General features: G+C 57.1%; 38 protein-coding genes and 3 pseudogenes. 19 read left to right on the forward strand and 22 right to left on the reverse strand.

All coding sequences use genetic code 11. The features are described from left to right. Positions 1–246 (reverse strand): annotated as a pseudogene (locus BSU04_RS04690) (IS110 family transposase); the annotation flags it as partial. 465 nt (positions 247–711) lie between these two features. On the opposite strand from BSU04_RS04690, the gene BSU04_RS04695 reads away from it, so the two are divergent. After that, entirely contained in the window at positions 712–960 is a 249-nt protein-coding gene (locus BSU04_RS04695; protein ID WP_144021121.1) for a hypothetical protein, read from the forward strand. Positions 961–976: 16 nt separating this feature from the next. Here the strand turns inward: BSU04_RS04695 and BSU04_RS04700 are convergent, their stop codons facing one another. Next, positions 977–1,579, reverse strand: coding sequence for a TetR/AcrR family transcriptional regulator (locus BSU04_RS04700; RefSeq protein WP_256982157.1), 603 nt, complete (start codon positions 1,577–1,579; stop codon positions 977–979). 148 nt (positions 1,580–1,727) lie between these two features. Here BSU04_RS04700 and BSU04_RS04705 point away from each other — a divergent pair, with 148 nt between their 5' ends. Further along, entirely contained in the window at positions 1,728–2,468 is a 741-nt protein-coding gene (locus tag BSU04_RS04705; RefSeq protein ID WP_089159511.1) for an SDR family NAD(P)-dependent oxidoreductase, read from the forward strand. Between the two features lie 90 nt (positions 2,469–2,558). On the opposite strand, the pseudogene BSU04_RS04710 reads toward BSU04_RS04705, so the two are convergent. The 10 genes and pseudogenes from BSU04_RS04710 to BSU04_RS04760 form a co-directional block, all read right to left on the reverse strand. Continuing rightward, positions 2,559–3,122, reverse strand: a pseudogene (locus BSU04_RS04710) (transposase); the annotation flags it as partial. Positions 3,123–3,277: 155 nt separating this feature from the next. Next, positions 3,278–3,514, reverse strand: a complete 237-nt coding sequence (gene tnpB, locus BSU04_RS45205; RefSeq protein ID WP_144021122.1) for an IS66 family insertion sequence element accessory protein TnpB — start codon at positions 3,512–3,514, stop codon at positions 3,278–3,280. After that, positions 3,511–3,906, reverse strand: a complete 396-nt coding sequence (locus BSU04_RS04720; RefSeq protein ID WP_089159512.1) for a transposase — start codon at positions 3,904–3,906, stop codon at positions 3,511–3,513. The genes tnpB (BSU04_RS45205) and BSU04_RS04720 overlap by 4 nt, the downstream gene beginning before the upstream one ends. Positions 3,907–4,041: 135 nt before the next feature. After that, complete coding sequence (locus BSU04_RS04725; protein WP_218827234.1) at positions 4,042–4,893, reverse strand: TetR/AcrR family transcriptional regulator; 852 nt, start codon at positions 4,891–4,893, stop codon at positions 4,042–4,044. Between the two features lie 398 nt (positions 4,894–5,291). Continuing rightward, positions 5,292–6,782, reverse strand: coding sequence for an aldehyde dehydrogenase (locus BSU04_RS04730; protein WP_089159513.1), 1,491 nt, complete (start codon positions 6,780–6,782; stop codon positions 5,292–5,294). Positions 6,783–6,790: 8 nt separating this feature from the next. Beyond that, positions 6,791–7,360, reverse strand: coding sequence for a thioesterase family protein (locus BSU04_RS04735; RefSeq protein ID WP_089159514.1), 570 nt, complete (start codon positions 7,358–7,360; stop codon positions 6,791–6,793). Positions 7,361–8,049: 689 nt separating this feature from the next. Then, on the reverse strand, positions 8,050–8,220 hold the full coding sequence (locus tag BSU04_RS46235; protein WP_179258207.1) for a hypothetical protein: 171 nt from the start codon (positions 8,218–8,220) through the stop codon (positions 8,050–8,052). A 200-nt stretch (positions 8,221–8,420) separates the two neighbouring features. Then, positions 8,421–10,547: an acetate--CoA ligase family protein gene (locus BSU04_RS04750; RefSeq protein WP_089159517.1), complete on the reverse strand. Its 2,127-nt coding sequence runs from the start codon at positions 10,545–10,547 to the stop codon at positions 8,421–8,423. Between the two features lie 93 nt (positions 10,548–10,640). Beyond that, a complete protein-coding gene (locus BSU04_RS04755; protein ID WP_089159518.1) occupies positions 10,641–11,798 on the reverse strand; it encodes an acyl-CoA dehydrogenase family protein in 1,158 nt (385 codons plus the stop codon). A gap of 2 nt (positions 11,799–11,800) precedes the next feature. Continuing rightward, entirely contained in the window at positions 11,801–12,589 is a 789-nt protein-coding gene (locus tag BSU04_RS04760; protein WP_089159519.1) for an enoyl-CoA hydratase/isomerase family protein, read from the reverse strand. Between the two features lie 434 nt (positions 12,590–13,023). Here BSU04_RS04760 and BSU04_RS04765 point away from each other — a divergent pair, with 434 nt between their 5' ends. Continuing rightward, positions 13,024–13,656 (forward strand): MarC family protein, encoded by a 633-nt coding sequence (locus BSU04_RS04765; protein ID WP_256982159.1) that lies wholly within the window; start codon positions 13,024–13,026, stop codon positions 13,654–13,656. Positions 13,657–13,733: 77 nt separating this feature from the next. Here the strand turns inward: BSU04_RS04765 and BSU04_RS04770 are convergent, their stop codons facing one another. Together BSU04_RS04770 and BSU04_RS04775 are read right to left on the reverse strand one after the other, a co-directional pair. Then, entirely contained in the window at positions 13,734–14,156 is a 423-nt protein-coding gene (locus tag BSU04_RS04770; protein ID WP_144021123.1) for a hypothetical protein, read from the reverse strand. Positions 14,157–14,234: 78 nt separating this feature from the next. After that, a complete protein-coding gene (locus tag BSU04_RS04775) occupies positions 14,235–14,891 on the reverse strand; it encodes a TetR family transcriptional regulator C-terminal domain-containing protein (protein ID WP_256982160.1) in 657 nt (218 codons plus the stop codon). A gap of 316 nt (positions 14,892–15,207) precedes the next feature. Here BSU04_RS04775 and BSU04_RS04780 point away from each other — a divergent pair, with 316 nt between their 5' ends. From BSU04_RS04780 to BSU04_RS04805, 6 genes are all read left to right on the forward strand, one after another. Then, positions 15,208–16,080, forward strand: a complete 873-nt coding sequence (locus BSU04_RS04780) for a hypothetical protein (RefSeq protein ID WP_089159523.1) — start codon at positions 15,208–15,210, stop codon at positions 16,078–16,080. Between the two features lie 307 nt (positions 16,081–16,387). Then, positions 16,388–17,509 (forward strand): polyamine ABC transporter substrate-binding protein, encoded by a 1,122-nt coding sequence (locus tag BSU04_RS04785; protein ID WP_089159524.1) that lies wholly within the window; start codon positions 16,388–16,390, stop codon positions 17,507–17,509. Positions 17,510–17,713: 204 nt separating this feature from the next. Continuing rightward, positions 17,714–18,874: an ABC transporter ATP-binding protein gene (locus BSU04_RS04790; RefSeq protein ID WP_089159525.1), complete on the forward strand. Its 1,161-nt coding sequence runs from the start codon at positions 17,714–17,716 to the stop codon at positions 18,872–18,874. Beyond that, on the forward strand, positions 18,871–19,845 hold the full coding sequence (locus BSU04_RS04795) for an ABC transporter permease subunit (RefSeq protein ID WP_089159526.1): 975 nt from the start codon (positions 18,871–18,873) through the stop codon (positions 19,843–19,845). The genes BSU04_RS04790 and BSU04_RS04795 overlap by 4 nt, the downstream gene beginning before the upstream one ends. Continuing rightward, positions 19,842–20,753, forward strand: a complete 912-nt coding sequence (locus BSU04_RS04800) for an ABC transporter permease subunit (RefSeq protein ID WP_089159527.1) — start codon at positions 19,842–19,844, stop codon at positions 20,751–20,753. The genes BSU04_RS04795 and BSU04_RS04800 overlap by 4 nt, the downstream gene beginning before the upstream one ends. A 37-nt stretch (positions 20,754–20,790) precedes the next feature. After that, on the forward strand, positions 20,791–22,368 hold the full coding sequence (locus tag BSU04_RS04805; protein WP_089159528.1) for a DUF3138 family protein: 1,578 nt from the start codon (positions 20,791–20,793) through the stop codon (positions 22,366–22,368). Positions 22,369–23,508: 1,140 nt separating this feature from the next. Here the strand turns inward: BSU04_RS04805 and BSU04_RS04810 are convergent. After that, the gene (locus BSU04_RS04810; RefSeq protein ID WP_256982164.1) at positions 23,509–24,756 is read right to left on the reverse strand and encodes an integrase catalytic domain-containing protein; all 1,248 of its coding nucleotides are present in this window, start codon (positions 24,754–24,756) and stop codon (positions 23,509–23,511) included. A 178-nt stretch (positions 24,757–24,934) separates the two neighbouring features. Between BSU04_RS04810 and BSU04_RS04815 the strand changes: the two are divergent. From BSU04_RS04815 to BSU04_RS04840, 6 genes and pseudogenes are all read left to right on the forward strand, one after another. Next, a pseudogene (locus BSU04_RS04815) lies at positions 24,935–26,291 on the forward strand (IS1182 family transposase). Between the two features lie 521 nt (positions 26,292–26,812). After that, entirely contained in the window at positions 26,813–27,541 is a 729-nt protein-coding gene (locus BSU04_RS04820) for an NAD(P)H-dependent oxidoreductase (RefSeq protein ID WP_089159529.1), read from the forward strand. 28 nt (positions 27,542–27,569) lie between these two features. Continuing rightward, on the forward strand, positions 27,570–28,319 hold the full coding sequence (locus BSU04_RS04825) for an electron transfer flavoprotein subunit beta/FixA family protein (protein WP_089159544.1): 750 nt from the start codon (positions 27,570–27,572) through the stop codon (positions 28,317–28,319). Between the two features lie 13 nt (positions 28,320–28,332). After that, entirely contained in the window at positions 28,333–29,268 is a 936-nt protein-coding gene (locus tag BSU04_RS04830; protein WP_089159530.1) for an electron transfer flavoprotein subunit alpha/FixB family protein, read from the forward strand. 66 nt (positions 29,269–29,334) lie between these two features. Then, positions 29,335–30,519: an acetyl-CoA C-acyltransferase family protein gene (locus BSU04_RS04835; RefSeq protein WP_089159531.1), complete on the forward strand. Its 1,185-nt coding sequence runs from the start codon at positions 29,335–29,337 to the stop codon at positions 30,517–30,519. 285 nt (positions 30,520–30,804) lie between these two features. Continuing rightward, positions 30,805–32,199: an aminotransferase gene (locus BSU04_RS04840; protein ID WP_089159532.1), complete on the forward strand. Its 1,395-nt coding sequence runs from the start codon at positions 30,805–30,807 to the stop codon at positions 32,197–32,199. A gap of 988 nt (positions 32,200–33,187) precedes the next feature. Here the strand turns inward: BSU04_RS04840 and BSU04_RS04850 are convergent. Together BSU04_RS04850 and BSU04_RS48720 are read right to left on the reverse strand one after the other, a co-directional pair. Beyond that, a complete protein-coding gene (locus BSU04_RS04850) occupies positions 33,188–34,054 on the reverse strand; it encodes a reverse transcriptase domain-containing protein (protein ID WP_373452796.1) in 867 nt (288 codons plus the stop codon). Next, complete coding sequence (locus BSU04_RS48720) at positions 34,020–34,307, reverse strand: reverse transcriptase domain-containing protein (RefSeq protein WP_373452797.1); 288 nt, start codon at positions 34,305–34,307, stop codon at positions 34,020–34,022. The genes BSU04_RS04850 and BSU04_RS48720 overlap by 35 nt, the downstream gene beginning before the upstream one ends. A gap of 176 nt (positions 34,308–34,483) precedes the next feature. On the opposite strand from BSU04_RS48720, the gene BSU04_RS04855 reads away from it, so the two are divergent. Then, positions 34,484–34,717: a hypothetical protein gene (locus BSU04_RS04855; protein ID WP_089159534.1), complete on the forward strand. Its 234-nt coding sequence runs from the start codon at positions 34,484–34,486 to the stop codon at positions 34,715–34,717. Between the two features lie 36 nt (positions 34,718–34,753). Here BSU04_RS04855 and BSU04_RS04860 read toward each other — a convergent pair whose 3' ends face one another. Continuing rightward, positions 34,754–34,972: a hypothetical protein gene (locus BSU04_RS04860; RefSeq protein WP_089159535.1), complete on the reverse strand. Its 219-nt coding sequence runs from the start codon at positions 34,970–34,972 to the stop codon at positions 34,754–34,756. Next, positions 34,969–35,736 (reverse strand): IS21-like element helper ATPase IstB, encoded by a 768-nt coding sequence (gene istB, locus BSU04_RS04865; protein WP_089159536.1) that lies wholly within the window; start codon positions 35,734–35,736, stop codon positions 34,969–34,971. Before istB ends, BSU04_RS04860 begins: the two co-directional genes overlap by 4 nt. On the opposite strand from istB, the gene BSU04_RS04870 reads away from it, so the two are divergent. After that, entirely contained in the window at positions 35,729–36,973 is a 1,245-nt protein-coding gene (locus BSU04_RS04870) for an IS4 family transposase (protein ID WP_144021125.1), read from the forward strand. The two genes, istB and BSU04_RS04870, sit on opposite strands and share 8 nt — an antisense overlap. 580 nt (positions 36,974–37,553) lie before the next feature. Here BSU04_RS04870 and BSU04_RS04880 read toward each other — a convergent pair. The 3 genes from BSU04_RS04880 to BSU04_RS04890 are packed head-to-tail and all read right to left on the reverse strand — an operon-like array spanning position 37,554 to position 40,523. Beyond that, positions 37,554–38,504, reverse strand: coding sequence for an ATP-binding protein (locus tag BSU04_RS04880; protein ID WP_256982169.1), 951 nt, complete (start codon positions 38,502–38,504; stop codon positions 37,554–37,556). A gap of 34 nt (positions 38,505–38,538) precedes the next feature. Next, positions 38,539–39,366: an integrase catalytic subunit gene (locus tag BSU04_RS04885; protein WP_144021126.1), complete on the reverse strand. Its 828-nt coding sequence runs from the start codon at positions 39,364–39,366 to the stop codon at positions 38,539–38,541. Positions 39,367–39,398: 32 nt separating this feature from the next. After that, on the reverse strand, positions 39,399–40,523 hold the full coding sequence (locus tag BSU04_RS04890) for a J domain-containing protein (protein WP_089159541.1): 1,125 nt from the start codon (positions 40,521–40,523) through the stop codon (positions 39,399–39,401). Between the two features lie 228 nt (positions 40,524–40,751). Between BSU04_RS04890 and tnpA the strand changes: the two genes are divergently transcribed. Next, positions 40,752–41,159 (forward strand): IS66-like element accessory protein TnpA, encoded by a 408-nt coding sequence (gene tnpA / locus BSU04_RS04895; protein ID WP_089159542.1) that lies wholly within the window; start codon positions 40,752–40,754, stop codon positions 41,157–41,159. Positions 41,160–41,182: 23 nt separating this feature from the next. Next, on the forward strand, positions 41,183–41,277 hold a 95-nt coding region (gene tnpB / locus BSU04_RS04900), incomplete at its 3' end, for an IS66 family insertion sequence element accessory protein TnpB (protein WP_373452798.1).

Raw genomic sequence — 41,277 nt, forward strand, 5'->3', positions numbered from 1 at the left:
CGGCGCCACGAGCTTGGGCGCGATCAGCTTCACAGTGTGGCCGTACTGTTGGAACATCCGCGCCCAGTGATGTGCACCCGAACAGGCCTCCATGCCAATGAGACAGGGTGGCAACTGGGCGATCAGCGCGAGCAGTTGATCACGTGGGACACGCGGTTTGATCAATACCGGCTTGCCGGATTCATCCACGCCGTGAACCGCAAAGACGTTCTTGGCAAGATCGATTCCGATGGTGACAATGGACATGGACTTCCCCTTTCGCTGGTGTTGATGAAGGTCGAGACTTCATCATGGCACTTTGATGCCGAATTGCGGCTTCCGCCGCAGCCTCGGGACGGGGAAGTCCCTTTCATTCGACAGAACCACTGCGGCGCCTGCTCGTGCTCATGCTGCCGGAACGTGCGTGGCGCCTTGACCCCGCATAGAAAGTTGACGCGGCCGTCTTATACATGAATGATCGGCATATTGGAGCCACTCTATAATCGGCGTATGAAGCGACCTCGGGAACGGCGTCATCGATCTCCTTTGGTCACTGCTGTCTAGTGGCGCTGTAGTGCGAAACGCGTTTCGAATTTCCGTGACTTGCTGTCTTCGGAGTCTTTACCCGGGGGGGCGATGAGTAACAGAAGATTCGAAGTGTTTGAATACCGACAAGTTTTAGCGCGAATGCGGCAAGGCGATTCAGATTGCGACATTGCAAACGCGAGACTGATGGGCCGCAGCAAGCTCAATGGCGTGCGTGAATTTGCGCTCACCCAAGGCTGGCTTGAACCAGATCTGCCGCTACCGTACGATGCCGAACTGGCGGGCATCTTCGGACGAAATACAGGCGTCGCTCGCAACTGCATCTCATCGCTGGAGCCGTTTCGTGATTTGATCTGCACCTCGTTCGATGCCGGCGTTCAAGGCACGACGATGTATGGCGACCGAGACCGGGCGGTTTCTGATCCACGCCCTTGAAAAGCGTCGTCAGATGTCAACCGTGCTTGTCAGCACTTTGATTGACGAAACCATCCCAACCTAGCATCGCGATTTTGGCGACCACTTCAAGAGCTTCGCGGTCGGTGTCGTCTCGAGCCAAAATCGACATCCCGCTTTGAATGTTTTGCACGAAACGCGCGAGGCCCGCGACATCGACGGAATCCAGAAGGTCACCCTCCGAAACCGCGCGCTCGAAACGTGCTTTCAGGCGGCCAAAAACGACACCGCGTGCTGCCCGCAGGAGGTTGCCGATTTCCTGATCGCCGTCGCCGTCGACAGCCGACAGTGTTGCCATACAGCCACGAGGAACGTCGGCGAGCGACCCGCTCAGCGCCGCTGCGGAATCCATTAAGTAGGCGTTTGCCGCGCACCTTGCTGTTGCAGCGGCTCCAAACTTGTCCCAAACAAGCCCTTGATACTTTTCGCCGTAGTGCCTCAGCGCCGCTGCGTAAAGCTCCTTTTTTGAACCGAATGCAGCATATAGGCTGGGAGCCTCTATGCCGATCGCTTCGGTGAGATCGATGATTGAAGTTCCGTCATAGCCTTTGAGCCAGAACAATCGGGTCGCGATACCGAGCGCCTCGTCACGATCAAACACGCGTGGTCGCCCCCGACCGCGCCGAAGCGGAAGTCCTTCGGTCACTGCCGTCTTATGCGATTTTTTCATAGTCCACTACATATATCGATTGACTTGATTTCCCAACCCACCTAACATTTCCTTAGTGAACACTAAATAAAGGTGAATTATGAACGAGTTGAATGGAAAGCGCGCGTTGGTGACCGGCGGTTCGCGCGGGATCGGCGCTGCCATCGCTATTGCGCTTGCGGAGAAGGGCGCGGACGTTGCCATTACATACGAGCGCTCAGGTGACCGCGCGGCTGCAGTGGTGCGGTCAATCGAGGAAAAAGGACGGAAGGCGTTCGCGATCCAGGCTAACAGCGCCGATCCGGACGCAATCAAGCTCTCTGTAGAAAAGGCACTGGGCGCCCTCGGCGGGCTCGATATCCTCGTCAACAATGCCGGCATCGGTCGCGCCGGGACTGTTGCCGACATCAGTCTTGAAGACATCCAAGCCCTTCTCGACGTCAACGTACGGGCACCGCTGCTCTTTGCGAAAGCTGTGATTCCGCATCTCCAAGAGGGAGGTCGCATTGTCTCTATAGGTTCAAGTCTCGCTGAGCGGGTGCCATTCCCTGGGATGACGGCCTACGCGATGACGAAGTCTGCACTTCTCGCCTTCACACGTGGCCTGTCTCGCGAATTGGGTCCGCGCAACATTACGGCAAACCTTATCCTCCCCGGGCCAGTCGACACAGAGATGAATCCGGCCAATAGCCCAATCGCGGATGTAACCCGTAGTATGTTGGCTCTCGGCCGCTACGGCAATCCCGAGGAAATCGCCGCCGCTGTTGTCTTTCTTGCCAGCCCAGCTGCCAGCCTCATCACTGGCGCGATCATTGCCGTTGATGCCGGCGCGAACGCCTGAAGCTGCACTCGTTGCCGATGATATCCCAGTGGGCCAGTTCTGGCCGGCGCGTTCTGCGGGGCTGGCAAAGGAAGGCTGTAACGGGGCTCGGCGCGCAAGCAAGCCATTGGTCGGAATCCCTTTGTCGATCACATGCGGCGGGACCGGCGCCTGAATCAACGTCTCGCACGCTTTACATGCCCACTTCCCACGGATATGGCGCTCAACGGTGAACACGCCCGGCGTGTAGTTAAGCTTCTCGCTGATATCCTCGCCGATGCGCACGCGCTGGCAGCCACAGTGGCAGCTCAACTCCGTCGGCTCGTGGTGGATGTCGGTACGGGGCAACTGGGGTAGCAATGGCGAGCGTTTGGCCTGTTTGCGGGGCTTCTTCTGCGGCGCGTCCGAGCGCAGTTCATCCAGCTCGGCCTGCAGCGCGACCAAATTTTCATCGATGGCCTCGTCCAGCAAGCTCAACTGCTCGGCGGTGAACTGTTCGCTACGTCTGCCGAATTGCAGGCGTTTGATGACCAAGAGACTGTGGGTGAGCTGGTCAATGCGCGTTTGGCGGTAGTGCGATTCACGCGTCTTCTCGTCGACCTGGGTCATCAACCGCCGCGCGAGTGCGCGCAGTTGATCGGGATTCAGGGCATCGAGATCAGTGGGTGAATTCATGCCCCCAAGTTTGCCAGTGCCAGCGCGCTGAGGGAATCGAAACTGTTTACGTCATTTGCTACACCACCGAGATTACGTGGTCATGTGCCAGCGTTTGCCACGGCGGCACGATCACAAGCGCACGCAGCTGCTCAGGATTCAATATCTCTGCAATCTCAGTATGGGCATTGGCCTAAACGAAATGACCCTTGTTCAAGCGTCGTGCAGCCAGCCAGATGCCAAATCCGTCGTACACCAGGACCTTCATGCGTATCGTGCCGATTGGCAAACAGATAAGCATGGTGAGGCCGTGCGGACCCAAATACCTTCACCACGCGCGCAAGGATGGTGTCGGCACCGGCACGCATATCAAGAGGTTCGGTCGCAAGCCAAATGTCGTCGATGCGGATCATTGCAGCACCTCCCGAACCCAGGCCGCGCTGTCACTTAAGCAAAAGTGCGGCCACAGCACCGACACGGTTGTGCCATTGCGCGCAATGTCGATGCGCACGTTCACTTGCGCAGCATCGGGCGCTTGTGGTGTCGGCGCGGTCATTGGCAGCGCGATGAAAGAAGGCTTGATCTCGACATCAACCGGTTTGCGCGCCGGCGTCGCGGCATCGCTCGGATTGTCGACCTCTTTGATCCAACGCCGCAGCACATTGGGATTCATACCATGCGAGATCGCGACGCCTGAACATGACACGCCAACCTGCCGGCACTGCTCGATAAGCTTCGACTTAAACGCGGGGCTAAAGGTCCGCCGCGTGTGGCCGGTCGGAACATCTTGAGCAATAGTGTGCATGTGTCCGCTTCCTGATCGTGGAAACGTATGCTCTTACCACAAACGACAGAAAACCAGATGACATCGCCGGATGCTTACGAACAAGTGCGGCAGTGGCGAACAGCGCGCGCGGCGATTTTGTTGATAGCGCCCCGATCAAACTTCACTGGGGCATGTCAATCCGGCGGCGAGAGTCTGGTGGAATCCGAAGAGGAAATTGTGTACGTGCGCTCGGATCAGGCGGGTCAGGTCGTCTGGCACCTCCATACGGTATATCCACTGCCGTACTCCCATATAGAAGAAGCTTGAATGAAAGCCCCAAAACAGCTCAAGGTCGATCTCAGTGGGCTCTGGCGGCATCTTCTTACTGGCCCGTATTTCGCGCAACACCGGCTTGAAGATTCTCTCATGCAACAGGGAAATATAATGCTTGTTGAGAGAAGGATCGTCGAGAGCTGCGAACACCATCAATCTAATCCAGTCGTTGCTTAATATCGTGCGCGTGTAGTCCTCCAAATAGATGATCAGTCGTTCATCAAGGGGCTTCGACGCATCTATCAGCAACTCTTCCCACTCCGGATTCCAGCGGTAAAAAAAGACTTCGCGATATACGCGCTCAACCAGTTTGTCTTTGCTGCCAAAGTAGTGAAAGAGCAGAGGCTGTGCGACACCGATGTGCTTCGCGAGTTCACGCGTTCCTACGCCGAATCCATGAGCCGAAAAATATTCGACCGCGCGCCGCACGATCTGAGCTTCCCGGTCCGCTGCTAGCATGTGTTTGGCTCTGACCCTTTCGGTTGTGCTTTCCAGGGTCGATCGCAGGGTCGCAACTGAGCCCTTGCGACGGGTCTTGCGCTCTACTAACATCTGCGCGAGCCCCGCAAACGAATTGTTTGGCTTCATCCGGCAGTTGGTTTCCTTGCTGACTGCATTAAGAATATTCGTGTCATCGCGCCGGAAAACTTTGGCTGCGATAAAGGAAAAAATGCAGATGCTTGACGAGAGCACTTCGGAACAAATCTCTCTTGACGCCGAAGGTGCTGAACCAAGTATCCACGAATATAGCGGTCAATCGAGTTTGGCGACGCCACGTATTTAATGACTGACAACGGCTGTGGTCTTACCTAGCGGTGCTTTGTAAGACCTGTTTCCGTTCCGTCGATTAGCAAGTATGCAATTCGACGAGCTGGTTACGGCGAAAGTCACTAAGAGGTTCTTCACCAATTGTAGCGAGTTTTGTGAAAGCATCGCTCGACAGCGGCCGGCTGCATCGATTGCTGCGGAGCGCCGCGCAACAGGCCGCCGTCTGTGCCGTATCCGAACCGGCTGGCGCATGTGTGTCGACTGCCTTTAGGAAGCTTTCGCGGTCGGCGCGGACGCAAGCCGTTGCGCTGCTGACGGCCTCCTCATTTCAGCTTGATGATGGTCGATTTTAGCTCGGTGTATTTATCCAGCGCGTGCAGCGAATTGTCGCGGCCGTTGCCTGATTCCTTGAAGCCGCCGAATGGAAAGTTCATGTCATCGGTTTCTTCATAGCAGTTGACCCAGACCGTGCCTGCGCGCAATTGACGCGCCGTTTCGTGCGCGGTCGTCAGATCCGCGCTCCAGACCGAAGCGGCGAGGCCATATTCCGTATCATTGGCGAGGGCGATAGCTTCGTCCACGGAGTCGAACGTGATGACTGACAACACCGGCCCGAAGATCTCCTCTTTAACGAGCGCGATATTGGCGCGGGGACAATCGAAAATTGTCGGTTCGATATATTGACCGCCGCTGCCATCTAGAACGCGATGCCCGCCCGTCAGCAGCGTGGCGTCTTTGCGGCCTTGCTTGATAAAATCCAGGACCCGGTCAACCTGTGATGCGTCGATCATGCTGCCCATGCGTGTATCGGGTGCTAGCGGATTGCAAGGCATGTAGTTCCGTGCCGCGTTGAGCACCCGGTCTACAAATTCGGTCTTAATGTCACGATGAACCAGCAACCGCGAACCCGCGGTGCACATTTGCCCAGTGTTGTAGAAGACAGCATGAGCGACAGTGCGTGCCGCGCGCTCGAGATCGGGACAATCGGGCAGTATTATTTGAGGTGACTTGCCGCCTAGTTCGAGCCACGCGTGCTTGAGATTCGATTCGGCGGCGTAGCGTGCAATCTTACGGCCCACCGCCGTCGATCCGGTGAATGCAATGCAGTCTACATCCATATGGCTGGCGAGTGCCTGTCCAGTATCTCCAAAACCGGTGACAACATTGAGCGCGCCAGGCGGCAGGCCGGCCTCGACGGCCAATCGCGCGAACATCAGCGCGCTCAACGGCGATTTCTCCGACGGCTTGAGGACAACACTGTTGCCGCAGGCGAGCGCCGGTGCACATTTCCACATTGCAATGAGCGCGGGAAAATTCCATGGCACGACCGCAGCGACCACGCCTACCGGCTCACGGGTCACTAGGCCGAGCAGATGCTTGCTAGCGGGTGCCACCTCGCCACTGACCTTGTCGATGGCTTCTGCAAACCAGCTAATGCAATTTGCGGCCGACGGAATATCGACACTGGTTGTATCGGCGATCGGTTTGCCGGTATCAAGTGTTTCGAGCAGGGAAAGTTCATCGGCATGCTGCCGGACGAGTTCCGCCCACCGTAGTAGTATTTTTTTCCGCTCGCGGGGTTCAATGCCTCGCCATGCGCCGCTGTCAAAGCAGCGTCGCGCAGCAAGGACCGCCTTATTCACCTCGGCCTCGCCGCAGCGCGCGACTTGTGAAAGAGCGCGTCCGTCGATCGGGCTAGTACACGCAAATGTCGCACCGTCGTGCGCATTGCAGGGTGCTCCGTTGATGAAGGCGCGGCCTTCGATCGCGAGGTCAGCGGCTCTCGTTTGCCACAATTCGAGTGTCATGTTCATGTCGTCCTTCAGGTAGGGGTTCGGCGGTTGATCCCAATGACGCGCCTTTTGTCGACGGGTCGGGAATCTTGCGAGTGCGCAGAGTGAATCACGTTCAAGCGCGCTAGAAGTCCGGGCGAAAAAGGGGCTGCCTGTCCTGCCTGCATGTCGACGTGCATAAGGAGCTGCTCCGCGTTAGCCAGCAACGCGCCGCTGCCCGCGTGATACATCTCATGAAAGATGTGCAACCGCTTGTGATCGACATCGAGCAAGCGCAGCGTCAAACGCAACGGCTCGCCCAGTGTCGCTTCTCGGAGATAACGAATATGCGTCTCGATCGTGTAGATCGAATGGCCGCCTGAGCGGTAGTCGTCGTCAATTCCGAGGTAGCGGAAGAACGCATCGCTACTATCGCCGAACACGAGCAAATAACACGACTCGCTCATGTGCTGGTTGTAGTCGACCCACCCCTGCTGCACGGTGCATCGATGCAATTCGAGTGGTACGGATACCACTGCCTCGAAATCAAAGGGCGTGGCTTTTTGGCCTTCATAAGCAGAGCGTAGCTGACGCGCGGACACCGCATCCTTGTTATTCATGTGCGTTGTACTCCCAGCGCAGGGTGATTTCGATGGCATTGTCCGACTGAGAACGCGTCAAGCCGCGACTTGCGCGGCCGCTGACGAACTCGTTTCCGGATAGTAGGTCGAGTTGCAAGTATTTTTCCCATAGAGAAATGCCGCTGTTTAAACAATAATGTGCTGTGGCCTTTTTGCATCGATCAATCGTTAAGCCTTGCCTATACTCTGCCTCATCGCATGGTTGGCGCTCTCCCGAGGTGGCCATATATAAGTGCCAAGACAGCAACTCCAGCAACCGCATCGGCACAAGCATGGGTCACTAACTCAAGAGACTGCGCGACCGTGGTCCGCTGACCGTGCATCTTGAAGGCTTGACGCAGTGTGTCCGTGCACCATCTCCGGGTCTGAATTAGCGTCGATCACTACGGGCGACTCTTACCCATGATGCGCCGATCTTCGAAAGAGGCATCTAGGAAGGGTATTTGTGAGGCTAGGTGCTGGCGCGCCACAGGACGTTCTGGCCGGAGATCCTCATCGAACTGCTTCATCGCTGCTTCGTATTCAGTCCAAACATCTGTCGAGACGGGCGGCTCTGTCCCAAGCTCTTGCAAAAGGCGTTCCGGCGACGTTTAGCTCGAACCCGTTTGGCTGCCCGCCGACGCATCTAGGGGATGTCTACCGGAGCGCCTCCTTCGCCAACCTGCAGATTATGCAGCAGCAACTCGTGTGTTGATCTGCCACTCCAGCCCCTCGGAGTCGCGTCCAACCTTCATACGGCGCAGTTTCGCGATCAGCCGCTGAATGTGTTCGACTTTAACGGTGCGGTTTGCAAGGGCCGCCTGTTCCGAGTTGAGCGTTTCCTGCAGGTCGACAGCCATAAACTTTCCGCCAGAAGCGGTGAGGGCATATCGGTCGTTACATTGAGTTTGGCTGGGATGTCCGCGAGGCCCGGATGCAACCGCGTGCTGTGACGACTGTAGAGCGAATTTGATCCGCCTGGCGTCCTCAATCCGGACAAACTGATAGAGATGATGTTCGCTTCGGACGAAACGACCAAAGTACCGGTCGAAGCACATGATCACCCATCCAGACGCACGAGTGCGTCTACCGCCACTGCGCCGTCTTTCAGCACCAGCAGTGGATTGACATCGAGTTCCGCGAGCTTGTCGGCGTGCGCCTCCGCAAACCGTGCGATAGCCATAATGTTGCGCACGGCTGCATTGAGGTCAGCGCTACTGCTTCCCCTGTATCCGGTCAAAAGCGGGCCGACCTTGAGATTTAGGAGTGCCGAACGCACGTTGTCCTCCCGCACCGGAAGCAGCAGGGTCGTGGTGTCACCGATCAGTTCGACAAGCACCCCGCCGCTTCCCAAAACAAGCGCAAGCCCGAAATCCTCTTCGCGTTTCACACCGACGATTAACTCCAAAAGTGGCGCGGCAGCCATCTTTTCGACCAGAATGCGTTCGACCTTCACATCCGGGGCATAGCAAGCGACACTTTGTATCATCCTCTCAACGGCCTCGGCAACGGCCTGCTGCGAGTACAGCCGGAGCGCAACAGCACCGGCTTCCGTCTTGTGCGGAAGCTGTTCGCTCACGACCTTGGCACATACCGGGAAACCGAGTCGCTGCCCGGCTGCCGGCGCGTCTGTAGGCGCAACGAGTTCCCCGACGGGCACTGTCAACCCGTACTCTGCCAGCATGCGTTTGCTGTCCCATTCGTCATAAAGGCGACTCGTGCCCGTGCTTCGACCCGCACGCAATACATGCAAGTCAGACAGGGCATCCGCGTCAACGATTCGTTTGCGCTGCTGTCCGTACCACATAGCTGCGCCGATTGCCGCGACGCCCTCCGCGAGTCCCTGGAGCGGCGCGATACCCGCCTCGGCCATACGCGCCGCATGCTCCGGCGGCATAAGGTCGGGGAATACGGAGATGATCGCGCCCGTTATCCCGTGACGGCGGACCGAATCGGCAAACGCGTCGGCAGCGATTTTGCACGAGGGACGCTCGCCGGTGCTTTCTTTCGGATAGTCCAGGATCATCGCCGCAGCGCCCGGCATGTCGCTCAGCAAGGCGTCGCAGCAGACTCGCATTGCCTCCGGGCTCCCCCACGGAGTCGTCGTGAAATCGAGCGGGTTGGCAATGTTCGCATAGGCCGGCAATAAGCGCTGCAGCGACGCGCGGCCTTGCGCATTAACAGGCGGCAATGCGATGCCATGCGCCTCGGCAAGATCGGCCACGAGGCCGGCGTCACCGCCGGACGTTGCGAGTGCGGCAAGTTTGCCGTTTTTCGGTATGCCGCCGATCGATAATAACTTTAATGTTTCAACCAACCCAACCGGATCTTTGACGCGAATGATGCCGAGCCGTTTGAATAATGCCTCGTACAGCACGTCGGACCCCGCCAAAGAGCTCGTGTGACTAAGCGCAAGCTGCGCGCCTAGCTTCGATACGCCGCTCTTCAGGGCGACGATCGGCACGCCGCGTACGAGTGCACGTGTCGCGGCCGCGCTGAAGGCGTGAACATCCGTCAAGCCTTCGATATGCACGCCGATCGCGCGCACTTTGGGATTGTCGAGGAAAGCGTCGATCAGTCGTGCAACGCTCACGGTTGCTTGATTGCCCACGCTTACCAGATACGCAAACGGAACAGTGCGCGTGATCATCGACAGGTTGTACGCCAGGTTGCCGCTTTGTGTAATGACAGCCACGCCTTCATCGACGCGCGCAGCGCCGTGTGCGACCGGCCACAATGCGCTACCGTTCAATCCGTTGAGGAAACCATAGCAATTCGGCCCGAGGATGGCCATGCTGCCCGCCGCATCAAGCAGCATGGCCTGCAGCGCAGCACCTTGTGAACCGACCTCCGAAAATCCAGATGCATACACGACGGCCCCGCGAGCTCCCCGTTCGGCAAGATCCCGCACGACGCCGATAGCCTGCGCAGCGGGTACGGCGATGAACACGGCATCGGGTGCGTAGGGCAGGTCCGCGATGCTGGAACGGCAGCGGATGCCGTCGATTTCCGCGTGTGTCGGGTTAACCAGCCAGACATCGCCGCTAAACCCGAAGTCGCGACACCGTTGCACTGCGCCAGCAATGGTGCGGCCTCCAACGAACGCAATGCTGGTTGGATTGAGGAGGCGCCGCAGGTTCGCTGCCCGCAGATCATCACCGCCTAAGGCGTCGTCGGTGTGTACCATGTTTGTCTCTTCAATTATCGAGTGCTTAGGGCGCGCCGGCTAACGCGCCCTATGCTGGTTAATCGATTGTGCCCGCGAGCGCGGCTGATTGCGCTAGCTGTACTGGCGAAGGATTTCTTTAGAAAGGATATGTCGTTGGATTTCCGAGGTTCCTTCCCAAATGCGTTCGATGCGCGCGTCACGCCAGAAACGCTCAATCGGCAGGTCGTCCATCAGCCCCATGCCGCCGTATATTTGCACCGCATGGTCGGTGACGCGGCCGAGGGTTTCCGTCGCAAGCAGCTTGGCAAGCGCCGCATCGCCGTCTGTCATTGAGCCCTTGTCGAGTTTATCGGCGGTGTACAGCGTTACCAGTTCTGCCGCGCGAATTTCGGTCGCCATGTCGGCAAGCTTGAATGACGTGCCCTGAAATTCACCGATGCGCTTGCCGAACTGTTGACGCGTAGCCGCCCATTCAGACGCCATTTCAAATGCGCGTTGTGCACGGCCGACGTTGTTTGCGGCAACCATGACGCGACCCGCAGTAAGCCATTCGCTCGCCAATTCAAAACCGCGATGTTCTTCGCCGAGTATCTGCGCCGCGCTCACGCGGCAATCGGTGAAGAATATCTCCGATTGATGATAGCCGCGCAGGCTCGTACAATGCGAACCGCGGTGTATGGACATGCCAGGCGTGCCCTTGTCGACCAAAAAGCAGGTTACCTGGCTGCGCTTGCGCCCACGAATTTCCTCCTCGCCGCTGACGGCGAAGAGAATGACATAGTCCGCAGTATCGGCGTGGCTGATGAAATGCTTGCTGCCGTTGATCACGTAGTCGCCGCTATCGCGGACCGCACGTGTCCGGATACCCATCGCATCGGAACCTGCGCCTGGTTCAGTGAGCGCAAAGCAATCGACAAGATCACCGCGCACGGTCGGTTTTAGATAACGCTCGATCTGATCGCCTTTGCATGCCATCAGTATTTTGCTCGGCCGAGCGACGAACACGTGCAGTGCCCAGCTTGTGCGGCCCAGTTCGCGCTCGACCAGTGCCTGCGTCAGATAATCGAGCCCCGCGCCACCGACGCTATCTGGCATGTTGAATGCGTAGAAACCCAGCTCGACGGCTTTTTTGCGAATTGAGGCGGCAAGTTCCGATGGGACTTCGTCTGCTCGGTCTACTGTAAACTCGTGAGGCTGCAATTCCTTTTCTACGAAACTGCGTAGCGAGGACACCAGCATTTCCTGCTCGTTGGTCAGCGAAAAGTTCATGATTATCTCCCGACCAATTGTGGCGCGCGTCCTTGTACGGACGCGCGCAGCGCTTCCTGACCATCTTCGCTAAGTCCGCAGGCTACACCCGCTGCAAGTTCATAGTGTAGTTGCTCCGCCAAACTGCGAGAGAACGAAGACGCGAGAAGTGCCTTCGTATGACCGAACGCAACACTTGGGCCGCTCGCCAACCGGTCCGCAAACTGGGCGACGTGCTGCTCGAACCGCTCGTCGTCGACCACTTCGGAAAGGAGGCCAGCCGCGTGGGCAGCCTGCGCAGCCCAGCGTTCGTTCAGAAAAATGAAGCGTTTGACGACATCTGGCCTTGCAATGCGAGGAAGAAACCACGTGCCACCCATGTCAGGGCTATAGCCCATGCCGGTATAACCGCATCGCAGCGACGCTGAAGCGCTGGCAATCCGGAAGTCGCACGCGAACCCGATGTCAGTGCCGGCACCAACCGCCGAGCCGTTAAGCGCTGCCACAGTGGGACGAGGGAAGGCCGCCAGTTCCCGCACGAACGCATGAGCCTTGTCGGTCCACCCGTAGATTTCCAGCTCGCCCTCCGCCTCGGCCTGCGCCCATTCCTCGATGTCCGCACCTGCGCAGAATGCCGTGCCGCTGCCTGTAATCACTAAACACCGGACCGATGGGTCATTTGCATACTCGATGAGTAACTCCCTTAGATAGTCTAAATGGGGCCGAGCAAGCGAGTTACGTTTGGCCGGCCGTTCGAAACGGATCGTTCGGACGCCTTCGCGTTGTTCCGTGCGGATGTCTTCGATTGTCATGTTGATCGCTCGCCTCACTGTTAGTTTTACCAGGTCGCCCTGCAAGGGTCGCCGCCACTTGCGGCCCGCATTTGGATATAGTATAAATCTAATTAAATGAACGTTCAACCCAAAACGCAAAATGGCAAAAAGCCAAGCAATCCTTCTGGCGCTCCCGTTGGGCGGCATCCTTCCCTGAATTTGTGAAGCGAGACAAAAACGCTGTTTAGGGAGATAAGAGATGACGATTCCTGCAAAAAGGAGTGTTGCAACAAGGTGCGCAAGCAGCTACCGAATGAGGTGTACACGTTGCTGGAGCGACGTGGGCCGATGGCGGCTCCTTCGTGTCGAACGCAGCCTACGACTTTGTTTGAGCGATCATGGCACGGTCCCGCCCAGACGGCTTCGGAGCGGTCTGGATTAATTTCTAGGAACTGTAGGTAGGCGTCATGACCATGAGTTTCAGCGACGTGTTGATCTTTCTGACGACATTGCTCGCGCTCTTCTGCCCGCCCGTCGCGATGCCGATGTATGCAGCCATGACCGGACATTTTCCGGTCACCACGCAGCGGCAGATCGCTCTACGCATGTTTATTTGGATCGCAGCGCTGATGGTCGGTGCGGTTTGGGCTGGACAAATCGTACTGCGCATGCTCGGACTAACGCTCGGCGCACTCACATTGACGGGTGGCCTACTGCTATCTCTGTGGTCCATTCCGATGATGCGCGGCACGAATAGTGACGAACGGGTCGCTGGAACTGTCGAGCTCGAATATGCGCGGTGGCGCAGCTTCATTGCCGTACCGCTAATCTTTCCGCTATCGATCGGAAGCGCGGTGATTTCATTCGTGATTGCTACTGCGGCTCACTTTCAAACAAAGGCTGATCTCTGCGTGATCAGTCTATTATGCGTGTTGCACGCCAGCATGATTAGTATAACGTATGTGTTTTCAGGTTTGTGTTGTAAACGACTGGGTGACGTTGCTATGCCGCTTGTCGAGCGGCTATCCGGTATCGTGCTAACTGCCATTGCATTTCAGATGCTGGCGCGGGGGATACGGGATTTGTTGCCCGGACTCGCTCAGTGATACCTAGACATGGAGTGGCAATGCCGTCGGAAGATTTAATTAGATCGAATTTCCGAGTCGCGGACGACATTTGCGCCTCAGTCTTCTGTGCCGTGAACTGCGTGGCGAGAGAGACTAGACGCAGCTTCGAAGACGGCACTAGCGCCCGAGAAGACCTTCTTACTGCCCTTTATGAAAGCCCTCGCGAACGCCGGTGCGGTGAGCAAGAACTGGCGCGCGAACTCCTCGGCGAACGAGGCTATATGTTGTGCAATAGCGGAGCGTGCCATGGAGGCGATACAAGCGTGGAACGTTGTGAAGAGATCCATCAACTCCTCGCGGTGCACCAACTTGCGAAACCGAGCTTCGCGCTGCGGGAGCCGACCTTGAACGAGGAAGTAATGCTTGCCCAGCTCGATTTGAACCAGCGTGAGGATTACTTTGATAGTCGCCAGAAAAGAAAAGTCGTTGCTAGCTCGAACCTCTTGCAGGGCAGGGTGCATCTCTTTGGGCGAGTCCACGAAAAGATGGAGGCTTTCGCAGGCACTTCCCGAGACAGCAGCGCAGCGCGCGTGACGCCTGGTCCTATTGTCTGGGCCTCAACCTCGTTTCCTGCCCGATTTCGTCCGCGGTATGAAGCTGTCGACAATGAGGAGACAACTTCGCAATGCATCTTTTGCCGAGAAAGAAGTCGGATCCCGCGCGAGTTCCAGCCAGAAGCCGTCGATGACGGCCGTGAGCGTCAGCGCCCCGAGCTCGCTGTCCACATGAACATCGCGAATTTCCCCAACTTGATCGAAGAGCTTTTTCAGCGCCAAGCGGTAGCTGCTGTACAGCTCCTTGTGTGCTTTGTGGATCACAGGATCGCTATGTGCGACACTCCAGAAACCAAGCCAGACTTTGACGTTCTTCGGTGCAAACACCGGTGGAGCAAAACATACCTTGATAATCGCATTGAGTTTTTCCTCCGGCCCTGTCGCATTCGCTGCGGCTTGCCGGGAAACTTCCAGCAAGTCTGCGGCCAGCCGCTCGTAGGTTCGCGACATCAGTTCGTCTTTCGACTGAAAGTGATGGTTGATCAGGCCGCGAGATACCTCGGCTTCGGCACAGATCCGGTCAATCGTAGTTTCGGAAAAGCTGTAACGAGCAATGCATCGCATGGTCGCGTCGATGATAGATCGTTGGCGCACGGCCGGCAGTTCTCGAACACCCCGTCCGTGTGCCGAGGCCAATTCCTTCTTGGGGGTTTTTCTCATTTTATAACCTTTCGGAGTCGTTACGCGGCCGATTATATGCGAGTGCAAAAGGATTGTTCAATCAATTGTCTGACGGCTTCCTTGCGGTACCCTAAGTGTACTTTGGAAGCCATCAGCGGAGCAGCATAGGGCGCAATTAAGATGCCTCCGTTGCCGCAGCTACATAGGCGAAATTTACACGAAGAAGTATTTTGAAAATTGTTGAACCCCTGTTCAGTAAGTCATATACTTCGAGCATACACAGGTTGGTTGACCATTCAATAAGGCGCGGCAACTCTTGCTACGAAAGTAAGTGTGGACGTCGCTAGGAGACACCATGTTGGCCTCATTAGATGACGTCGAGACGGCTGCCGCAGAACGGGTATATGTAGACGATCTAAGCAATAGCTTTGGCCAGTTCGGAGGGGCTATCGATGAATTTCCGCAATGGCCAAGTCGTTTCGCGCGTCGGCCCGACGGGCCCGGCATGGGTGCGCTGCTTCGTCTGAAGAGTCTGGGAGCTTGGCCGTCGGGCGGCACGATGTTCGTTGGTGGTACACAGATACCGCTGAGTGTCGGTCGGATAGGCCGTGCGCTCGTACGCGACCTGCGTCGAGTTAATCGCGTCTGTACCTGTCTCGGGATAGTCTTTAAAGGCTTTGAGCTCTTCGCGCGTCGCTTGCTGCTAGAGCGCGTGGTTCTTGCCGAGACATGTGGTATCTATTCTGCGTTCCAACCCAGTGGAGAGCAGCCGCGTATCGCCATTGCGCGTCGAAGGCGTTCGAAGGTGATGCTGCTGGATGAAGCAATCTCGGACATTGATGCCGAACGCAAATTGCGGAAGGTCGATCGCGCATTCTCCCGAGAAGGTCAAAGGAGTTTCGTGATAGCAGGTGTAACGGAGTTCGCACTGGGTGTTTCCAGCGGACAATGTTTCTATATCAAAGTCGGCCGTGGGAGGGCGGACGCCGGACAGGTTGCCCCGCGCGCCACGAAATTTTCTTCACCGACACCTTGCGGTGGCGCAAAAGCGGTTTGCAGGAACTTCGCTTCAAGGCTCCAAACTTTGCGCCTGACCGTCAACCTTTTTCAAGTATCGAAGCCATCTTCAGAGACAAGGAAAGAACTTGAAAAGGATACGTCCCGTTCTGGCATTTCTGACGAGCCGGATACGTTCGCAAGAGCGCGACTTTATGGCTCAAAACATTGAAGATGATCGCAATGCTGATGCTGGAATAGGAGCGTCAATACGATGGTCCCCGTAGCTCGGAATCATCTTTTCTTGAGGACTGAGGACAGTGCGGCACCTTGACCTTGACAAATATTCGAGGGTCGATTTGCGGTGAAACCAATTCGATTGACCGACTTTCGACCTCGACCGATTCAAATTGACGTCTTAATTCAATTCTAACTGTTGCAAGACTTCTCCTCACGGAGCATGCGCCGCACACCATTTTGACCTGGGCTCGCACTGATATTGAGCAGTCGTGGCGGGCGTCTTAAACTAAGGAAACGACATGAACGTTCTTCACCTTCGTCACGCGGCCGCGGGTGCAGCGCTACTCGCTGTCACCAGCTTAGTCGCACTATCGGCCACGCCAGCAGTTGCAGCTGACGCGGAGCTTAACGTCTACAACTGGTCGGACTACATCGCCAAGGACACGGTTCCGAACTTCGAAAAGCAGAGCGGTATCCACGTGAGATACGACAACTTCGACAGCGACGATACGCTTCAGGCCAAGCTGCTCGCGGGCAGCTCCGGCTACGACATCGTTGTGCCGGGCTCTTACAACATGGCCAAGCAAATACAGGCCGGTATCTATCAGAAGCTCGACAAATCGCAGATGCCGAACCTCAAAAATCTAAATCCAGCTCTAATGAAGATGATCTCTGATGTCGATCCAGGGAATCAGTATGGTGTGCCTTGGGCCTACGGCACGGACGGTATCGGTTATAACGCAGAGGCTGTGCAGAAGGCACTCGGCGTCAATGCGCCGGTCGATAGCTGGGCACTGTTGTTCGATGCGGAAAATCTTTCGAAGCTCAAGGGTTGTGGGGTGTCCTTCCTTGATGACCCGAATAACGCGTTCGCCGCAGTGTTGCAATACATGCATAAGGATCCGAATAGCACGAACCCTGGCGACTATCAGGCCGCTTTTGACGTGCTGAAGAAAGTGCGCCCCTATATCTCTCAGTTCAATTCCGCAGGCTACATCAACGATCTCGCCAACAACGACATATGCGTTGCTTTCGGGTGGTCCGGTGACGTAGGTATCGCGAACCACCGCGCCACCGAAGCGCAGCGTTCGTATCATGTGAAATTTTCCAACCCGAAGGAAGGTGGCCTGCTGTGGTTTTCCGTGATGGGGGTGCCGAAGGACGCACCTCACCCAGAAGCCGCAATGAAGTGGATCAATTATATCGAGGATCCGAAAGTCAGCGCATCGATCACGAATGAGGTGTTCTATCCGACTGCCAATAAGGCAGCAGATCAGTTCGTGACACCGGCTATTGTGCGCGACCCGACCATCTACCCACCGGAGGAAGTCCTGGTCAAGATGACGCTGATGAAGCCGCTTCCGGTGAACATTGTTCGGCTCGAAAACCGTCTGTGGTCGCAGCTTAAAACCGGTCACTAATCGATTACCGACGGTAGACGAGCACGAATGTTTGCGGTGCAGCAATCGCTTGATGCCTGCGCCGCCCGAAGCGGGTAATAGTGCAACCAGCCTGCGTCGAAAGCGCGCAGTCCCATGTTTCCCATCGCAGTGCACCTTGCGAGTCGCCTTGGGCGTCTCGTCGGGGACACTTACGCCTGCGATTAGCAAGGAATCGCACCGATTATGAAAATGACACCAACTCTCAGCGCCACCCAGGTGGCTGGACCAGTGGCTACGTCCGAGATCAAGACAAAATCGGACGAATTCGTCCGCATCGAAAACGTCGTTAAGAAATTCGGCGACAGCAATGCTGTCGACAACGTCAATCTGAGCATTGCTAAGAACGAGTTGTTCGCGCTGCTCGGCAGCTCGGGCTGCGGCAAGTCTACGCTCCTGCGCATGCTCGCAGGGCTTGAGACGGTAACGTCCGGGCGTATTTTCGTCGACGGTGAAGATCTCGCCACGATGCCGCCGTACAAGCGGCCGGTCAATATGATGTTCCAGTCGTACGCACTGTTCCCGCACATGAGCGTGGAGGCGAATATTGCCTTCGGCCTGAGGCAGGAAAGCACTCCGAAGAACGAAATCAAGGAACGCGTTGCGGACGTGCTGAATCTCGTGCAGATGAGCAAATACGCGCAGCGTAAGCCTCATCAACTCTCAGGCGGCCAGCAGCAGCGTGTGGCGTTGGCCCGGTCGCTCGTCAAGCGCCCCAAGCTGCTGCTGCTCGACGAACCCATGTCAGCGCTTGACAAGAAGATCCGCCAGAAGACCCAACTCGAACTGGTGAACATCATCGATAAGGTCGACGTGACCTGCGTGATGGTTACGCACGATCAGGAAGAAGCGATGACGATGGCCGGCCGCCTCGCGGTGATGAGCGAAGGCCGCATCGTGCAGATCGGCTCGCCGACCCAGGTGTACGAGTTCCCGAATAGCCGCTTCTGCGCCGAATTCGTCGGCTCGACAAACCTGTTCGAGGGCACGGTAGTTGCGGATGATTCGGACCACATCTTTGTTGAAAGCGAAGAGCTCGAAGCCCGCATTTACGTGAGCCATGGTATTACCGGCCCGCTGGGCATGCCAGTGGGTATCTCGGTTCGTCCGGAACGCCTGCAGCTGTCGCTTGACAAGCCCGCTACGCCACATAACTGGGCACGCGGTGTGGTGTCCGACGTCGCGTACATGGGCAGCTATTCGCTGTATCACGTGCGCCTGCCGAGCGGCAAGAAGGTGGTGTCGCATCTCTCTAGTTCGCACCTGATGAGCGAAGGTGTGCCTTCGTATAACGACGAGGTGTTCGTCCACTGGTCGCCCGCTAGCGGCGTGGTGCTGACGCAATGACGCATCCCACTTCCTCCTCTTCCTCGGCGCTCGGCGCGCCAACCGGCGGCCGCCTCCTAGCCCCGCTGAAAAAAAGTATCCTGGTGCTAATGCCGTCGGGCCGCAGGGCCGTGATCGGTGTGCCTTTCCTTTGGCTCACGCTTTTTTTCGCGTTACCGTTCGTACTGGTCCTAAAAATCAGCTTTGCCGATCTGCGCATGGGCGTTCCGCCGTACACGGACCTCGTAACGGTCAAGGACGGCATGGTGTATTTCGCGATGCAGCTCAGTCACTACGCGTTCCTGCTGCAAGACGACCTGTACATTGCCACCTATATCAGCTCATTGAAGATGGCCGCGGTATCGACCTTCTTCTGCCTGCTGATCGGTTACCCGGTTGCATACTACATTGCTCGATCGGAACCCGCTAAACGCAACCTGCTCATGATGGGCGTGATGCTGCCGTTCTGGACCTCGTTCCTGATCCGCGTTTATGCATGGATAGGCATCCTTAAGGACGATGGCCTGCTCAATCACACTCTGATGGCGATCGGCATAATTCATTCGCCGTTTCACCTCTACCACACGGATATCGGCGTCTATATTGGTATGGTCTATTCCTACCTGCCATTCATGGTGATGCCGTTGTATGCACACTTGGTGAAGATGGATCTGACGTTGCTCGAAGCTGCCTATGACCTCGGCTGTAAACCCTGGACCGCATTTACACGCATCACATTGCCGCTGTCTAAGAACGGCATTATCGCCGGCAGTTTGCTGGTGTTCATCCCGGCAGTGGGCGAATACGTGATTCCGGAATTACTCGGAGGCGCCGACACGCTGATGATCGGCCGCGTGATGTGGGACGAATTTTTCAACGACATGGACTGGCCGATGGCATCCGCTGTCACCGTCGCCATGGTGCTGCTGCTGCTCGTGCCGATGGCCGTATTCCAGTACTACCAGGTCAAGGAACTGGAGGGCGCGCAATGATCAAGCCTAACAGAACGCTTTCCACTTGCGTGCTGACGTTCGGGTTTCTGTTTCTTTATATCCCGATCATAAGCCTAGTGATTTATTCGTTCAACGAGTCGAAGCTCGTCACCGTATGGTCCCGCTTCTCGCTCAAATGGTACGGCGCGCTGCTGCAAGACACTGAATTGTTGAGCGCCGCGTGGCTCTCGATGAAGATCGGTCTGCTCACCGCGTGCGCCTCTGTGGTGATCGGCACGTGGGCCGGCTTCGTGTTGGCGCGCTTCGGACGGTTTCGCGGTTTCACGATGTTCGCCGGCATGATCAACGCGCCGCTCGTCATTCCTGAAGTGATTCAGGGCATCTCGCTGCTGCTGCTATTCGTCGCGCTCGAACAGATCCTGGGCTGGCCGAAGGGACGAGGACTCTTCACGATCTGGATCGGCCACGTAATGCTGTGCGTGTCCTACGTCGCGATCATCGTGCAGTCTCGGGTCAAGGAGCTAAACAAGTCGCTCGAAGAAGCCGCCCTCGATCTCGGCGCCACGCCGTTCAAGGTGTTTTTTTTGATCACGTTGCCACTGATCTCGCAGGCGCTCATATCCGGCTGGCTGCTGTCATTCACGATATCGTTCGACGACTTGGTTCTCTCTGCGTTTCTCTCCGGGCCGGGCTCGACCACGCTGCCGCTCGTCGTATTCTCGCGCGTGCGTCTAGGCCTGAATCCCGAGATGAACGCGCTCGCCACGATCTTCATCACCACGGTGACGATCGGCGTGGTTGCGGTGAATCGCTGGATGCAGGTGCGCGAGCGCAAGCGCAACCGCGATATGCAGATGGCTTTCGCGCTCGCCGAAGCCGCCGATCCGCTTCCCTCAATACCACAACAAGCCGCCGTACGAAATCCGCTCGATACGGCACGCGCATAAAAAGTCTTTTGCAAGCCGACCAACGAGGAGAAATTGCATGAAAAGGAAACTTATCTGTCTGTTGGTGGCGGGAAGTCTGCCTGGTATGGCGATGGCGGACTCCACCAGCGACCAGATCAAGGCGCTCAAGGCGCAGCTCAACGTGCTACAGAACGAAGTGAAGCAGTTGCGCTCGGAGGTGGCCTCCAAACCCCAGGCCAACGCGGCGACGGCAGCAGCCCCGCGTGTAGCTGAGGCGCCGATCGATATCTCGTCGCCAGACTACGGCAAGGCACGCGCGATGCTAAATAACGACCAGGTCGACACGATGAAGCAGCAGATCGCAAACCAACAATTGAAGGTTGATTCGCTCGTCGATGCCGCCAACACCGGCCCGCTCGCGGGTCTTTCGGTGACGGGCTATATCGACCCGGCCTATATCTATAACCGTGCGCAGAGCAGTGCTTCGTTCCTGTTCGCAAATCACGAAAGCAGCTATAGCTACTTCAACAGCACATTGGGCGACTTGTACCTCGACATCAAGAAAACTTTCGGTGTGGGCCCAATGGCTCCGTCGGCAGAAATCACATTGATGCCAAATCGCGGCAACGGTATTACGCTTTTGCAGACCGAACACGGAGAGCTCGGCGACAACATCCTGAACACGGTGGTGGTAACCGTCCCGGTGACCCCAACGACAACATTTGTGGCTGGTCTGATGCCAAGCTTCGGCGGCTATGAATTGCAGCAGTCGAATCAAACGCTTACGCTCACACACAATCTACTGTACGACTTCTCGGATCCGGGTAGCTACGTCGGCATCGGTGTGAACTACACGGGGGACAGCAGCAATTGGGCGTGGAAGTTTATGCTGGGCAACGAACAGTACCGCACGTTTGGTTCGGTGGTGCAGACGGGCACCAATGCACTGGGCGATCCGATCACCAGCAGCAACAAGATCCCGTCCTTCACCGCCCGCGTCGACTACACCTGGTCGAGCGCGCTGGATATCGGCGGCTCGTTCAATATCGGCCGCCAAAGCCTGTCCGCCGCTAGCGAGAGCGTGAACGGCAACACTGTCCCCGTGTATGGCGTCGGCGGCCAGGCGTCCAGCGCGTTCGGTACTTTCTTCTTCAGCGAAGCTGATATGGCCTATACGCAGGCCGACGTCCAGTACAACGCCGAACTCGACTACGGCCAGCAGCAGAACGCTGCGTTCAACGGTGGCCAGGCCCAGTGGTACGGCTTGTCGCTGCTTGCTCACCGCAAGTTCACGATGCCGATCGTTGGCCGCATGGGCGCCACGATGCGCTATGACGTGCTCGTCGACACCAAGAACGGCGGCGGCGGAGGTGGCGTCGCGCTGAATTCGAACGGCATGGACACTGCGGACGGATTTGGCATTGGGGCGGACTGCCTGGCTAATTCGAAAGCCAACGGCGGCCTCGGCTTCGAGTGCAAGGGCGCGACCCATCAAGACGTCTCGCTCGATCTCTTGTTCTATCCGACCCAGCAGATCACGGTGAAGGTTGAATACCGGCACGACTGGGCCAACAAACAGGTTTTCCTTAAGAACGACGGTTCGTACGGCAAGTCGAACGACCTGATTGCGACGCAATTCATCTACTCGTTCTAGTCTTAATGCGGGAGTGCGACGTGAAGTCGTGCGCAGAATCGTTTCATCTGGCTTCGACCGGGGAGGAAGCTTAAAAGACAAGTTACGTTGTGCGACGATCTCAGACAATTTCGTTAGTCATACGAAATGTATTGATAGGTGAAAGTGATGGATTAAGCGACGGTGCATTCGCGAGAGTGTGCCGTTGTCTGCCGGCGTTGAGGCGGATGGGTTCCTAGGTTGGGCGTGTTGGCTAGCACAGCGAACGGCTGGTAGAAGTCGTCATAAGAAATAAGCCGAGGGCACTGTCGGGCTTGAGCTAAACCAGAACACCGGCGGGCTTGTCAATTAAGGCACGCCGGCAACATGACGCTCGGCGAGGAGGTAGAACCTAAAGCGTTTTTGTCTCTTACGCTGGAACACGATGCCCGGTCGTTCGCCCATGCCACCGTTTCGGCAATGGCAGGTGACCCGCGAGGCAGGCTGCTGGACAAGTGGGATGAACGCCGAAAAAGCGAATGTTGGTCTGTAAATTGATTTTGTAGGCGTTCAAGATTTGCCTCGCCTCGAAAGAGGGGGACTTCCGCGTGGTGAAGTTGTCGTAGGTCCAGGTTTGTGGTTCATTGAGGTGACGCTGAAGAGTGATCGTTGCAAAACCGTTCATCGCCTCCTCACGCCAGCAACGAGTCGAATCAACATTAGGGTCGCCTGGAAAGAGCTCGTATGTGACGCGACTTGCGGCATCACGAAGTTTAATGGCGTGTAAAACCCGCGTTGGCGACCGGGCGCAGCCACTCGCGCAACTGCTGTGATTAAGCGCCGAGACAGTCTTTTCCAATTCAGGTTTGAGCCTGGAGCGGCCCGGGATCGGCAATGCGAAGCGAGTCGATCCGTTGTTGATCGGCCGAGTATATCCGGGAGGCTGAGAGGGGTTGATGATGAGATTCATTAGGACAAGACGCGCAGCGGCGTGTCAGGCCGAAGGCAAAGTTCGTGGGGAGCCGGTGGGCAACAGCGGAACCGCGTAGCGGCTGTCCATAGCCTTGTGCTGTGAACAGCGCCGTTGTCCACGGGCGGGCGCGAGATTCCCGCCATGGCGTAACGGCTACCGCGTGTACCGGACTCGGTACACGCTTCATGTTCGGCGGCGTAGCCGCCTGTTCAGGCTGTGCGTTCAATGACGCGTCTGAACAGCGCGGCGCGGGCTTCGTTCAGTTCCGCGCCTGCCTCCAGGTCGGTCAACGCGCAGGCGCGTTGCCGCAGATCTTCGAGCGTGGTGCCCTCGCGTAGGAAGCTTGCCGCATCGGGCAGGCTGGCGAGTTTGTCCAGCGGCGTCATCGCATCTTTCGGGCGATACGTGCGCTTGATGCGCCCGGGCTTCTTAGGGTCGGGCACATCGGTGGAGAAGAGGCACGGTCGGTGGAAGTTCAGAAACGGGTTGAGGAACTCCACGCAGAATGTGTTGAAGTGCGCCGCATGGTGCTGCGGGATGTGGCCGTAGCCGAATATCTTGCGCACCACTGCGCCGTTTTTGGTCTCCGCCAAACCATTGTCGTTACTGTGCCGAGGGCGACTGCGCGTGAACTCGATGCAAAGCTTGTTCAGCATCCCGGCTACCCGGTGGTTGATGTACTCGCTGCCGTTGTCGGCGTGAAAGCCCAGGATGGTGAAAGGAAACTGATCGAGCATCTGCTCGATCACGGGTAGCAGGTGTGCATCGGAGATTGTTTGCACCGTGGCCGTCACTTCCCACTGGGTGACGCAATCGACCGCGTTGATGTGGTACAGGCCCTTGGCGCCATCGAGATCGCCTTGATGGACGCTGTCGATGCGGATGAAGCCGGGGCGACCCTCGGGGGCTGGCGCACGGCGCGTGCCGATCGTCACCGCCTTCGTCGGCTGGGTCTTTGTCTGCACGACGCGCCGGTCGCGATAAGTGGCGCTGTTGCGCAGGTTGTACAGGTGCCCCACTGAGAGCGAGCCCAACCGTTCGAAGCGCGCATCGCCGAAGACGTCGCGCTGGCGGCGCAGCACGCAGGCCGTGGCCGGTCCCGAAAGTGTGCCCATGGCGCGATCTACTTCGGCTAGCAGCGCCACATCAAGGGGCGTATAGCGCTGTGCAAAAGCGTGTTCGGGGGCGCGGTACTGCTTGACCAGCGGCTTGCGCGCCATCCAGCGTGACACCAACCGCGTGACCTGCGCGCGGCTATAGCCGCTCAGACGCTGCAGATAGGCCAGTGCCACGCCACGCTCTGGGCGCTTCAACTGGCGGTAGTCCATGCGCCGTAGCACGGCGTCAATCCAGGCGTAGCGCCCCGCATCATCCCCCGCCTGCCTGAATTCGAGAGCCTGCGTGCCCGCCAGGACCTGCCGCATCTTCTCGACGGTGCTCACTTGTGCTTCGTTCATATCGATCACCATCCCCTGATGATGATCGACCCGCCACGCCGGTCAGTTGCCCGTCAGCCAGCCTTCTATTGTCGTTCCCGGTCTCTATAGGAGACTGTCGGATTTTCAGGGTAGAAGGTCATCCGGGCGGCAGCGTTGTGCGTTAATGAATCAGCCAGTTTGCTGAGAGAGCCCATAGATGAGTCGCTTCGTGCTCGTTGATCGTCAGACCGGTTATCTGTTGCCGCCGTCGGTGAAGGACTGGTTGCCGGAAGACCATCTGGCGCGGTTCGTGGTGGAAGTCATCGCGCAGATGGACCTCTCGGAGTTGAGCAGAGCGTATGCGGGACGAGGCATGGCGGCGCATCACCCCGAGGTGCTGCTGGGTTTGCTGGTGTACGGGTATGCAACCGGGGTGTTCTCGAGCCGCAAGATTGAGAGAGCGACCTATGACTCGGTGGCGTTCCGCTACATCGCGGCGAACACGCACCCGGACCATGACACGCTGGCCACCTTTCGCAAGCGGTTCGCGAGCCAGATAGAGAAGCTGTTTGTGCAGGTGCTGCTGGTCGCCAAGGAGATGAAGCTGATCAAGCTGGGCCGGATTGCGCTGGACGGCACCAAGGTGAAGGCGAACGCAAGCAGGCATCGCGCGCTGTCGTACGGGCACATCGGCCGGATCGAGGCGCAGTTGCATGAAGAAGTACAACAGTTGATGGAAATGGCCGGGAACGCGGACCGTAACGGTGTGCCGGACGGAATGGATGTGCCGGCGGAGCTCGCGCGACGCGAAGCGCGGCTCAAGGCGTTAGCCGAAGCGAAGGCGAAGATCGAGGCGCGGGCGCGGGAACGGTTCGAGCAAGAACAGCAGGAGTACGAAGCCAAGGTGGCGCGTCGCGAGGCGCAGCGCAAAGATGGCAAGAAGCCGCGGGGCAAGGACCCGAAGCCGCCGCAAGACGGTGCCAGGGAACGCGACCAGATCAACCTCACGGACGAAGAGTCGCGCATCCTGCCGGTGTCCAGTGGCGGCTTCGAGCAAGGCTACAACGCGCAGGCGGCAGTGGATGTCGAAACGATGTTGATCGTGGGCACGACGGTAACCCAGCAAAGCAACGACAAGCGCCAGGTCACACCGATGCTCGACGTGCTGGGGGCGCTGCCCGAGCCATTGGGTCAGCCTGAGGTGTTGCTGGCGGATGCGGGCTACTTCAGTGCGGCCAACGTCGCTACCTGCGAGGCCGCGCACATCACCCCGCGGAATCGCGATCCGGCGCGACGCCCATCATCTGCCGCTGATGGAACGCTTCGCTGACGATCCAGCACCACCCGAGAGTACCGATCCGCTCGTCAGCATGATGCACCGACTCAAGACAAAGGCGGGTCGCGCGCTTTACGGGCTGCGCAAGAACACGGTTGAACCGGTGTTCGGCATCATCAAGCATGTGATGGGATTCCGGCAGTTCTCGCTGCGCGGGCTGTCCAACGTCGGGGCGGAATGGTCGCTGGTCGCGCTGGCGTGGAACATCAAGCGGATGAGTGTGTTACGAGGCGCGTAGGACCTCAAAGAGGCGCTTTGCGCGACCCCAACGCCCCGGGTTGCCGCTCCAATCTTCTTTCAAACTACTTTTATCGCGTGTTGACGACGAGGTGAGTCCGCAAACCGGCGCGAACTCAGTCAGCTACTTGAACCGTTTTGAATTACGCTTCACCTCAACTCCGACGGTCTCCTAGGCTCATTCCTCGTTGGAATCACGCCCGCGCCTTCAGGCTCACACCTCGTTGGACAAGACTGAGACTTGCGGCATGCCGAGATAAAGAGTAATCTTGATGAACGAACGTTCAACCCGTATTTGACGGGTAATAAAGATTGCAGGGAGCCAGACATTGAGTAGTTGTGAAAGGCCGGGCAAAGGTCGCTTTCTCAGGCTCCGAATCTCGATCGGTTTTCGAGAACTTGTCAAGGCAATCGCTCCGACGATTTGCGTCTTCGAACAATGCATCGCTAAGCCATCTTTTGCTCTATTGATGCGTCTTGTCGACAGAACATTGAACTCTGGAATTTTTGGGGCATTTCAACATGAAAGTATTGATCGTTCACGCGCATCCGGAACCGCAGTCTTTCACGGCATCGATGAAGCGGCTCGCGATGGAAACGCTGCAGGTGCAGGGGCATGAAGTAATGCTGTCGGATCTGTACGCGATGCACTGGAATCCCGTTGCGAGCGCGGCAGATTTTGGGGTGCGTCAAAACCCGGATTATCTCGTTTATGCGCTGGAGCAGCGAGAAAGCGTCGCGGCAGGTCAGATTGCCCCGGATATAGCTGCCGAACTTGACAAGCTTCTCTCGTGCGACTTGGTGATTTTCAGCTTCCCGCTTTATTGGTGCTCAATGCCTGCGATTATGAAAGGATGGCTGGACCGCGTGCTTGTATCGGGCAAGATTTACGGTGGATTGCGTTTCTACGATCGGGGCGGTATGCGCGGCAAGCGTGCGTTGCTTGCCTATACCTGCGGCGGCCGCGACTTCATGTTCGGTGAGCACGGTATCCACGGTGAAATGGACATAATGCTGCGCCACGTTCTGCGCGGAACGCTGGGCTATGCCGGTTTCGAAGTGTTGCCATCGTTTGTGGCGTTTCACGTGCCGTATGTCGCACCGGGTGAACGGGAAGCGATTCTAGAGCGTTACGGCGATTACCTGACGAAACTTGAAGAACTCGAGCCGCTTTCCTTTCCGACACTTGACGATTTTGATGCGGAGATGCGCCCTTTGGCCAGTCACCCCCTGGTCGCGGAACAAGACTGAGCGTTTCGACGAGGATATTAAAATGAGTATTAAGGTACTGGTCGCGGTCAAGCGAGTGACGGATTTCAACGTTAAGGTCAGGGTGAAATTGGACGGCACGGGCGTCGACATCGCGAACGTGAAAATGTCGATGAATCCGTTCGACGAAATCGCTGTGGAAGAAGCTGTGCGCTTACGCGAAGCTGGCGTGGCGACCGAAGTGATCGTGGTGTCCGCGGGGCCGACGCAATCGCAGGAAACGTTGCGTACGGCGCTGGCCATTGGCGCGGATCGCGCGATCCTCATCGAGTCGTCGGAAGATCTGCAGCCGCTGGCGGTTGCGAAGCTATTGAAGGCGCTAATCGACAAGGAACAGCCGCAACTGATCATTCTCGGGAAGCAGGCGATCGACGACGATTCAAACCAGACTGGCCAAATGCTCGCCGCGTTGGCTAACCTGCCGCAAGCGACGTTTGCGTCGAAGGTGGTAGTTGCCGACGGTAATGTTACGGTCCTGCGTGAAGTGGACGGGGGCGTCGAAACGCTGTCGCTGACGCTGCCTGCCGTGATCACCACCGACCTGCGCCTGAACGAGCCGCGCTACGTGACACTGCCGAACATAATGAAAGCGAAGAAGAAGCCGCTGGAGACTATTAAGGTGGAAGACCTCGGCGTCGACGTGTCGCCGCGCCTGAAGACGTTGCGAGTCGCCGAGCCGCCCAAGCGCTCCGCCGGCATGAAGGTGTCGGACGTGAAGACTCTGGTCGAGAAGCTGAAAACTGAAGTCAAGGTGTTATGAGGAGTCGAAAAAAATGACGAACTTGGTAATAGCAGAACACGACAATGCGTCGATCAAGGCCGCGACGCTGAATACTGTTGCTGCGGCACAAAAGATCGGCGGTGATATTCATGTACTGGTGGCAGGTTACAACGCGCAGGCAGCGGCGGATGCGGCAGCGAAGATCGCGGGTGTTTCGAAAGTCCTGCTGGCTGACGCGCCGCATCTCGGAGCCGGCCTCGCGGAAAATATCGAGGCGACGGTGCTGAAAATCGCGAAGGACTACACGCATATTCTGTCGCCTGCTACCGCGTACGGCAAGAACATCGCCCCGCGTATCGCAGCGAAACTCGACGTCGCGCAGATTAGCGATATTACGGCGGTGGTTTCAGTCGATACTTTCGAGCGTCCAATCTACGCGGGCAACGCGATCGCGACGGTACAATCGGCTGACCCGATCAAGGTCATCACGGTTCGCTCAACCGGTTTCGACGCGCTTGGCGCCGGAGGTGGTTGCGCTGCGATCGAGAAGATCGACGCGGCAGCGGACGGCGGTCTCTCGCTGTTCGTGAGTCGCGAAGTGACTAAGCTGGACCGCCCGGAACTGACGACGGCAAAGATCATCGTCTCGGGTGGCCGCGGTTTGGGCAATCGCGAGAACTATACGAGGGTGCTGGAGCCGCTGGCCGACAAGCTAAACGCAGCGCTGGGTGCATCGCGTGCAGCAGTCGACGCGGGCTTCGTGCCGAACGACTATCAGGTCGGGCAGACCGGCAAAATCGTCGCGCCACAACTGTACGTGGCGGTCGGTATCTCGGGCGCGATTCAGCATCTCGCAGGTATGAAAGACTCTAAAGTTATCGTTGCGATCAACAAGGACCCGGATGCCCCGATTTTCAGCGTGGCCGATTATGGTCTGGTGGGCGATCTGTTCGCGGTGGTGCCTGATCTATGCGCGCAGTTAAGTTGAGTTGAAAGGTGATACGCGCTGAAAGGAATATCGGTGGCCGGCGGGCTTTAAAAGAAAGGAGCAGCAATGAAGCGCGAAGTTGTGATCGTGAGCGGTGTGCGTACGGCGATTGGAAGTTTTGGGGGTAGCCTGAAAAACCTGTCGCCAACGGAACTGGGAACACAGGTTGTGCGTGAAGCGCTTGTTCGCGGCGGCGTTCTCGGCGATGAGGTCGGGCATGTCGTCTTTGGCAACGTAATCCATACGGAACCCAAGGATATGTACCTTGCGCGTGTTGTTGCAATGGACGCCGGTGTGTCAGAGCGCGTGCCCGCGTTCACGCTCAATCGCCTCTGCGGTTCAGGGCTGCAGGCCATAGTTTCCGCAGCACAAATCATTATGCTCGGCGATGCCGATATCGCGGTAGCGGGTGGTGCCGAAAATATGAGCCGTGCGCCCTATGTGATACCGGGCGCCCGTTTCGGGATACGCATGGGCGATGCACAGGCGATCGACATGATGCTCGGCGCGCTCAACGATCCGTTTCATCGTGTTCATATGGGTGTGACCGCCGAAAACGTTGCTGAGCAATTTGGAATTAGTCGCGACGATCAAGACGCGCTGGCATGTGAGTCCCACCGTCGAGCGACTGCTGCGGTCGAAGCGGGCTATTTCAGGGAGCAGATTGTGCCTTTGTCGATTTCCGCCCGAAATGGACCCGTCGTTTTCGACACCGATGAACATCCGCGTGCGAACTTAAGCCGCGAAGAACTGGGAAAGCTCAGGCCAATTTTTGCGAAGGGCAATGGGACGGTCACCGCCGGAAACTCGTCGGGTCTCAACGACGCAGCCGCTGCGCTTGTCCTGATGGATGCCGCAGTTGCGCAGCAGCGTGGCGAACGGCCCCTCGCGCGCATCGTGGCATACGCCCATTCTGGCGTCGATCCCCGGATCATGGGGATAGGGCCTGTGTCAGCCACGCGTGCTGTGCTGGCACGAGCAGGATTGACCGTGGCCGACCTCGACGTCATTGAAGCCAACGAGGCTTTTGCCGCACAAGCCTGCGCGGTTACGAACGAGCTGGGGCTTGATCCGGTCAAAGTGAATCCGAATGGTTCAGGGATTTCACTTGGACACCCGATTGGCGCAACCGGGGCGCTCATCACTGTGAAAGCGCTCTACGAGCTCAGACGGACGGGGGGGCGGTATGCGCTCGTGACGATGTGCATCGGCGGTGGTCAAGGCATCGCTGCCGTTTTCGAGCGGATCTGAGCGGAATCGCATTCCGGCCCTAACGCGTTTCGATGTTCTCGATAACTACCGTGCTGTCGCGTAGTTTTGTGCTTAGTCACAGATCAACGCAACCAATTCTGGTCAACATATTTTTTACAAGCGGAGTGGCGCTCAACAACCTTTTTATGATCGGCCAACATTAGAGGCGCAACCACGAGATCAACCTTGAATTGGCTGGCGGTCACGCCGACTTGCCCGTAGCAATACAACAACCTAAGCAGTTAAACGAAGTAACTGTGCGTGCCTCGCACGAACGAGGAAATTATGAAACCTTTAGACAATCTTGATCAAATTCGCAAGAACGATAACGAATCGTGGTTCCACCCGTGGGAGTCAATGGCCGACGTGGGTGCTGCGAACCGGACCGTCATTTCCCGAGCGGACGGAATCTACGTCTACGATGAAACTGGCCGTCGCCTGATCGACGGGCCAGGCGGAATGTGGTGCATGCAAATTGGATATGGCCGCCAAGAGATGGCCGATGCGATTTCGAAGCAGATCATGCAGGTGCCGTACATGAACCCGTTTTCTCTGACGAGCGAACCGTCGGCGAGGCTCGCTGCAAAACTCGCAGAGTTGGCGCCTGGGGATCTTAATCACGTGTTCCTGACGACGGGCGGCTCAACTGCCGTCGATACTGCACTTCGGTTCGTTCAATTTTATAACAATGTGAAAGGTCGCAACAATAAGAAGCACATTATTTCACGTGCCTCTGCATACCATGGTAGTACGTACCTATGCTCGCTGGTTACGGGTAAGGACCGCGACAAGAATTGGTTCGACATCGGTTCGCCATTCGTACATTTTCTGCCTTCGGTCAACCCGTCGCGCCGTCCCACGGGCATGACCATGCAAGCGTTCGCTGATGAAAAGGCACACGATCTCGAAGCAAAGATCCTTGAACTGGGCCCGGAAAATGTTGGCGTATTTATCGCAGAACCGATTCAGTCATCCGGCGGTGTAATTGTTCCACCGGACGGGTATCTGCGTAAATGCTGGGAAATTTGCAGAAAGTACGACGTACTGTATATCTCCGACGAGGTAGTGACCGGCTTTGGGCGTCTTGGCCACTGGTTTGCGTCGAAGGATGTTTTCGGCATTGAACCGGACATCATCATCTGCGCGAAAGGCCTTACCTCCGGCTATCTGCCGCTTGGCGCTTGTCTGATTTCAGATCGCGTGTTTTCCGAAGTGTCGGGAAACAATGCGAGAGGCGCTACGTTCGGTCACGGATTTACATATTCAGGTCATCCGGTCTGTAGTGTTGCGGCGCTCAAGAGCATTGAGATCATCGAGCGCGAAAACCTCCTGGAGCACGTGCGCGACGTTGGTCCGTATTTTCAGGCCCGCTTGCAGGAACTGCGGGATATTCCCATTGTGTTCGATGTACGAGGCATGGGCCTCGTCGGTTGCGTAGAATGCACGGTCAAGGATATTGCTAAAGACTCACTGGCGTTCGACAGCAATCTCGGCGCGCGGATTGATCAACATTGCCATGAGCTTGGTTTGATGCTACGCCCGATCGTCAACCAGTGTGTATTTTCGCCACCACTTATCATTACAGAAGCGGAGATTGATCTGATGATCGAAGCGATGCGTGAAGGTATCTTGCGCACCATGCGCGACATCGAACAGGAACTGGGCATCCTGATTGGGTGAAGCCGTCCTTATGGAAAGGAATGTGCCACTATCTTAACTTAGACGGCAGGGGCGGGTTGCGATTCGTCCCTCGGCTCGGGTTACCTGTTGGACAAGGAAATTCATGAAGGTTCAAACTAGGAAATGGTGAGGTGAATCATCAATAGTCGAGATCGACCGTCTGATTGCGGCGTTGATCTTGTAGAACCGATTGCTATGGCGGCCGGAGCGGGGTAAGCAGGGCCTGCCTGTTTCGCTGTCTATGCAAGGCTTCGATGTTGCGGGCGATTGCCAGTCGAGACTAGGCGCGTGTGGTGCCTCTTCTTTCAAATCATTCATATGGAAACTACCGCCATCAAGCTCATCTACATTCTAGAATTACTAGTTGTCGCGGCCATGGCAGAAGGATGTTACACACTGGCGGTTCGCCTTGATCGGATTCGCTTGGCCAGGCGAAATGCGAGAGACTCCAAGCGGATCGCGCTGATTGTTCAAAAGGCGTTCAGTGAAATGGACGTTATTGCGGAGCAAAGGCGATGGACTGGTTGTAGCTCAGAAATTATAGCTACGCGTTATCCGTACATGAGAGCTCGCGGATTCCGACAACGGCTCTTATGTTTGAGTGTTCAGGGCGCGTGGTTCGTCGCGGAATTCACCTTAGATGATTTCGACATGCGGCGGGTAGCCGTTGACCCGTTAAGCGAAGAGTTCGCTCGAGTCTGGCTTGAGGACAGTCGTGACCTATACGAGAAGCATTTCGGCTCGCCGGAAATAGCCTAGACGCCAGCGTAGAAGAATAACAAAATATCACTCTGTCGCTTTAGGCAAGCTTGCGCCCGACGGCGGGTTATCTGGCATGATCGGCGGTTGATTTTACCCGCAGAAGAGCTGATGCTGTACAAACATAACCAGGCGGGCTCCGAGTAGGTGAGGAGGTTGCCCCCCCTCACCCCTCACAGATCCGGACGAGCCCAATTAATGCATCCGGTTCCTCATCGCGCAGATTCGCTCACGGTTTGGCGTAACGATGAACAATCCGAGGCTGCGGTAACGGAAATAGGTTGAGTATTTTCGTGAAGGCAACCCGTGGCATGGAGCGTTCGTTCGACCTTCGCGACAACCACTTACGCCAGATGCGTGCGACCTGATGCGGCAGGGTCGCCAAGCGCTCATAGTTCCCACTGATGCCAAAGTAGGCGTAGTGCCCCTTAAGCATCCGACACAAGCGCTGGTGCTGATCGCGAAGCGGCCGGGTCCGCATACTACGGCGGACACGGCGGATTGCTTTGAGCGTCCTTGCGACGCGATCTTTGGCGGTTAATTGCCGTACCATTGCCCGGCCTTTCTCCGAAGTCACCCACACATGGGTGAAGCCGAGGAAGTTGAAGGTCGTGGCCAACGGCTCTTGGTGATCATCGTGATCGGATTGGGGTTTGAAGCGGAAATCAATCATCTGGGTTTTGTCCGGATGTAGTTCTAGTCCGTACTTACCCAAGCGCTTTTCCAGCACCCGCAAGACACGTTCCGCATCGTCCTTGTGCGCAAGTATCACGACAAAGTCATCCGCGAAACGAACCAAGGTGCTTGGACCACGAAGGCGCGGTTGCACCTGCGCGGCAAACCATTCATCCAGAACATAATGTAGAAACACATTAGCCAAGCAGGGCGAAATCACCCCACCTTGAGGCGTGCCGAACTCCGGATAAGACAGCTGGCCGTTATCCAGCACACCCGCTTTTAACCACTTGTCGATCAATCTTCTGACTACGCCATCCGTGACTCGCCTGGCTAGAAGCTCTCTCAATTTGGCTTGGTCGATGCTGTCAAAGTACTTTCGCACATCAACGTCGAGCACCCACTGTCCACCACGATACATAATTCCCTTCCACACGGAGCGCAGCGCCTGCCTCGTGAGCACTGCGACCGGGTCGGAAACCGTAAGAACAGTCGTGAAAGTCGTGTTCATAGATCGGCTCCAGAAGCATAACAATGGCACGCTGCGCCGCCTTGTCTTCGAAAGAGGGAATGCCGAGCCCACGAAGACTGCCGTCCGCCTTGGCGATGAAATGCCGACGGACTGGCTGCGCGCGGTATCGGCGTGACTTGAGCCGGTCGACTAGCCCGAGCAGATTCTGCGTGAGATTGACTGCATAATCCTCTCCGGACTGACCCCGGGCGGTCGGTCAAATTCCCCCGGGTATGGTCACTTCAAACTCCCCCATCTGACGACCGTCGACTGAGTTGACGGGTGAAGTGTTGCAGGACGTCTATCTTCGTCTCCTTCGAACAAGAAGGAGTTCAGGGAGTGAACGTCTTGAAGCCGCACCTGCAAAGCACCGTATTCACGCTACTCGAGCGTAACAAGAGCCAGCGCCAGATCCAGCGGCTTACGGGCATCGACCGTAAAACAATCCGCCGCTATCAGGCGATCTTCGAGTCAGAGAAGTCTGGATCGGCAAACTCCTCCATAGTTGTTAGCGGCGGTGCAAATCCGGCACTAAACGGCGGCACAAGGTTGAGTAGGAGCGTCAACGAGTAGGGGCCGTTACCGGCACCTACTGCCGAGTGAGGGTCATCAGAATAGATCGTCGACGTCGTTCAGGTGAGCGTTCACGGGAGGTGCGCGTTGTTCGTGTAGCAGTTCGTGCAATGCGAACTGATAGTGCAGGCAGATTCGCTCGCGTAGATCGTCGATGAGTTCGATGACGGCGAGTGCCTGATCGGCGGACCAGTTGTCCGGAATCAGGAAGTCGAGCCCACAAGTAATTCCTGAAGGTAGATGAAGGCGCGTCATGATGCCTTCTTTTCGGCCTTGGCCGCAGTACGTTTCTTCGTGCGTTGCTCAGCGCGTTCACGCGCCTCCTTGACGCGATAGGACTCGCCCTCGATCACGACGACTTCCGCACGATGCACCAGTCGGTCAACAAGGGACACGACGCAAGCCGCGTTCGGAAACACCTCATGCCATTCTTTAAATGGTCTGTTTGTCGTAACCACGGTCGAGGTGACCCCGTACCTCCGGCTGACGAGTTCAAACAGCAGATCGGCGTGGCGGTTCGAGTACGAGAGGTAGCCAACCTCGTCGATCACGAGCACGTCGGGCGAGGCATAGCGATTCAGTCGGCGGCGCAGGGCAGAATCGCTATCGAGCGCGGCTAGTTCACCAAGCATCTGGCCGGCGGTGGTGAACAACGCGGTGTGGCCACCTGCGATTGCCTGATAGGCGAGATTGAGCGCCAGTGTGGATTTACCGACGCCGTTCGGGCCGATCAGCACGACGTTGGCGGTGTCCTTGACGAACTCAAGTGACATCAACTCTTCGACGGCAGCACGATCGCACCGCTTGGGCCATGCCCAATCAAAGTCGCACAGCGGTTTGAAGCTGCCTAGATGCGCGTCACGGATACGGCGCTCCAGTGAGCGGCGACCGCGCTCGTCCTCTTCCCACTGCAGCAGAGGTGCGACCCACTGTTCGCCCGCAACGTCGGGCCAATGCGCCAGCAGTCCATACAGGCGCAAGGCGTGTGCGCGGGGTTGTAGTACATCAGGCGTGTTCATCAGAGTCTCCCGTGATCTTGCCGCGCGATTGCAGTCGGCCGAGTTTCTCCAAATAGCCCGGCATTCCGAACATCCCGGCGCGTTTACGCGTCATCGCAAGTTGCCCTTGCCCTCTCTGGTCGCGTTACTACTCACCGGCATGCGCATGAGCGTACAGGCCGAACTCGATGTGTTCTTCGCCCATCTACGGCAACAAGCGCAGCTGGTGCGCCACGTCTCTGAGCAAGCCTTCGCGCAAGCGCGCGCCAAGCTATCCTTGCGCGCCCTCCCGCAGCTCAACGACTGGGTGATCGAGCGCGCCGAACATTATGGCTTTATACCGCGCTGGCGTGGTTTGCGACTGGTCGCCGCCGATGCCTCCACCATGCGCTTCGGTCTGCGGGCCAGCCATGTCAAGCGCGCGGCGCTGGCCGATCAAATCGCCTTTGGCCTGTTTCTCCCCGGCGCCGAATTGATGCTTGCCGCCTCGCTGCACAGCGTTCATGAGCGTGGCGAGCGGCAGATGTTGTTCGAACATCTCCATCGCCTCTCCAGCACCGATTTGCTGCTCCTCGACCGAGGCTATCCTTGCCGCTGGCTGGTGGCCGTGTTGAACCAGCTTCAACTTCCGTTTTGCATGCGTGTCGATTCCTCCGGGTTTGCTTGCGTGCGCAAATTCCTGCGCTCCGGACTGCTGGAACAGATCGTCACGCTGGGCGCTCCCAATTGCCGCGACGCGCGCGACTACGAGTGCCCGCGCGAACCTCAAACGGTGCGCCTGGTCCGCCACGTCGCCCCGAACGGCAATGTGCGCGTCCTGATGACCACCTTATTCGACTCGGTACGCTTTCCCGCCAGTTGCTTCGGCGACCTCTACCATCAGCGCTGGCGAATAGAAGAAGCGTTCAAGCGCCTCAAGCACCGGTTAAACCTCGAGCATGTTTCCGGGCTGTCACAACGGGCTGTGGCACAAGATCTCGCCGCCAGGGTGCTGTGCGACAACCTGCAGGCATTGACCACCCTGACGGCCCACACCTGCCATGAATTGCCGCCCGACCGACGCATCAACCGCGCTTACGTGCATTCCGTGCTCAAGCCTCTACTGCCATCCCTGTTGCTCGGCATCGCCGCGGCGACCTCGCTGGCGGACGCCATGGCCCTCATCGCACGCCATACCTTCCGTCATCGGCCAGGAATCTCAAAGCCACGCAAACCCCGCTCGAAACCCCACAAATCCATGACGCAAAAACCTTGCTGAAAGATCTCAATTTCTTAACTTGGGTGGATTGCATCGATACTTGGCGAAAGTCCGATAAGGCAACGTGGACATGAATAAGGATTCGCTGCTGCCGAAGCATTGAGTCGGTATTCGATAGTGTCATGGCATTGAGGACAATTTTCCTGAAGCCGTCGGCAATGAATCGGACACTGATCGAGCAGCAGGCACTGAAACAATGTTGCATGGAAACCATCGATCAAACAGATTGGACAGTACCGCAGTACGTTGCTGAAAATTGCGCGCGCGAGCGTCTGGTTTTGGATGGGCACGAAAGCGTGTGTTATGCGCGCTGACGAAATGCCGAGATTGGTCGAAGTCGTCTTGACGTCAATCATTGACGCGAAGCGCAAATCGAGGTTCGGTTCGGCATCGATGAGATCGGCGCGGCCCAGTGGCGCCAACAACGCATTCAAAGGCAGGCGATTGAGCCATTGGAATTTGTTCAGAATCGACCACGCCGATTCACCATCGCAGGACCAGCGCGGCCGCGTGCAGAACTCCGGGGTCGAACTATCAAAACAGAAAATCGGGCGTGCTGACCGTAAATTTCGCATTCTGTTTAGGATTCGATAATACCAGGTGAAATGAGTTCGAGTGCCTGCGTGAACCCAGAATACTTAACAGCCTCATCCCAAATCAAGCGGTTGAGCCTGAACTTGTCGTTGTCCTGGCCAACATACTCGGTAAGAATATATTCGACCGCACGGGTGAAGTAGTCCATCATCTCGACATCTCCCGGAAGGCGAGCCTGTCGATGCGCGTCACCGAACGCATCCCAGGCAGATGCGCCTTCGTCGCCCAGTCGCAGCCCAGTATCGAACGCCTTGCGCAGGAAGAACCTGGTGTAGGGCCAGCCAGACTTGGGGGGATCTTCCGTCACGTCATAAGCGACCAAACAAGTTGCGCAGTCCTGTGCCGAGAGTAATCCTCGAAATGGAAGCTCGTCGACCATGAAGCGCGCAACAATTTGATCTTCACCCTGGGATTGGAACATCGATTTCTGCCCGCGCAACAGTGGTGTGCCGACCAGAAACGATACAAGCGAAACGCGATGTTTCGCCAACGTGTCATGAATTTCCTGGAGCCATTCATATTCAATTTGCGCAAGTCGTTGCGCATCATCGACGAACAGAACGATGCGGTTGCTCTTAACACGCTCGGCGATTTCGCGCAGACGGTTGACAAGTCGAATGCGTAGCGCCGATGGTGTGCCACCGCTTGTTGCCGCATGGCACGCCTCGCTCAACATGTTTGAAAAAAATGCGGACTCGGAAGGTGTTTTCTTGCGCTGGCAAGTAAGCTTGATCAACGGCAGCGTCTTATCTTTCTTCGCGAGGAATTCCTCCAGAAAATCGATCCCGCTTGATTTTCCGAAGCGCGAACGTCCATAGATAATGGAGCCGTGGATCTTGAATCGCAGTGAACGCACAATGAGCAAATAAAATGCATCCAATGTCGGAGTCGGTATGCGGTAGTCACGCGATGTCACCGGGTGACGTTCAAGCGACATTGGACGTTCTTGAGTGTTCATCATTGGACCGAGGCTATTTGGACTGGGCCTGGTTGCCGATGGCCAGTTGTCGCGGCTTGGCCGGCGGTGTCGGTGCCGCAGGTATCGGCGCTTGCGGACTGCCGACGTTTTCGACTGACGGCGTTTGCAGCGACTGCACAGCTTCAGCGATTCGATGACTACTTCGGCGTTGTGTTTTGACTGATTTCTGACGTTTGCTCTCGAGGTAAGCGGCAACCGGATCATTGGCATCGCCATAAGTCAAATCTTTTACGCGCTTGAGGCGTAAGATTTCACGCCGCAAGCGTAACGAATGGGCGGTGCGATGCCATGGCGCATTGGCCTGCAGCGGACCGAGTTCGGCGCCGTTTGGCAGAAATGCCTGAACAAAACGCAGATCCTGCGGATCGAAATAAATCAGAATCTTTGTGCCGATCAGATTGACGCCTTGGCCCAAAATCATGCTGGAATAACGGGCGCCGAAGAAATTGACATGCGGACGTAAGCCACCCTTCTTGTTGCCCCTCACAGTGCATTCGTAGGCTGGTTGCATCATGAACAAATTGCGGCGGCGATGTTCTGGAAGTGAGCGAAGCGGCGCGCACTGCGTTGCGAGGAAATAGCGCATCACTTCCAAAGGCGATCGCCCTGGCGACCCGCTGTGGTGGGTGCCGTTGTAGTTGGCAATGGTGACGTCGAGCAGTTCTTCCAATTCTTCGAACGTGACGAGCAATTCGGTATTGCCGCCGGGATCGGAAAGGCGGCGCCGAATGTCGGCAGGGCCCGTGCCAGTCGTGCCAGGCATTCGATGGGAGAGGGTGGAACCAATCGTTCCAAAGAAGGTAAGCGGTGTTTTCTGCACACTGCGGAGGAAGCATGAGGAGCGGCGCTCCCCTAGAACATATCGTCGAAACGTGGCGTGGCTAATGACCGTTTCACGGACTTTAGCCAGTCCTTAAGTTGCTTGACGTCGTCGAATACGAGCAGGTCATGCTCAAGGGCGTGGAGGCTCTCCTGCAGCGAGAAGATATCAGCGGCAAGATTGCGCATGATGGTGCCGGGCGACACGTCGATGAAGGGCGGAATTCCGTAGCTGTGCTTGAATCCGTACTCGACATGCAGGATTTCATGGTCGAGTTCGCCGACCTGTTCCTTCAGAATCTTGTTGTAGTGTTTCAACCGGTCTTCGCCGATGTTGTTGATGGCGCTCTGGTCAATGTGTTCTAACTCCAACTGCAACTCAAGCAATTGCAACAGGCTATTTTTGCTATACGCCTGATTGGCCCTCTGCATCAGGGTGGTCTTTCGCTCACGTTCCTGCGGGTCGGTTTCGCGGTCGGGATGCAAGGCGCTGGCCAGTTTGCGATAGACCTCTCGGATCGATAAACTCAGTTCGGTCTGCTCAACTTGTTCTCGTGCCTCTGCTGCGAGTTGCCTAGGTGTCCTTTTTCGTTTGGCGCGGCGCTCTTCCCGGGCCTGGTTTTCGAGTGCATCTTGTGCCTGGCGCTGTTCCATTTGCGCGTGCGCGCGCTGCAGCACATCCTCGGGCGAACTCATGTCAACGTCGTCGCCCAACTCGACCCCGAGCATAGCTTCGAGCACTGATTTCATGTCGTCCAACTCAGCGGCAGCTTCACTGTCAAAGTCGGATTCGCTGTATCGGTTGTAAATCGTTTTAAGCTCCGGATCGTCGCTCTCGGCGACCAGTTCACCTGCCAGGTCGCTGATCAGGTCTGCAATTGTGCGTCGCTCGGATTTGGTCAGCCCCTTCTGAGCGTAGACCTGGTCCAGGCGATGCACGAGCTTGGTCCGCAAGTCGATCGAAGTTTGCTCAAGGGGAGCAAACTCGCTTTGGTATTTCCGATGGAACGCCGGCATTGCAGCCTCCCAGGCACTCAGCCGGGCGCGCCGCTTTTCGATCTGCTTGATGAGCGTGTTGAACGCCTTTTGCCCTTTCGACAGATTAGACTTGTTATGGTCGGGAGCAATGCTGATGGACCTGAGTTTTGTCCTGGTCATAGGATGATTTCCGCTGGTTAATGCGAGAACGAGCACGCCGCTATTTTAGCCGAGGCCGCGTTTGCACCGCGCTGGCGCCCGCGTTGCGATAGCGAGCGCGCCTACGTTGCCGATCGATGGTCGACTCGTGCCAGAGCTCGTGGAGAACGCGGATAGGACGTAAGCGTCGCGCGAGGGCCGCACTTGATCTCGCTACCATGAGACGCCAAAGTGGTTCCCACTACTTGAATGGTGGGAACCACTTTGACATTAGAAAAATCGCGCTCGGGCGGTCGTAAAGGCTGCCCGAATCATAGTCCGGAGTTTCGGCGCCGAATGGTCGATGCGGCCTGTGAGCCCGGTGTCTCGGTTTCAAGTCTTGCTCGTGAGAACGGCTTGAACGCTAATCTGCTGTTCAGATGGCGACGAGAGCATAGGGTTAAACAGCAGGGCAAGGTTGGCGGGCTCATTCCCGTGAGCGTGGTGACAGACGTAGCGAGCGTGGTTGCGCCAGAGGCGTTGATCGAACCGGATAAGGCGAAGGCGACATCCCAGGGCGGCACGATCGAAGTTCGAATCGGCCGTGCAATGGTCAAAGTGGATGGCGCGGTCGATGTCGAGACGCTTCGAGCGGTGCTGGCGAGTTTGAGATCGTGATCGGCCTGCCGGCGGGTACGCGGGTGTGGATTGCAGCAGGTATCACCGACATGCGCTCTGGATTCCCGGGGTTGGCTGCCAAGGTGCAGACAGCGCTCGGTGAGAATCCGCTGAGCGG

This window comes from Caballeronia sordidicola (genome assembly GCF_002220365.1).
In the GTDB taxonomy this organism is placed as follows: Bacteria; Pseudomonadota; Gammaproteobacteria; order Burkholderiales; family Burkholderiaceae; genus Caballeronia; species Caballeronia sordidicola_C.

Bases quoted from the DNA above. Each gene is read 5' to 3' on its own strand.
- BSU04_RS04775 (WP_256982160.1), bottom strand. From the start codon at position 14,891: ATGAGAAAAACCCCCAAGAAGGAATTGGCCTCGGCACACGGACGGGGT.
- BSU04_RS04790 (WP_089159525.1), top strand. From the start codon at position 17,714: ATGAAAATGACACCAACTCTCAGCGCCACCCAGGTGGCTGGACCAGTG.
- BSU04_RS04850 (WP_373452796.1), bottom strand. From the start codon at position 34,054: ATGTATCGTGGTGGACAGTGGGTGCTCGACGTTGATGTGCGAAAGTAC.
- BSU04_RS04800 (WP_089159527.1), top strand. From the start codon at position 19,842: ATGATCAAGCCTAACAGAACGCTTTCCACTTGCGTGCTGACGTTCGGG.
- tnpB (WP_144021122.1), bottom strand. From the start codon at position 3,514: ATGATCCGCATCGACGACATTTGGCTTGCGACCGAACCTCTTGATATG.
- BSU04_RS04765 (WP_256982159.1), top strand. From the start codon at position 13,024: ATGAGTTTCAGCGACGTGTTGATCTTTCTGACGACATTGCTCGCGCTC.
- BSU04_RS04880 (WP_256982169.1), bottom strand. From the start codon at position 38,504: ATGTCGCTTGAACGTCACCCGGTGACATCGCGTGACTACCGCATACCG.
- BSU04_RS04830 (WP_089159530.1), top strand. From the start codon at position 28,333: ATGACGAACTTGGTAATAGCAGAACACGACAATGCGTCGATCAAGGCC.
- BSU04_RS04720 (WP_089159512.1), bottom strand. From the start codon at position 3,906: ATGCACACTATTGCTCAAGATGTTCCGACCGGCCACACGCGGCGGACC.
- BSU04_RS04835 (WP_089159531.1), top strand. From the start codon at position 29,335: ATGAAGCGCGAAGTTGTGATCGTGAGCGGTGTGCGTACGGCGATTGGA.
- BSU04_RS04805 (WP_089159528.1), top strand. From the start codon at position 20,791: ATGAAAAGGAAACTTATCTGTCTGTTGGTGGCGGGAAGTCTGCCTGGT.
- BSU04_RS04695 (WP_144021121.1), top strand. From the start codon at position 712: ATGGGCCGCAGCAAGCTCAATGGCGTGCGTGAATTTGCGCTCACCCAA.
- BSU04_RS04735 (WP_089159514.1), bottom strand. From the start codon at position 7,360: ATGAATAACAAGGATGCGGTGTCCGCGCGTCAGCTACGCTCTGCTTAT.
- istB (WP_089159536.1), bottom strand. From the start codon at position 35,736: ATGAACACGCCTGATGTACTACAACCCCGCGCACACGCCTTGCGCCTG.
- BSU04_RS04750 (WP_089159517.1), bottom strand. From the start codon at position 10,547: ATGGTACACACCGACGACGCCTTAGGCGGTGATGATCTGCGGGCAGCG.
- BSU04_RS04810 (WP_256982164.1), bottom strand. From the start codon at position 24,756: ATGAACGAAGCACAAGTGAGCACCGTCGAGAAGATGCGGCAGGTCCTG.
- tnpA (WP_089159542.1), top strand. From the start codon at position 40,752: ATGGTGGGAACCACTTTGACATTAGAAAAATCGCGCTCGGGCGGTCGT.
- BSU04_RS04890 (WP_089159541.1), bottom strand. From the start codon at position 40,523: ATGACCAGGACAAAACTCAGGTCCATCAGCATTGCTCCCGACCATAAC.
- BSU04_RS04760 (WP_089159519.1), bottom strand. From the start codon at position 12,589: ATGACAATCGAAGACATCCGCACGGAACAACGCGAAGGCGTCCGAACG.
- BSU04_RS04840 (WP_089159532.1), top strand. From the start codon at position 30,805: ATGAAACCTTTAGACAATCTTGATCAAATTCGCAAGAACGATAACGAA.
- BSU04_RS04795 (WP_089159526.1), top strand. From the start codon at position 18,871: ATGACGCATCCCACTTCCTCCTCTTCCTCGGCGCTCGGCGCGCCAACC.
- BSU04_RS04755 (WP_089159518.1), bottom strand. From the start codon at position 11,798: ATGAACTTTTCGCTGACCAACGAGCAGGAAATGCTGGTGTCCTCGCTA.
- BSU04_RS04705 (WP_089159511.1), top strand. From the start codon at position 1,728: ATGAACGAGTTGAATGGAAAGCGCGCGTTGGTGACCGGCGGTTCGCGC.
- BSU04_RS04730 (WP_089159513.1), bottom strand. From the start codon at position 6,782: ATGAACATGACACTCGAATTGTGGCAAACGAGAGCCGCTGACCTCGCG.
- BSU04_RS46235 (WP_179258207.1), bottom strand. From the start codon at position 8,220: ATGGCTGTCGACCTGCAGGAAACGCTCAACTCGGAACAGGCGGCCCTT.
- BSU04_RS04785 (WP_089159524.1), top strand. From the start codon at position 16,388: ATGAACGTTCTTCACCTTCGTCACGCGGCCGCGGGTGCAGCGCTACTC.
- BSU04_RS04820 (WP_089159529.1), top strand. From the start codon at position 26,813: ATGAAAGTATTGATCGTTCACGCGCATCCGGAACCGCAGTCTTTCACG.
- BSU04_RS04780 (WP_089159523.1), top strand. From the start codon at position 15,208: ATGTTGGCCTCATTAGATGACGTCGAGACGGCTGCCGCAGAACGGGTA.
- BSU04_RS04860 (WP_089159535.1), bottom strand. From the start codon at position 34,972: ATGACGCGCCTTCATCTACCTTCAGGAATTACTTGTGGGCTCGACTTC.